Origin of the sequence: Limobrevibacterium gyesilva (assembly GCF_025989185.1) — a bacterium.
Lineage (GTDB): Bacteria > Pseudomonadota > Alphaproteobacteria > Acetobacterales > Acetobacteraceae > Limobrevibacterium > Limobrevibacterium gyesilva.
This window is the reverse complement of the sequence record NZ_JAPDNT010000003.1, coordinates 281,125-336,552: the sequence shown is the minus strand read 5'-3', so window position 1 is coordinate 336,552 and position 55,428 is coordinate 281,125. Positions and strand designations below refer to the sequence as shown.

Sequence of the window (55,428 nt, the reverse complement as noted above, 5' to 3'; positions counted from 1 at the left end):
CGACTGCCCGGCGCAGCCCGCCATGGGCGATCCAGTGGGCGGAATAGGTGGGCCTGGGCAGGTAGCCGCGCTGGATCTTGTGCTCGCCCTGGGCTCCGGCTTCCACCCGCGACAGGCCGTGCGCGATCGCGAAATCGATGGCGCGGTAGTAGCAAAGCTCGAAATGCAGGAACGGAAAATCGCCGCGGCATCCCCAGTTGCGGCCATACAGCGCCTCGTCCCCCATCAGGTTCAGCGCGCCGGCCACCGGCTTGCCGCCTTTCAGTGCCAGCATCAGCACCACGGCCTCGCCCAGCCGCTCCGACAACAGCGGGAAGAACGCGCGCGTCAGGTAGGCGCTGCCCCATTTGCGGTCCACGGTCGAGGTATAGAAGCCGTAGAACGCATCCCATTGCGCGCGCGTGATCTCCGGCCCGCGCAGGGTGATGAATTCCAGGCCGGCATTGTTGGCGTCGCGCCGCTCGCGCCTCAGCACCTTGCGCTTGCGCGAGCTCAATGCGCCCAGGAAATCGTCGAACGTGGCGTAGCCCGCGTTCTCCCAATGGAACTGCATGCCCAGCCGCTGCAGCCACCCGGCCTCGCCCAGCGTGGTCCAGTCGGACTCCGTGCAGAAGGTCACGTGCACGGAGGACAGGTCCAGCTCCCGGCACGCCTGGCTCAGCGCGCCGGCCAGTGCCGCGGCCGGCACGCCGGCGCCGGGCCGCACCAGCAGGCGCGGGCCCGGCACCGGGCTGAACGGCACCGCCACCTGCAACTTCGGATAATAGTCGCCGCCGGCCCGCTCGAACGCGCTCGCCCAGCCATGGTCGAAGACGTATTCGCCATAGCTGTGCGACTTCGCGTACATCGGCGCCACCGCCACCACATGCCCCTCGGACGAACGCAGCACCGCGTGCTGCGGCAGCCATCCGGTGCGGGCATTGGCCGATCCGCTGTCCTCGACGGCACTGAGGAACGCGTGGCTGACGAACGGATTGCCGCCGCCCGCGCACGCGTTCCACTCGACCGCCGGAATATCGGCGATCGCCTTCTGCAATGTCAGCGTAAGCGTACCGGAACCATCGGGCATACGCGTTGAGATGGGGCGTAGCCGCCGTCAGGCAATGCGGAACATGCCCTCCACCTCGACCGCCGCGTCCGCAGGCAGAGCGGGCACGCCGATGGTGCTGCGCGCGTGCCGCCCGGCATCGCCGAACACCGCCACGGCCAGGTCGCTGGCGCCGTTCATGACCTGCGCATGCTGGGTGAAGTCGGGCGGCGAGGCCACGAAGCCGCCCAGGCGCACCACCTGCTGCACGCGATCGAGGTCGCCGTTGCAGGCCGCCTTCAGATGCACCAGCACGTTGATGAAGCACTGCCGCGCCGCCGCCTGGCCCTGCTCGATGCTGAGCCCCGCCGCCACCTTGCCGGTCACCGCGATCTTGCCGTCCACCGCCGGCACCTGGCCCGACACCACCACCAGGTTACCTGTGACGACATAGGGAACGTAGTTCGCAATGGGCGCCATCGGGGTGGGCAGCGTGATGCCAAGCTCCGCCAGCCTGGCGTCGATCTTTCCAGCCATATCAGTCGATTCCTTCCAATTCGGGGCGTCAGCCTTTGGCCACCAGCCGCAAGGCGCGGCGGCGCTGACGCGGACCATCCTCGCGCGGCAGGTCCAGCGGCAGCAAGGGCGCGCGGTCGCGCACGCCGTCGCCGAGCGTGTCCCCGTCCTCGTCCTCCGCCTCCGGCAGGTCGGTCTTGCCCAGGTAGTTCACGGCGAGGTTGCGGAACACGTAGTCCAGCAGCGAGGTGGCGCGGGCCACCGCGGGGTCGCCCTCCACCGTGCCGGCGGGCCCGAAGCGGGTGAAGGTGAAGGCCTCGACGAAGGCATCCAGCGGCACGCCGTGCTGCAGGCCGAGGCTGACGGCGATGGCGAAATTGTCCATCAGGCCGCGGAAGGCCGGGCCTTCCTTGTGCATGCCGATGAAGATCTCGCCGAGCTTGCCGTCGGCGTATTCGCCGGTGCGCAGGAACAGCTTGTGCCCGCCCACCGCCGCTTTCTGGGTATAGCCGGCGCGCCGTGCGGGCAGGTCGCGGCGCTCCCCGGCGGGCTCGGCCGCGGTGGCGTCCGGGCGCACGGGCATGACGTGCAGATGTGCGGCCACCGCGTCATGCATCGCCGCATGCGCCGCCGTGGGCACGGCCGGGAAGGGGCTTCGGCCGGCAATCGTCGCGGCCAGCGCCGCCTCCGCGGTGATGCCGCGGGCGGCCAGGAAGCCGCGTGCCGCGCGGGTCAGCGTGCCGTCGTCGTGCAGCGGCGAGAACGCGGGCGCGATGCCGCCGGTCTCCACGCCCAGCAGCGCCTCGGCCGGGCCGGGGGCGGTGATCGCGGTGGTCGCGCTATGGCGCCGCCCGTCGACGACCGCGCCAAAGCGTTCGGCCATGGCGGCGGAGGCGGCGTCGGCATGCTTGCGCAGGGCGGCGGCCAGGGCCGTGGCCACCTGGCGGGCGGCGTCGCTGTCGTAATCGAGCCCCAGCGCCGCCAGCAGCCCGGCCAGATCGGCCATGCAAACGGCGATGCGCTGGGCCGAGGGCACCGCGAGGGTCAGCGCGGTCGCCGCGATGTCCACTGCCTCGATGAAGGCCTGGGTGTCCACGCCGTGCTCGGTGTCATGGAAGGCCGCCAGGTTCAGCACGAAGCCGGGGCATGGCGGCGCCTCGCCGCGCCACACCGGCGCCGTCGGCGCGCCACGGCGGGCCAGCAACAGGGCGTGCAACCGCTGGGCCAGCGGCGTCTCGATGCCGGCACGGCGAGCGCGGTCGGCGATCGGGCGGATCCATGCGTCGGCGGCCGTGGCCAGCGTCGCCGGCCCCGCACCGGGTGCGAGTGCGGCCAATGCGGCGGCGGCGGCATCGTCCCACGACGCCGGCAGCGTGACCGCGCGCGGCGCGCTGTCGGGATCGGGCGCCGCCGCCATCCGGCGCATGCGCACACCCTGCCACATCCGGGTCTTCTCGAGCATTATCGTCATGCGCCTGATGCTAGGCGGGGGGATGCGACTCGGAAAGCGTATTTTGGGGCGGGCAGGCGCCCGACACACAAAATCCTGTGGATAGGTGGATTGTGCCTTGCCACGATGGACCACGCGCCGCGGCATGCGTATATCACCGGCATGAACATCGGCACTCGTATCTCCACCTGGCTCCATGGCCGCGTTGTCGGTCGCGACGCCATCGGCAATGTCTATTACGAAGACAAGCACGACCACGGCGGCCGCCGCCGCCGCTGGGTGGCGTATGCGGGCGAGCCGGAAGCCTCCAAGGTGCCGCCGGAATGGCATGCCTGGCTGCATTACACCACTGATGCACCGCTGCCGGCGCAGGGCAGGCGGCCCTGGCAGAAGCCGCATCTGGCCAACGCCACCGGCACGCCCGCAGGCTACCGCCCGCCCGGCCACGACTACAGCGGCGGCAAGCGGGCCGCGGCCACGGGCGACTATGAAGCCTGGACCCCCGGCACCTAGGCGCGCGCAGAGTCATGGCCCAGCGTAATCCGACCGAACTGATCGCCGGCGCGGCAGTGCTGGTCGTCGCCTTGGGCTTCCTGGGATACGCAGTCGCCCATACCGGCCGCACCACCATCTCCGGCTACACCCTGCGCGCGAAGTTCGATCGCATCGACGGGCTTGCCGTGGGCGCGGACGTGCGCGTGGCCGGGGTGAAAGTGGGCACCGTCAGCTCGGCCGGCGTCGATCCGAAGACCTACCAGGCGGTGGTCACCTTCAGCATAGAGAACGCGTTGAAGGTGCCGAAGGATTCCAGCGCCGAGATCACCAGCGACGGCATGCTGGGCGGCAAGTTCCTCGCACTGGTCCCGGGCGGGGACGAGAAGATGCTGGCCGATGGCGGCGAGGTCGCAATCACCCAGTCCGCCGTCAGCCTTGAACAGCTGCTCGGCAAGTTCATCTTCAGTGTGAACGACCTGACCACCAATGTGCAGAAGCAGCTGCGCACGGAGCCGTCGAAATGATTCCGGTCCCGAACACCTGGCCGCAGGACGACGGTACGCCGGTGTCCTGCCGCGAGAAGCTGAAGACCCTCGCCGAGAACCATGCCGAGCTGGCGCAGGTCATGCAGGACGCGTTCGAGGACGCGGTGCTGATGGGCGTCGACGAGCAGGCGATGCGCCGCATCCTGTCCGACATGGTGCAGGCGCTCGGCAGCCCGAAGCGCGCCACGCCGAAGCAGGCGCGCGCGGCGGAATGAAGCCCCGTGCCCTGGCCGCGCTGATCGGCCTGCTGGCCGGGCCGGCGCTGGCGCAAATGCCCACCGTCCAGACTCCGACGGTCCAGCCTCCCGCGGCCCGCGTTCCTCCGGGCTGGACGCCGCTGGGGCCGGTGCAGACCCCGCTGCCTTCCGCGCCCGCGCAGCCGGCCCAGGCGGCACCCGCCGACCCCGTCGGCCCGGCGATCCAGTCGCAGCAGCTGCCGGTCCTCCAGGTGCCCACCAAGCCGGACGCCGCGGCCATCGCCAGCCCTCCGCCCATCATCGAATGGCAGCCGCGCGGCTCCGCCGAGTTGCAGGCGCTCGACAAGGTGACGGCCCGCACCACGACCCTGACCGGAAAGGTGGGCGACACGCTGCGTTTCGGCTCGCTGTCGATCGTGGTCAGGTCCTGCGTGGCGCGGGCGCCGGACCAGCCGCTGGATTCCGCCGCCTATCTTGACATCACCGATGCCCATGCCGGCGCGCCCGGCTTCCACGGCTGGATGCTGGCCTCGGAGCCATCGGTGTCGATGCTGGAGCATCCCGTCTACGACATCCGGCTGACGTCATGCCGGCCCTGACCAAGCCGCCGCTGCCGCCGCAGGCGGCCCTGCTGCTGGACCTGGACGGCACCCTGCTGGACATCGCGCCGACCCCCGACAGTGTCGTGGTGCCGCCCGGCCTGCTGCTGACGCTGCGCCGCCTGCGCACGCGCTTCGCTGACGCCCTGGCCGTCGTCACCGGCCGGCCGATCGAGCAGATCGACGCGCTGCTGGGCGACATCCCCTATGCGGTCGCCGGCGAGCATGGCGGCGTGATTCGCCACGCCCCGGACGCGCCGCTGGAGCGTGCGCCGCTCGCCGACCTGCCGGCGCACTGGCTGGCGCAGGCCGAGCACGTCGTCGCCGGCATCCCGGGCGCGCTGCTGGAACGCAAGGCCCGCAGCTTCGTCCTGCATTACCGGCTGGCGCCGGACGCCGGCCCGGCATTGCGCGCGGCGATGCTGGACATGCTCGACGGGCACGAGGACCGGTTCTCCGTCATGGACGGCAGCATGGCACTGGAGATGAAGCCGCTGGGCGCCGACAAGGCCACCGCGGTCACGGCGCTGATGTCACGCCCGCCCTTCAGCGGCCGCATGCCCGTCTATGTCGGCGACGACGTCACCGACGAGGACGGCATCCGCGCCGCGCGCGCGCTGGGCGGGTTCGGCTGGCGGGTGAAGGACTGCTTCACCGACCCCGCCGGAGTGCGTGCCTGGCTGGCGCGCGAAGCCGGCGGCTGAGCGCCGGCCGTTTCAGGTCACCGGCCCGGCGCAATGCGCCTTGTAGGCCGGCCGCGCCAGCAGGCGCTGGTACCAGGCATGCAGGTTCGCCGCCTCCGGCCGCCCCGGCACGGGCAGGACGAACCAGCGGTGCACGTGCACGCCGAAAGCGATGTCGGCCAGCGTGAACGCAGCGCCGGTGACATAGGGCTGGGACGCCAGCCGCGCATCGAGAATGCCCCAGATGCCGGCCACTTCGGTGATCGCGGCGGCGATCGCGGCGTTGTCGCGCTTTTCTGGCGGGATGCGCACCAGGCCCTGGAACACGGTCCCCTGTGGCCGGTTCAGCGCGGTCTGCTGGAAGTCCAGCCAGGTGTCCACCTGCGCCCGGGTCCGTGGCGCCTGCGGATACAGCGGCGAGGCGGGGGCGTGGGCGTTGCACAGATAGCGCAGGATGGAGTTGCTTTCGAACAGGGTGAACCCGCCTTCTTCCTCCAGGCTCGGCACCACGCCCAGCGGGTTCATGGCGCGGTATTCCGGCGTGGACGTGCCCCCGAACGGACCGCCGACATCGACCCGGTCGTATTTCAGGCCCAGCTCCTCCAGCAGCCAGATCACCTTCATGACGTTGCTGGAATTGGCCCGGCCCCACAGCTTGATCATCCGTTTCCTCCTGCGATCCGTTGCACGCTAAGGCGTCGAACCGATCGCGGCAACTTGCGGTCATCGCCGGGCCCGGTCATATGGCTTGCATGATGATTCCTCGCCTCAAGGTGGCGTTGGCGCTCTCGGCGCTGACGGCGGCCGCAGCCCTCGGCATCGCCTTCGCCTCGGAATGGTATGGCGGTCTCGTGCCCTGCGCGCTGTGCCTGATCGAGCGCTGGCCCTATCGCATCGCCATCGCCCTCGGCCTCGTCGGGCTGGTGCTGCCGCGGGCGCTTGCGCGCATCGCGCTGGTGCTGCTGGCGCTCAGCATCCTCGCCGGCGCCGCCGCGGCCAGTGTGCATGTCGGGGTGGAGCAGCAATGGTGGCCCAGCCCGCTGCCGGAATGCGCCGCGCCGAAATTCGCCACCGGCAGCATCGCCGACCGGCTGGCCAGCATGCCCGCGAAACCCTCCAAGCCGTGCGACGAGCCGATCTACCTCATCCCCGGGCTGCCCGTCTCGATGGCCGCCATGAACCTGATCTTCGCCCTGGGTTTTGCTGGCGGCATCGCCACCTTCCTGTGGACCACCCGAAGGAGCGCGCCGTGACCGACACCCCCGCCACCGCAACCGCCGCAGGTCGTCTTCCGGGCGACCCGACCCCGCGCCAGCTCATCGAGCGCATCCTGCGCGTCGACCACGCCGGCGAATACGGCGCCAAGCGGATCTACGAAGGCCAGCTCGCCGTGCTCGGCCGCGGCGACAAGGGCGACATGATCCGCCACATGCAGGCGCAGGAGCAGGTGCATCTCGACACCTTCGGCGCGCTGATCGCCGAGCGCCGCGTGCGCCCCACGGCGCTGCTGCCGCTATGGCACCTGGCCGGCTTCGCCCTGGGTGCCGCCACCGCCGCCCTGGGCGAGCGCGCCGCCATGGCCTGCACCGTGGCCGTCGAGGAGGCCATCGACGAACACTACGCGCGCCAATCCGCCGCCCTCGGCTACGACGAAGCCGCCCTGCGCGGCACCATCGAGACGTTCCGCACCGAGGAACTGGAACACCGCGACATCGGCCTGGAGCATGGCGCCGAGCAGGCGCCCGGCTACCGGCTGCTGTCGCGGCTGATCAAGACCGGCTGCAAGGTTGCCATCGCGGTCAGCGAGCGGGTGTGAAGCCAGGGCCCGTTCAGGCTTTGGCCGCCTTCACCTTGGCGGCTTCCTCGGCGCTGGAGACGCCGCCATGCGCGGCCGACCAGCTCACCGGGTTTTCCAGGAATTTCCGCACCTCGGACAGCGCGCTTTCGGAGAAGTAGGCCCGGTCGCGGCAGGCCTCCAGCACGTCCCACCAGGTGCAAAGGTGGTGCAGGTCGATATCCATGCGCTTGAGGGTCTCGAAGCTGCCGGGGAACACACCGTAGAAGAACACCACGAAGGTGTGGTTGACGATGGCGCCGGCGTCGCGCAGCGCCTGGGCGAACTGGATCTTGCTGGCGCCGTCGGTGGTCAGGTCCTCCACCAGCAGGGTGCGCTTGCCCTCCGGCACGTCGCCTTCGATCAGCGCATTGCGGCCAAACCCTTTCGGCTTCTTGCGCACATAGGCCATCGGCGCCAGCATGCGGTCGGCGATCCACGCGGCGAACGGGATGCCCGCGGTCTCGCCGCCGGCCACGGCTTCGATCGTCTCGTAGCCGACATGGCGGCCGATCAACTCCACCGCCAGCTCGCAGATCTTGGCGCGGGCGCGCGGGAAGTAGATGATGCGGCGGCAATCGATATAGACGGGCGATTTCCAGCCCGACGTGAAGGTATAAGGTTCTTCGGGGCGGAAATTGACGGCCTTGATCTCAAGCAGGATGCGCGCGGTGGTCAGCGCAGCGTCCCGGTCCCAGTCCGTCAAATGCAGTTTCTCCATCCCGGCGATCCTCGTCCCTCTGTTTGCGCAACATCCGCGTGTGGGCGGATGTCCTAGCCGCCGCGCGCGCCCGCGTCCATCGGCATGACCGAAGCCGGGCAGACCTCGAGGGCGGAAGCCGATTCCGCGGCCTCGCCGCAGCAGGTCTGGGTGCTGGACGACCCGCGCGCCGGCACCGCGGCCCAGGCGATCGGCATCGCCGAGCGGCTCGGCGTGCCGTTTCGCCGCCTGCCGCTGGCGTGGAACTGGATGGCGCATGTCGCGGGACTGGCACGCACGGGGTCGCTGATCGGCCTGTCGCCCGCAGCCCGCCGCTCGGTCGGTGAGGGCACATCCGGCGTCGCCCTGCCGGTGCAGGGGCCGCAGCTGGTGATCTCCGCCGGCCGCCGTTCCGCCGCGGTCGCGCTGTGGCTGAAGGCGCGCTACGGCTGCCGCATCGTCCATTGCATGAGCCCGGGCCTGGGCGGGCTGCTGCGCGCCGAGACCTTCGACCTGCTGGTGATCCCCGCCCATGACCGCCCGCCGGCGATGCCGAACGTGCTGCCGGTGCTGGGGGCGCCGCACCGTGTCTCGCCGCTGCTGCTGCAGCAGGCCGCGACCTCGTGGCGCGAGCGCCTGGCGCATCTGCCGCATCCGCGGATCGCGCTGCTGATGGGCGGCCCGGCGCGCGGCACTGCCATGCCTCCGGTGCTGGCCCACGACCTCGGCCGCCACGTCGCCCGGCTGGCCGCCGGCGCCGGCGGCTCGGTGCTCGCCACCACCAGCCGCCGCACCGGCCACGAGGCCACCGAGGCCCTGGGGGCCGGCCTCGCGTCCGTCATGCACCTGCTGTACCGCTGGGGCGAGCCCGGCGAGAATCCGTATTTCGGCTTCCTGGCCAGCGCCGACGCGATCGTGGCGACGGCCGACTCCGTCTCCATGATCAGCGAGGCCTGCGCTACCCAGGTCCCGGTCTTCGTCGCCCTGCCGCAGCTCGCGGACCGGCGCAAGAGCCGGTTCCTGGCGAGCCTGCTCGATGCCGGCCAGGCCCGCACGCTGGCCGAAGACCTCTCGCCCTGGCCGCGATCGCCGCTGGACGAGGCCGGCCGGGTGGCGGCCGAGATCCTGCAGCGCTTTGCGATCGACCGAACCGCGCCGGCCCTGGATTGACCGCCTGGCCGGTCCGACGGCACTTATCGCCCAGGGAGAATCGACATGAGCAAGACCTACCGCATCGCGGTGATACCGGGCGACGGCATCGGCAAGGAGACCACGCCCGAGGGCCTGCGCGTGCTCGATGCGGCGGCGCGCCGCTTCGGCTTCGCGCTGAAGCTCGATCACTACGACTGGTCCTGCGAAACCTGGAAGCGGACCGGCGCGATGATGCCGCCCGACGGCCTGGACCGGCTACGGGACAGCGACAGCATCTTCCTCGGCGCCGTCGGCTGGCCCGGCGTGCCCGACCATGTCAGCCTGTGGGGCCTGTTGATCCCGATCCGCCGCGGCTTCGACCAGTACGTGAACCTGCGCCCGTGCCGGCTGATGCCGGGCGCGAAGACGCCGCTCGCGGGCCGCACCGAGGCCGATATCGATTTCTACGTGGTGCGCGAGAACACCGAGGGCGAATACAGCAGCAGCGGCGGCCGCCAGTTCGAGGGCACCGACCGCGAGTTCGTCAGCCAACTCACTGTGTTCACGCGCACCGGCGTGGACCGCATCCTGAAATATGCCTTCGAGCTGGCCCGCACCCGCAACCGCAAGCACGTCACCTCGGCCACCAAGTCCAACGGCATCACCTTCACCATGCCGTACTGGGACGAGCGCTTCGCCGCCATGGCCGCCAACTACCCCGATATCGGCACCGCGCAGTACCACATCGACATCCTCTGCGCCCATTTCGTCCAGCATCCCGACTGGTTCGACGTGGTGGTGGGCTCCAACCTGTTCGGCGACATCCTCAGCGACCTCGGCCCCGCCGTGGCCGGATCGATCGGCATTGCCCCGAGCGCCAACATCAATCCCGAGCGTGCGCATCCCTCGATGTTCGAGCCGGTGCACGGCTCGGCCCCGGACATCGCCGGCAAGTTCATCTGCAACCCGATCGGGCAGATCTGGTCGGGCGCGATGATGCTGGAGCATCTCGGCGAGGTGGAAGCGGGGCGGGCGATCGTGACGGCGATCGAGACGCTGCTGCGCGAGGGCGGTCCGCGCACCCGCGACATGGGCGGCCAGGCATCGACGCAGGATGTGGGCCGGGCGCTGGCCGAGATCGTCGCCGCCGGCTGATTGCGGGGACCAGGGGCAACGTTTAGACTGCCCCCACCGCGTGCGTTCGCGACCAGGAGTTACGAGACCAGATGGGACGTGATTTCAACACTATCACCCGGAACTGCGAGCGCGCGGTGGTGGTCGCGTACCGTGAGCTGCGCGCCTGCGGCAATGCCGACATGGACGCATTCCAGGCCTGCACCACCCTGTATCGCATCCACCACCCCGAGGCGTCGCTGAACGAGGCGCGGCGCCTGGTGGCCGAGTGGATCGACCACCATGTGGTGCGCGGCGCGACGGGCCCGACCCCTGGCTGCAACTGCAGCTGACCTTCGCGTCGGAACCGTTACTTGCGGATCATCCTGCAAGCGATTGTATTCACGATAATCACCACGGCATTTGCGCGTGCCCAGCCATCCCCCGCGGGGCAATGGCTGACCGAGGATGGCGGCGGCGTGATCGAGGTCGCCGCGTGCGGCAACGCGCTGTGCGGCCGCATCGTCGGCATGGCCGAACCGGTCCTGCCCGACGGCCGCACACCGGTCGACTATGCGGGCCAGCCGAAATGCGGCCTGACCATCCTGCGCGATGCGGTGGAGAGCGATCCCGGCGTCTGGACGGGCCGCATCACCAATCCCGAGGACGGCAGCGTCTGGCACTGCACCTTGTCCGTCGATGAGGAAGGCCGCCTGCATCTGCGCGGCTACGTGCTGGTGCCCCTGCTGGGCCGCACGCAGATCTGGAGGCCCTATACTGGCAGTATCGGCCCGGGCTGCCGGATGGGCTAGCTTCTGGCCCAGGCGATCGCTGCCAGGGCCAGCGCATCGATCGTGTCCACCAGCGGGACTCCCAGAGTCGCGTACGGCCCGGCCTGAATCCCCAGCGGGATTTCGGTGCAGCCGAGCACCACGGCCGTGGCGCCACGCTCGGCCAGAGACGTCACCACGGTGGCCAGGGGGGCGTAGGCCTCGGCCACACGGTTGGCCTTCACGCTGGCGATGGCCGGCGACACCAGCCCGGCCATCTCGGCGTCAGTGGGCGTGATGCAGGTCCAGCCCTGCTGCTCCAGCCGGTCCTGATACAGGCGCATGGCGAGGGTGGCCGCGGTGCCCATCACCCCGATGGTTCCGCGCGGCGCGACCTTGTGCAGCTCGGCGGCGGCGGCATCGACGATGTGCAGAATCGGCACCCCCTCGGCGGCCATCTCCTCGTACCAGCCATGGGCGGTGTTGCAGGGAATGGCGATCGCCCCGCAGCCGGCCTGGCGCAGGCCGCGCACGCCACGCAGCAGCCAGGGCAGCGGATCGGCGCCGCCGGACAGCTTGCCCTTGGTCCGGTCGGGCACGCGGGGATCGGACCACAGCACCGCGGGAATATGGTCCTGGTCGCGCGCCGCCGGCGTCAGCAGGGTCAGGCGCAGCATGAACTGGGCGCTGGCCAGCGGACCCATGCCGCCGAGGACGCCCAGCATCTTGTCGCTTGTCGTCTTTTCGCTCATGGACCGCACTCTGCCGGAACTTGACGGCATGGCAAGCCGCGGCCTACCGCATCCTTCGTCATGACACGCATCTTCGAATTGCAGGGCCATCGCGGCGCCCGCGGCCTGTTCCCCGAAAACACGCTGGAAGGCTTCGAGGGCGCCATCGCGATCGGCGTCGACACCATCGAGCTCGATGTCGCCGTCACCGCCGACGGCGTGGCCGTGGTCACCCATGACCCCGTGCTCAACCCTGACATCACCCGCGGCCCTGACGGCGCCTGGCTCGACAACACGGGCCCCGCCATCCGGGCGCTGACGCTCGCACAACTGCGCCGCTACGATGTCGGCCGCCTGCGCCCGGGCAGCCGCTACGCCGGCTTGTATCCGGATCAGGCGCCACGCGACGGCGCGCGCATCCCGACGCTCGCCGAGGTGTTCGCGCTGACCCGCGCCGCCGGCGTGCGCATCGACGCCGAGGTGAAAACGCTGCCGGACCGGCCGGACCTGACCGTGCCGCCGGCCGACATGGCCGACATCATTGTCGCCACGGCCGAGGCCGCCGGCGCGCTGCCGCGCCTGGTCGTCCGCTCGTTCGACTGGCGCGGCCTGCGGCACTTGCGCCGGCGCCGGCCGGAGATCCCGCTGGTCTGGCTGACCAGCGCGGAGACCGTGGCGCACGCGGCGTTGTGGTGGGACGGCCCGACGCCGGCCGCCTTCGGCGGCTCCGTCCCCGCTGCCGTTGCCGCCGAAGCCGGCTCCGCCACGGCCTGGACGCCAGCCTGGGCACCGGAATATCGCACCCTGGTGCAGGACCAGATCGCCGAGGCCCATCAGCTCGGCCTGCGCGTCATCCCCTGGACGGTGAACGCCGCCGCCGACATGGCGCGGCTGATCGCCTGGAAAGCGGACGGCCTGTGTACCGACCGCCCGGATGTCGCCCGCGCAGCACTGGCCGCCATCGCCAGACCCTAGAGCATGATCGGTGCAGACAGAAGCGCCGCTCATGCTCTAGGTTATTGTTTTGACGAGAAATTTTACCGCCCGGTGATTCCACCTATAGCGATATTGCTCTCAGGCTGGGTCAGGAAGTTGGCGGAGGCGGAGGCGCGGGACACCAGGGCCTGCATGGCCGGGTTTTCCGGCGCGTCCTTGGCGGTCAGGGCGTCCATGGGCACGAAATACTCGTGCGGATGCGGCACCTGGCTTTCCGCGAAGCCCTGGTAGTGGCGATCCTTCAGGGCGTACATCACGCGGATGTCGCGCACGGGCAGGCTGAGCGGCATGGCCGGCTCATGGCGCAACACGCCGGTGGCCTGCCAGCGCGGTGTGGGGTCCGTCGGGGTGATCGCGGCGAGCAGCCAGGGCACCGGACATACCGCCAGCAGCGAGTGGGTGCTGGGGGCGAAGCGGGAGCGCTTGTCCAGCAGGTTCTGCAGCGAGCCGCAGGCCTCGATGGCGAAGATATCCGGTATTATGTAGCAACGACCACCATGGCGGATTGGTGCCGAGCCGCACCGATCACCCCCTCTCAGGCAGAGGTATAGTGGCTGCGGTTCGGTTGTGCGCTTCAATCCTGTTAAGCCTGCTAGTCCATGTCGTTCCCGCACATGCTGAAAGTGGCCGGCCCTTGAGCGCCTACAAAGCCGTCTTTCACAATCATGTCATCCACTTTCAGCATCTGATCCCAGTTATAGGAGTAATTAAAACAAGTATATCTCTCAATCCCAAAAATATCTTTGTACCGAACAACGCCGGCAATTACAATAATATTGTCTCCACTCTGTATTCGCATAAAATTGAGACCGGAAAGTGGTGTGCCGTCTTTAAGAACGAGCGGATATGGCTGCGAATTGGCAGCGAGTATAATCGGAGACTTGGAGATGATTACGTTTTCGATCGGGACGTAATAATCGTTATCTCCAAGAGGTCGGCAAACGCTGAAGCCAAAAACGACGATCCCATTAGATGCGGGCGTGGCGCCCTGGTTTGTAATCGAGATAGAGCAAGTGAGCTCTTCCCCGGGCTTGACCACAATCATGCTCGCTGGAGAAAGACACAGATAAGCTCTGAGTTGCTTTTCCGCTGTTTGCTCAGCGACATCGGCTTGCTTGACTGCGGCTTTAGCTGCTGTTGTCGCGGCGGCAACGGCCAGCTCCCCATCTCGTACGGCTTTTTTAGTAGTGTTCCACAGCATACCGGTGAACACCCACAAGCCGACAGTCGCGAAGAACAACGCGCCCGTAAACCCAGCCACCCACCAGTCTGGACTCGCATACCACTCGCCCTCTTTCTCGGTCTGGGTAGCAATGGGCCTTTGATGCTCGGGCTGATGTATCTCAACGACGATAGGCGTCGCGCGGGTGCCGCGCTGTGTGTCTTGGGGGTCGTAATGATGGTCTGCGGCGGCGTCTTGATGTTTGCTCTGGGCGTCCCGGCTACTTGGAATTGGTGGGTCTAGGACAACTGCGAACGCCTGCGATGCCAGGATGAGCCCTAAAACCATTCCTCCACACGCAAGACGTTTATTCCAATTGCCTTCATGACGGCGAACAGAAACCATGCCGGAAACGCCCCTCGGTTTATCTTGACTGTCACCGAGCCCTCAGTTTCGGGCAATCCCATTTCGGTCAGGCGACGAGCCAACTCCGCGTAGCCAACATCGGCACGCTTGAGCTCCGCCTTGAGGTGGCGCTTCGCATGGTCGGCCCACCTGTCGCTGCTGCCAGCCATTCCGGCCTCACTGATTCGACTGAAAGCTAACATATCCGTTCGTTTTCTTATTGCAAGTGCTCCCGGAAAAGCATACACATCTGTCTGTAAGCTAACGGATCTGACAGATGTCGCAGCACTTCCTCCTCTCCGCTGCCTCCCGCAGCCTCAGCATCGGCCAGGTCATGCGGATGACGGACGGCCAGGTGGAGGCGACGTTCAAGGCGATCCGCTGGGCCGCTACCAATGGCAAGCCGGTCTGCCCGCACTGCGAATGCCCGACCGTTTATGAGGCTCGCCGGCCGTCTGGCGCGCTGCGGTTCCGCTGCAAGGCTTGCCGCAAGGATTTCAGCATCACCAGCGGCACCCTGTTCGCCTTCCACAAGATGCCGCTGCGGAACTACCTGGCGGCCATCGCCATCTTCTGCAACGAGGTGAAGGGCAAGAGCGCCCTGGCGCTGTCTCGTGATCTGGACGTCCAATACAAGACGGCCTTCGTCCTGGCCCACAAGCTGCGCGAGGCGATGGCGTCTGAGCTGAAGGGGCTGCACCTGGGCGGCGACGGCGAAACGGTTGAGGTCGATGGCGCCTACTTCGGCGGCTACATCAAGCCGGCCAACCACAAAGAGAACCGCCGGGATCGCCGCCTTGCCAAGAACCAGAACGGCAAGCGGCAGGTTGTGGTTGTGATCCGGGAGCGCGGTGGCCGCACCCTGCCGGCCGTGTTCCGCTCAGAGGCCGCCGCCCTGGGCTTCATCGCGTCGCGCGTCGGCAAGGGGACTGAGATCCAGGCCGACGAAGCCGGCTCATGGAACGACCTGCAGGCCCGCTTCGCCATGCAGCGGATCGACCACCAGAGCCTCTACAGCACCAGCTCAGGCGTCTACACGAACGGCGCCGAAGAGTTCTTTAGCCGCATGCGCCGCGCCGAGATCGGCCATCACCACCACATCGCGGGCGCCTATCTGGTCCGCTACGCCCAGGAAGCCGGCTGGCGTGAGGATAACCGCCGGGTGGCCAACGGCGAGCAGACCAAGCGGGTTGCCGGGCTGGCGATGGCTTGCCGACCGAGCGTGGATTTCTGCGGGTATTGGCAGCGGGCACAGGCGTAGGCCGCCGGCGCACAGATGCAGTAGCTAAAAACTATTCAGCCGCCCCTTGCGGAGGCGGCTGATAAGGGTAGCTTTTGTCCGCCGGGGATTTGCGACCCTAACAGGGGACGCAGGGAAAACGCTCCCGGGGAGCACGGGACGGACGTTATGGACATCGGCGGCTTTGGTCAACAGGGGAATTGCACAAATGCATCACAAAGTCTCGATAAGAAATATACGCCAGATCTGATAGTGCAGTGCCTAAGCCCAGAAAGGTTAACAAAGTATTTTCAGAGAGTCGGCGTTGGAAACAACGAAGGAGCGCTATCCCTTTATTGCTGGAACCATGAAGTCGGCGCGTCCTTTAATATGTTGTTGCAGCAATTCGAGATTTGCCTTCGCAACAGTATATCTTCAGCGATAAGAGATAAGTTCGGGACAGATTGGTTCCGAACTCCCAAATTTACTGGATATAACGGAGAGATACAGCGCGCGGTTCGAAAGGCCTTTGAAAAAGCCCAAGAAGGCAGGAATGGCTTGATCCCAAGTGAGCCAGATTTCATCGCCTCTACGTCGCTAGGTCTGTGGAGAGAGGTCTGCAAGCCAGAATATGGTGCCCTTTTTTGGGCAAAGAGGCTTCACCTCGCATTTCCCTTTGCTCCTTCGACAAAGGATGTCAGGGAAAGTCTTAAGACGATAAACGACAGGGTCCAGCGCTTAACAAAATTGAGAAACAGAATCGCGCACCATGAGCATCTACTTGGGTCACACAAAGAAAAGCTTGGGGAAATGCTCTTAAAGAGGCACGAAGACATGTGCCTTTTGCTTTCTTGGATGAACCCAGACTTCTTATCCTGGCTAAAGGAGCGGGACACGTTTCACGATTTTATCAAAAACTGTCCGATCCCAGGCCCTAAGTCCTGAGCCAATCCCCGCTTCCCCTCCCTCCCGCTTCCCACCCGCACCGTCAACCCACGCTTCTGCCACGCTGAAAACGTGTTCTGCAGCCGCAGCCGCGTGACCTTCAACGTCCGCCGATCCGGCAGCGTGACGCCCTTCGCGGCCAGCGCCCGGACGGCGACCTCGCGTGTCGATAGCGGCTTCCCAGCGGCCCGCAGGATGCTCATAGCCAGGCGCGGCAGCTCACCGCGGGCAAACACAGGGTTCGGGGCGTAGCGGCGAGGCGGGAGGTTCAGTTCCGGCGCTAGCGCCTGTATCCGCGCCTCCAAGTCTGCTGCCTTGGCGTAGTAGCTGGCGATCAGTGGTTCCAGCTTGCGGAGGTTCGCGTGGACCCTGGCGCGGGCACGGCGGAGTTTGGTGAGTTCGCTATCTACCATGCCGGAATGGTAGCCGGCCGTTCCGGTGGCGGTGTTGTTTCGATGGTGGCCGTTGCTACATAATACCGAAGATATCCACGAAAGGGTCCACGGAGGTGCCGCCGAAATTGAGCCAGAGACCATCGGGCAGCGTGCGCAAGCGGTCGCTGCCAGGCAGCTTGAGGAACGGATGCGACTCTCCTGATGTATCGGCGGGTCGTCCGCGCAACCAACCGCCGGCGCCATGTCGCGTCGGACCGATTCCGGGTGGCCGCTGTGGCCATTGGCGCAACCGTGCCCTGACCAATGCATCCAGCGAACGGAACCCGGCCATCGAGAAAGCCTCCATCGTGTAGGTGTCGTCATCGTTCAACCCAGGATTGCATGCTAGCCTCGGTCACAATCCGGTGAAAGATGTAACCAAAAGAATATTTACGAATCGCTTGCAATTGCGGAGGAATATGATCGTAGACGCGGACGATATTTCCCGTGTTTATTCTGCAAAATATTTGTTAATTACGTGATGATTATTAAATATCACTCTCGGCCCAAGGGATAGATTTATTCAATATTTTTAAGTTATTAAAGCGGAATGTTGCTTTCATCCATCAGCAGGGTGTGGACGAACCAATTCACGGCCCTGGAACGCGCCGATCATCGCCGGCCGCCGCACGATCACGCCCGTGTCATATAAAAAAGGCCCGGCTGGCTTGCGCCGATCGGGGCACGGGACGCCACGATGAACCCGGAACGACATCAGGCAGACCGCCCCGGTCTGCCTGATGAAGCTGCTCACAATGAATGGGAAGCCAAAGCCCTGTCAGCGCGTGCGGCCGCGCCGGCAGCGCTCCGGCAGCCGTGTCAGCGACGCTGGTCGAGCGGCACGTAGTCGCGCTGGGTGGGGCCCGTGTAGACCTGCCGCGGGCGCCCGATGCGCTGCGACGGATCCTCGATCATCTCCTTCCACTGGCTGATCCACCCCACGGTGCGCGCCACCGCGAACAGCACGGTGAACATGCTGGTCGGGAAGCCCATCGCTTTCAGGATGATGCCCGAATAGAAATCGACGTTCGGGTACAGCTTGCGGCTGACGAAGTACTCGTCATGCAGCGCGATCTTCTCCAGTTCCACCGCCAGGTCCAGCAGCGGGTCGTCCTTGATGCCAAGCTCCTGCAGCACCTCGTGGCAGGATTGCTGCATGATCTTCGCCCGCGGGTCGTAGTTCTTGTAGACGCGGTGGCCGAAGCCCATCAGCCGGATATGGCTGTTCTTGTCCTTCACCGCCGCCAGGAACGCGGGGATGTTGTCGACATGGCCGATCTCGGCCAGCATCTTCAGCACGGCCTCGTTGGCGCCGCCATGCGCGGGGCCCCACAGGCTGGCGATGCCCGCGGCGATGCAGGCGAACGGGTTGGCGCCGGTCGAGCCGGCCAGGCGCACCGTGCTGGTCGAGGCGTTCTGCTCGTGGTCGGCGTGCAGGATGAAGATCCGGTCCATGGCGCGGGCCAGCACCGGGTTCACGTGGTACGGCTCCGCCGGCACCGCGTTCATCATGTACAGGAAATTCTCGGCATAGCCGAGGTCGTTGCGCGGATAGATGAACGGCTGGCCGATTGCGTATTTGTACGCCCAGGCGGCGATGGTCGGCATCTTGGCGATCAGGCGGAACGCGCTGATCCGGCGAACCTCGGGGTCGTTGATGTCCAGGGCATCGTGGTAGAATGCAGAGAGCGCGCCGACCACGCCGCACATCACCGCCATCGGGTGGGCGTCACGGCGGAACCCGTCATAGAAGCGGCGCAGCTGCTCGTGCAGCATGGTGTGCCGCATCACGCCCATCTCGAACTCATGCTTCTGCTTGGCGTTCGGCAGATCGCCGTTCAGCAGCAGATGCGCGACCTCCAGGAAGGTCGACTTCTCGGCCAGCTGCTCGATCGGGTAGCCGCGGTGCAGCAGCACGCCCGCGTCGCCGTCGATATAGGTGATCTTGCTGTCGCAGGCGGCGGTGCCGCCATAGCCGGGGTCGTAGGTGAACACGCCCAGCTGGTCGTACAGCTTGCGGATGTCGAACACCGACGGGCCAATGGTGCCGTGGACCATCGGCAGGGACGCCGACTTGTTGGAGCCGTCAAGCGTGATGGTGACCGAGCCACCGCCCGTGGTTGCCGTGCCGCTCATGCATATTCCCTTCTACAGGCGGATTTCTGCGCCGCCATCGTCTCGTGCAGTCGAATCATGCCAGTCCAATACTGCCACTCATTACGGGTGACGGACCAACCCGACGACATCGTCGTTCCGCGCTGCCTGTGCAGCGGTCCGGCGCGTCAAATATCACCAGTCCCCGACATTGCCGAACCCTAGGGCGGCAATCTGCGCAGCGCAACCTTCGCGCCTGCAGCAAGCCGGGCGACAGCCTTTCGCGCCCGCGGCCGCGCATTCATGGCGAAGGGCGCGAAAGCAGAAAGTCTCAAAAACAACGTATTATCCGATCATCTTCGAGCCGGAATCCGGCACCTCTGCTAGTGTCCTGCCCCCGAAGTTCGCCGCATCTTGCGGCGGACGCAGGGGCTAGCAGGCCACTGAAAACAAAGGGCTAGTGTCCTGCCCCCGAAGTTCGCCGCATCTTGCGGCGGACGCAGGGGCCAGCAGGCCACTGAAAACAAAGGGCTAGTGTCCTGATTCTGAAGTTCGCCACCTTTGCGAACTTCAGAATCAGGACACTAGAACGCGCCGCTGCGCCACAGCCCCAGACGCGCATTGCGGGCCTGCGCTTCCGCGTCGGCGAAATCGGCGGTGTCGCCGCGCGCCCGCGCCCAGCCGGCGGCCACCAGGGCACGGTTCAGCTCCGTGCCCGCCGCCTCGCACAGGCCGCGCGCGAAGCCTTCGCGGTCGCGGCCATTGAGCCGGCAGGCCACCTCATGCCCGCGCACCAGGCGCGCCAGCGCGGCCGCCGAGGCGGCCCCGCAATCCGTGCCGGCGCCGTTGGCGTCATGGCAGGTCTGCCCGCGCGCGGGTGCCACGATGCCTTGCAGGCGGATCACGGTCTCGTGAATAACCAAGGTCTCGCCGTCCACCACGGCAACCTGATGCGGCGCTGCCGTCAGCGTGCCGGTCACCGGCGGAACCCGGCCGAACAGGTCGGCGGGCAAAGCGAACAATATCGCCGCCACACCCAGCAGCCCGCCAGCCACACCGGCCACCACCGCGGGCCGGACTCCGCCCCCCAGGCCGCCTGTGAACCGGGAAGAGCCGCGAAAGATTCGGCGGGGTCGTTGCAGGGCCAAGCTGCGCATCCTAACCAGAGCGGGGGATCGACAGGCCGGGAGAACGGGCCGGCCCGACGACTAGCGCGGGGGTCGCGACTCCGCAACCGCCGAGTCGCACGAGTGCCGCCCACAGCCGCGGATATCGTATCATTTCCAGAACGGGCCGGTGCGGCACAATTTGCGCCAGACGCGATCGACCTTCCGGCGCGCCACATGGGACCGGGCGGCGACGAAGCCGCAGACAATGCCGGCGGCGAAATTGCGCCCGCCACTGCCACCCAGTTCGGCCATCAGCCCAGCCGCCACCGCCCCGTCATTCAGATGGCCCAACTGATCCTGCAACGTCGTCAGGCGGCCGATGAAGCGGACGACCTCGCGCTTCTGGTAGAGCGGCGCGAACAACTCGGCGGCATAACGCATGCGCTTGGCGTGCAGGCGGATGGCATGGAGCGAAGCCTCGGGCAGGGTGGAGATGTCCTCGCCCGGCTCCAGCAGGCGGCGGAAGCGCCGTGACAATGCGTGCGCCGCGTAGTCCTGCAGGTCGGTTGCCAGCACCGCCATCCGGGTGTCGGCGGCGCCGTCCGCGTCCGCCGCCACGTCCGCCGGCGCCAGACGCTGCCAGGGCCGTGAAGCGGCCGTGGCAGCCAGTGCGATGCCCAGGGCGCGGAACGGGGCGCTGCCCAGGTGGGCGCGCAACGCGTCGTAGCTGGCGGAGCGCCTGCGCGCCGCGGCGGCGAGCAGGCGTGCCACGCCGGCATCTTCGGGAAATGCCGCGGCCACCTCGGCGCCGGTGCCGGTCACGAACACGTCCCAGTCGCGGGCGGGGCCAAGCGCCCCGCCGAGCGCCTTGAGCCCGGCCCGCGCGGCCTCCAGCTCGGGGCAGGCGACGGCGCGGCGGAACACCGTCATCGCCGAGCGCAGGCGGCGCACCGCCACGCGCATCTGGTGCACCGGCTCGATCCCTTCCGGCGCGGGGCCGGGGCCGGTGGCGGCCAGGGGCGCGTAGTGCTGGATGACGTCGGCCAGATGCCCGCAGGCGAACGCGAACGCGTCGCCCACCGAAAGCTCCGGCGGGATCTGCGGCGCACCCAGGCGGCGCGGCGGCAGGGTGTGCCGCGCCGTCGCATAGGCCTCGGCGGCCAGCGACGCGCAGGGCACGCTCAGCGGCACCGTCGCCGTCAGCTCCAGCGCCAGCGCGGCTGTCGCGTCGGCCGGGCCGGCCAATGCCAGCCGGCAAACCCGCCTGGAGAAGGTCGCGGCGCGCAGGGTCCCCTCCAGCAGAGTCGCCTCGATGCCCGGTATGCCCCCGGCGCCGTTCAGCCGGCGCAGCCGGCCCTCGAAGCCGGCCAGCGGCAGCATGGGCGCGGGCAGGGGATGGTCGAACGCCGTCGGGGCGTCGGCCTGCGCCAGCACCGTGTCGGGGGTTCCGGCCGGCGCGATCGCGGTGTCGGCGGGGCGCATCTGCTCCAGCCGCCAGACGGTCTGGCGCCCCTGCCGCCGTTCGGCCAGCGTCTGTCCGCGCGCCGCCAGCTCGCCGCCGGCGCCGTCGTGCCAGATGATCGACAGCGGCACGCGAGCGGGGCGGCCGTGGCTCCTTGCCGGACCGTCGGAGGTGGAAGAATCGGCGCGCCTGGCGCCCAGCAGCCGGGAGAGGCGGGCGGCGTCCTCGGCAGGAAGCGCCAGCTCCAGATGCAGTGTGGCGGCCGTCCCGCTCAGTGCGCCAGCTCCGGCAGGTCGCGTGGGCACAGGAACCGCAGCAGGCGCCCGCTGCCCTCGGACAGCCCGCTCCATGGGCCGGCCACCGCGAATTCGGCCAGAGCCCCGGTGGGGTAGCCCTTGGCCAAGTGGCGCGTCAGGTCGTTGGCCTGCGTCATCGCGTGCGGCCCGACCAATGTCATCGCCAGCTCGTGCAGGCCCGGGTTATGGCCTACCAGCAGCACGCTGCGCGCCGTCTCGGCCACCCTGCGCAGCACCACCAGCATCTGCGGCGCGGTGGCGAGATACAGCGAATCCATCGGCTCGATCAGCGGTGTGTCCTCCCACGGCTCCAGCGCCTCCAGCGTCTGCAGCGTGCGCCGGGCGGACGACACCAGCACGATGTCGGGCGCCAGACCCAGGTCGCGCATGGCATGGCGCATCGCTGCGGCGGCCTTCCGGCCCCGGGCGTTCAGCGGCCGGGCATGGTCCGAGAGTTTCGGATCGTCCCATGACGATTTGGCGTGGCGCATGAGCAGAAGCTGGCGCAAGGCAGTGATGGTCCGTCTCCTCAGGCTGGTCGATCGCCAAGATTGCCACGCGGGCAGTCCCAGTGCCACCACGGCGACAGGCCGGCCGGGTCCCCGATCTCATCCATCCGGGCCGCCGGCGTTACCGCCCCGGCCGTTCCGCCGCGGGCAGCGTCATCGCCCAGCGCAGGCCGCTCTCCAGCCACGCGCCGTCCAGCACATGGCCGCCTTCATGCAGGCACAGCTCCAGGCTGCGGCCGCTGCCGCAGGATGACCATATGTCGCAGTCCAGGTCGCCCTCGCGGCTGTGCCGGTTCGGCGCCGCGCGGCATTTGTCCTCCTGCTCCCACACCAGGAAGCCGCGGCGGATGTCGGCCTGCCGGTACGGGCCGAACAGGGCCCGCCCGGCCATCGGCACGGTGGTGTCGGCGCGGCCGTGGGTGTGCCGCAGGTTCACCGCCCCGGCCGTGCAGGAGTCCGGCATCTTTTCCCAGAACCCGCCGGAGATCGGCAGGAACGCGGTGAAGGCGTCGGCGGCATAGCAGGCGAGGTCCCACACCATGCTGCCGCCCTGCGAGAACCCGCCGGCGACCACCACGCGCGGATCGACCGGCCAGCGCTGCTCGGCATCCGCCAGCACCGCGCGCAGGAAGGCGACGTCGTCGCGGGCCTGGCTGGGTGAGCCGCCATGCGCCCAGGTGTTCTGTAGCCCGTCCGGCGCGATCAGCAGGAAGCCCAGCCGCGCCGCCGGCCCGGTGACGGCGGTGTCGTCGACCATGTCGGCGCCGCTGGCCCGCCAGCCATGCAGGAACATCAGCAGCTTCAGCCTGGTGTGCCCATCCCAGTCTGGCGGCGCCACCGCGTGATAGGTGCCGCCCGCCGCCGCACAGGTCGTGCATGGTTCGGCCGCCCAGGACGCGGGCGCCGCGAGCAATCCGACAACCAGCGCCGCCAGCAGCCGCCGCATGGCTATCGCGGTTCGAACAGCTCGACGACGTTGCCCGAGGGATCCTCGCACAGGATCTGCCGCCCGCCCGGGCCGTCCAGCATGTCGTTGCGGAACCGCACGCCGTTGCGGCGCAGCCGCGCCACCATCCCCGGCAGGTCGTCGACCTGCAGGACGAAGCGGTTCCAGCCCCCCGGCTCCGGCCTGCGGCCGTCGGGCATCGGCTTCGAGGCCGAGGCGGCGGGCCCCGCCAGCCACAGCGTGAGGCCGTCCTGCGCCAGGATGGCCATGGCCGGGCCGAACTGCTGGCGCAGCTCAAAGCCGAGGCTGCCCGTGTAGAACGCGACGGCGGCGTCGACGTCGTGGACGAGATATCTGACCGAGGCCACGGTTCCCTCCGCGCTGTTCCCGGCCAGTCTAGTCCCGCACGGGAAGGTCGATCCACGACAGATGGCCGCCCTTGCCGGCGCCGGTGTCCAGGAACACGGCGGCGCCGCCGGCGGCGCCGGTGCGGCTATAGGGGCGGCCGTTGCTGCTGCGCTGGTCATGGCCGCAATAGACCGTCAGGCCGGCGGGAATGCGGTCGACCCAGCGCAGGCTGCGCTCGGGATAGCCGTCCGGCTGGACGCGGCCGGTCGGCTCGCCGTACAGCGCCCGCGACAGCGCCCCCTCCACCCGGCCGTCGGGCGCCGGCGGCGGCTGGTGATCCAACATGGCGGTGTGGAAGCCGCCATGCACGAACAGCACGTGGCCCCAGCGCAGCCAGCCCGGCGCCCGCGCGATCGCCGCCGCCGCCCGGGTCCGCAGTGGCGCATCGAGCTGGCCCAGCGTGTCCGCGAGCTCCGGCCCCATGCGCACGTTGCGCCCGGCCAGCGCGCGCGCCAGCTTCAGGTCGTGGTTGCCGAGGACGAACAGGCCGCGCCCCGTGTCGAGCAGCCGGAACATGATGCGCAGGCTCTCGGCGCTGTCCGGGCCGTAATCCGTGAGATCGCCGAGCTGCACCACGAACAGGTCGGTCTCGGCGGCGATGGCGAAGGCGCGCGCGTCGCCATGCACGTCGCCCACGACCCGCACGCCCTGGCCCGGCGGGATCATCCGGCAGCCGTCATTGCCGGCAGCCGCCGGCCTGGTCCGTATGTGCGCACTTCAGGCGTTCGGCGCGATCAGGATCTGGCCGACATCGGCCCAGCCGGCGCGGAAGCCCGTCTCGCAATAGGCCAGGTGGTATTCCCACAGGCGCTTGAAGCGTTCGTCGCAGGGCCGGCGGTTCAGGCTGGTCGTGGCGACGATGCGCGGCCAGGCCGCCTGGAACGCGTCCTGCCAGTGCGACAGCGTTTCCGCGTAGTCGCGGCCGAACCAGAATTCCTGGCCCCAGGCCAGCCCGGCCCTGCCGATCGCCTGGCGCAGCCGCCGCTTGCTGGGCAGCATGCTGCCCGGGAAGATATGGCGCTGGACGAAATCGGTGCCCTGGCGGTACTGGTCGAACAGCGGGTCGGCGATGGTGATCACCTGCAGCCCGGCCACGCCGTTCTTGCGCAGCCGGTCGCGGATCACGCCGCAATAGTCCGGCCAGAACCTGTCGCCCGTCGCCTCGAACATCTCGATCGAGGCGATACGGTCGAAGCTGCCGGTCACATCGCGGCAATCCTGCAGCCGCAGCTCGACGCGGTGCGACAGTCCGGCCTGCGCGATGCGCCGCTGCGCGTATGCGAGCTGCGTCGGCGAGAGGGTGATGCCCAGCACGCTGGCGCCGTAGTCGCGCGCCGCCACCTCGGCGAAACTGCCCCAGCCGCAGCCGATCTCCAGCAGCCGCATCCCCGGGCGGAGCCGCAGCAACTGGCAGAGGCGGTGGATCTTGCGCAATTGCGCCGCTTCGAGGGTGACGCCGCTGCCGCCGAAATAGGCGGCGGAGAAGGTCATCGTGGGGTCGAGCCACGCCGCATAGAAATCGTTGCCGAGGTCGTAGGACTCGACGATGTTGCGCCGGGCGCTGCCGCCGGAGGGCGGGCGCAGCGTGTGCAGCGCGTGCGAGATCCGACGCGCCCAGGGGTGCCCGCGCAACACCGGCTCCCATTCCGCGGCGTTGGCCACGGCCACGGCCATCACGCCGCGGAGGTCCGGGCTGTCCCACAGCCCGTCCACGTAGGCTTCGGCGAGGCCGAGGCTGCCGCGCGCCAGCAGCCGGCGGATCGCGCGCGGATGCTTCAGCACGACGGTCGCGGCGGGGCTTTCGGTGGCGGCGACACGGTGGCTCGACCCGTCCGGCATCACCACGGTCAGGGTGCCCGTCCGGATCAGACCGGCCAGGTGCAGCGCCGACCGCAGCCGGCGATCGCGCGGCGGGGAGGCGGATGGCTCGGATATGGCCTCGGTCGCACTCATGCCAGACCTCCCGGACCGCCGTCGGGCAAGGGCGGCGGCGTCGCCGGCAACTTCGCACTGCGCCGCCACGGCCTCAATGCCTTCGCGGCGGACCGGGCCTGCCGGCGGACCCGCGGCCGGAACGGACCGCCGCCGCGCGAAGGATGTGGAGGCCGGGTCATGCGGCGTCCGTGATGCGCGCGAAGGCGTCGAGCGCGCGCTGCCGCCCGGCGGCCGGAGCCACGAGCGGGCGCGGATAGGTGGCGCCCAGGGTCACTCCTGCCGCTGCCAGCACCTCGGCCGGCGCGTCCCAGGGGGCGTGCAGGTGGCGGTCGGGCAGGCGGGCCAGTTCGGGCACGAAGCGGCGGACATAGGCGCCGTCCGGGTCGAATTTCCGCCCCTGCAACACCGGGTTGAGGATGCGGAAATACGGCGCGGCATCGGCGCCGCAGCCGGACACCCACTGCCAGGAGGCGGCGTTGGTGGCGAGGTCGGCGTCCACCAGCGTGTCCCAGAACCAGGCCTCGCCGCGCTGCCAGGGCAGCAGCAGGTGCTTCACCAGGAAGCTGGCGGCGATCATGCGCACCCGGTTGTGCATCCAGCCCGTGCGCCAGAGCTGGCGCATCCCGGCATCTACGATGGGAATGCCGGTGCGGCCCCGCTGCCACGCACGCAGGCCGGGTTCGTCGTCGCGCCACGGCATCGCGGCGAATTCGGCGCGCAGCGGCGCTTCCGGCATGCGCGGATGATGCCACAGCAGATGCGCCGCGAATTCCCGCCACAGCAGCTCGTTCGCAAAGGCGAACAGCCCGGCGCCGCCGGCGGCCTCCGCCGCGTGCCAGATCGTGGCCGGCGAGATCTCGCCCCAGGCCAGATGCGGCGACAGCATGGAGGTGCCGGCAACGCCCGGCAGGTCGCGTTGCGCGCCGTAACCGGCCAGCGGTGGGCCCAGGAACGTGGCCAGCCGGCGGGCGGCCCCGGCCTCGCCGGGCGTCCAGGCGGCGCGCAACCCGCCGGCCCAGTCCGGGCGGGTGGGCAGCAGTCGCCAGTCCTCCAGCCGGTCCGAGGCGGGGGGCGGGGGCGCCTCGATCCGCGCCGGCGCGGACAGCGGCGGCGCCGGCAGGCCGCGGGCGCGGCAGGCGCGGGAATAGGGGGTGAACACGCCGTAGGGGCCGCCCGCCTGGGTGCGGATGGCGGCGGGTTCGAACAGCAGCGTGGTGCGGTGCACATGCAGCCTCGCCGGCAGCGCCTTGTGCACCTCCCGCATCGCCTGCCGCGCCCAGGGCTCCAGCGGCAGGCCGGCATGGACCGCGGCGGCACCGGTTTCGGCCACCAGACGGGGGATTTCCGTGGCGTAAGGGCCGCGCCGCAGCACCAACGGGGCGCCGCGCGCGGCGAGGTCGGCGGCGAGCGAGGTCAGGCTGTGGTGCAGCCACCAGCGCCCCGCGCCACCGGGCGCCCAGGGTCCCGGGGTCGCCTCGTCCAAGACGAAGACAGGGAGGACATTCCGGCCCGTCTCCATGGCGGCGGCGAGGGCGGGGTTGTCGTGCAGCCGCAGCTCGCGCCGCAGCCACAGCAGCACCGGGGCCGATGTGCCGTCTGGGCTCCTTGCCGCGTCAGGATCTCCCTTGATGTCGCGTTGCGCGCGCGATGGCCGTCCATGCGGCCGCCATATGGTGGCGATCCGGAAAGCTACAGCAGGGCGCCCGCGGCGGCGCGCGCCGGCAGGGCGAAGCTGAACAGCCGGTCGCGGCCGAGCAGGAACACCCGCCCGCCGCGCGGGAACAGGCCGGCGATGGCGGGGGCGCGCACGTCGAGCCCGCCGGTATAGGCGCCGAGCGCCGGCAGCATCAGCCGCCGCCCGTCGAACACGAAGCAGGGCCGCGTGACCACGGTGCCGCGCGTGGGGATATGCGCCTTGGGGTGATGGTGGCCGCACAGCTCGCCGAGGACCCGGCCCGGGGTCGCCTGGTGGCGGAACACCAGCGGGCCGACCCGCCATTCTTCCGCCGAGGTGCCGCCGATGCCCTCGGGCGGCGTGGGGTCGTGGTTGCCGAGCACCCAGACGAACGCCGCCGCCTTGGTCATGGCGGCGAGCCGCGCCTGGTCCTGCGGCAGCAGCCGGGTCGCCCCCTTCGCGTCGTGGAAGGAGTCGCCCAGCGCCACCACGGTGTCCGGCCGGTAGCGGCGCAGCAGCCCGGCCATGCGGTCGAGCGTGGCGCGGGTGTCCCAGGGCGGCAGCAGGCTGCCGCTTGTGGCGGCGGCCGAGCCCTTCTCGAAATGCAGGTCGGCGACTGCCAGCAGGCGTTGCGCCGGCCAGAACAGCGCGCCTTCGGGATCGAGCATCAACCGCTCGCCGGCGAGGTGGACAGGGGCGGGCGTCATGCGAACAGGCGGCCCTGGCGGCGATCGGGTCGCGGCCGCTGCGGGGGTGCGGGGCGCTGCGGCCGGAACGGCGGCGGCTCGGCAGTGCCGGTGGCCTCGGCCACCAGCGTCTCGGCCTCGGCCAGCAGGTCGTCGTCGGACTCGCCGCTGCGCACGCTCTCGCGCCCGATGTCGAGCAGCACCGGCACGGCCAGCGGCGACACCCGCGACAGCACCATGTGGCGGATGCGGCCCTTGGCGCGCGCCAGCATGCCGGCGATGCGGGCGACGTCGGTCAGCCCGCCGGCGGCGTCGGCGCGGGTGGCGCGCAGCAGGATGTGGTCGGGCTGGTGGCGGCGCAGCACGTTGTAGATGAGGTCGCTGTTCACGGTCACTTGTCGTCTCGTCTTCTCGGCGCCGGGATGGTGCCGCTCGATCAGGCCGGCGATCACCGCCACGTTGCGGAAGGTGCGCCGGAGCATGGAGCTCTCGGCCATCCACGCCTCCAGGTCGTCGCCCAGCATGTCCTGCTCGAACAGGCGGGCGACGTCATGCGGCTCGCGCGCGCTCCAGGTCGCGAGCACGTAGTCGGTGGCGACGAAGCCGAGAGGCTGGAAGCCGAAGCGCTCCATGCGGCGGGTCAGCAGCATGCCCAGCGTCTGGTGGGCGTTGCGGCCCTCGAAACAATAGGCGACGAGGTACCAGCGGTCGCCGCGCGGGAACGTCTCCACCAGCAGGTCGTGGCGTCCCGGCAGGCGGGAGCGGGCTTTCTGCAGGCGCAGCCATTCCTGCACCGGCTCGGGGAAGGCGTGCCAAGTCGCGGGGTCCTGCAGCATGGCGCGCACGCGGTCGGCGAGGTTGGTGGTCATGGGCATGCGCCCGCCCGCATAGGCGGGCACTTTCGGGTCGCCGCCGCCGCCGTCGGTCACTTCGCACACGGTTTCGCGCAGGCGCAGGAAGCGCAGCAGCCGGCCGGCGAACATGAAGGTGTCGCCGGGGCTCAGCATGTTGACGAAGTATTCCTCGACCTCGCCCAGCATGCCGCCGCCGCGGCCGACATGGCGCACCTTCAGCAGCGGCTCCTCGACGATGGTGCCGATGTTCATGCGGTGGGTGCGCGCGACCCGCTCGGACATCACGTGCATGCGCCCTTCGGAATCGCGGAACAGCCGCCGATAGCGCTCATAGGCCGAGAGCGCGTAGCCGCCGTCCTCCACGAAGCCCAGCACGGCGTCGAAATCCTGGCGCGTGAGATCCGCATAGGGCGCGGCACGCCGCACCTCCGCGAACATGGCGTCGGGGTGGAACGCGGCACTGCAAGCCACCCCCAGTAGGTGCTGCGCCAGCACGTCGAGCCCGCCCGGCCGCGGCGGATCGCCGTCCAGCTCGCGCGCGGCGACGCCCAGGATGGCGGCCTCGCATTCCAGCACCTCGAACCGGTTGGCGGGCACCAGGATGGCGCGGGAAGCCTCGTCCATGCGGTGATTGGCGCGGCCGACGCGCTGCAGCAGGCGGGAGACGCCTTTCGGCGCGCCCACCTGCAGCACCTGGTCCACGCCGCCCCAGTCGATGCCGAGATCGAGCGAGGAGGTGGCGACCACGGCCCGCAACCGGCCCTCGGCCATGGCGGCTTCCACGCGCTTGCGGCTCTCCAGCTCCAGGCTGCCGTGGTGGATGGCGATCGGCAGGGTCTCGTCGTTGAGCTTCCACAGTTCCTGGAACAGCAGCTCCGCCTGGGCGCGGGTGTTGACGAAGACGATGGTCATGCCGGCGGCGCGGATGCGCGCGAGGATCTCGGGGGCGCTGAACAGGCCCATATGGCCGGACCAGGGCAGGCGGCCTTCCGGCAGGATCATGGTGATCTCCGGCGGCGCGCCCCCGGTGACCTCGATCACCCGCGCCGGCGTGCCGGAGGAGACGTAATCGACCAAGGGCTGGCGGTGCGCGACGGTGGCGGACAGCCCGGTCCGCCGCGCGCCCGGCGCTAGGGTGGACAGCCGCGCGAGGCACAGCGCCAACTGGTCGCCGCGCTTGGTGCCTGCCAGCGCATGCACCTCGTCCACCACCACGGCGGCGAGCGAGGCGAACATCTGCGGCGCGTCGGGCAGCGAGACCAGCAGGGCCAGGCTCTCGGGCGTGGTCAGCAGCAGGTTCGGCGGCGCTTCCCGCTGCCGGCGCCGGCGCTCGCCGGAGGTGTCGCCGGTGCGGGTGTCGATGGTTATGTCCAATGACATGTCCGCAACCGGCCGCGTCAGGTTGCGGGCGATGTCGGCGGCCAGGGCCTTCAGCGGCGAGACATACAGAGTGTGCATCCCCGGCCGCGGATTGGCGTGCAGGTCCACCAGGCTGGGCAGGAACCCCGCCAGGGTCTTGCCGCCGCCGGTCGGCGCGATCAGCAGCACGCTCTCGCCGGCCTGGGCGGCGGCGAGCACGTCGAGCTGGTGCGGCCGCGGCGTCCAGCCGCGCGCGGCGAACCAGGCGGCAAAAGGTTCCGGCAATGTTCCGGTCATCGCCCCCTTGATAAGGGGTTCGGCGCGAGGCGTGAAGCGTGACCGCTTCGCCGGGGTCCGGTTATGCTTCGGGCAAACAGGGGGGTGACGATGTACAAGCTGTTCGCACGTCCGGGCTGGGGCTCGGTGCTGGCCGAGGCGCAGCTTGCCTGGTACGGGCTGCCGTTCGAGGTCGAGGATCTCGGCGACCTGTTCACCTCGGAGGAGGCGCGGCAGCGGCTGGCGACGGTGAACCCGCTGGCGCAGATCCCGACGCTGGTGCTGCCGGACGGGCGGGTGATGACGGAGAGCGCCGCGATTACGCTGTACCTTGCCGACGTCACCGGGCGTCACGATCTGGTGCCAGAAGCGCGCGCGCCCGAGCGGCCGGAGTTCCTGCGCTGGCTGGTGTTCATGGTGGCCAATATCTACCCGACCTTCACCTATGCCGACCTGCCCGAACGCTTCGTGCCCGGCGTGGACGCGCAGAAGGCATTCCGCGTCAATGTGGATACCTATGCGCAGCGTCTGTGGGCGCAGATGGACGGCGCGGCCGGACAGCCCTGGTTCCTGGGCGCCCGGTTCTCGGCCATCGACATCTTCATCGCGGCGATGACGCAGTGGCGGCCCAAGCGGCCCTGGTTCGCCGGCGCCTGCCCGCGGCTGCACGCGATCGCCGAAGGCGTGGATGCGCTGCCGCCGCTGGCCGAGGTGTGGCGGCGCAACTACCCGCCGGAATGACCGCGCCGCATCCCGAAACCTGGCTGAAGGTGCTGCCGCAGGGGCTGTATTGCGAGCCCGGCGGCTTCTACATCGACCCGGTCCGTGCCGTGGACCGGGCGGTGATCACGCATGCCCATTCCGACCACGCCCGCCCCGGCCATCGCGCCGTGCTCGCCACCGCGCCGACCCTGGCGCTGATGCAGGCCCGCCTGGGCGAAGACGGCGCCGGCGCGGTGCGGCAGGCGCTGGCCTGGGGCGAGCGCATCCGCATCAACGACGTCGATCTGTGGCTGCAGCCGGCCGGCCACGTGCTGGGCAGCGCGCAGGTGGCGATGGAGTGGCGCGGCAGCCGTGCCGTGGTCAGCGGCGACTACAAGCGCGCGCCCGACCCCACTTGCGCCGGCTTCGAGCCCATCGCCTGCGACGTGTTCGTGACCGAGGCGACCTTCGCCCTGCCGGTGTTCCGCCATCCGCCGGCGGATGCCGAGATCCGTCGCCTGCTGGCCAGCGTGGCGCTGTTCCCGGAGCGGACGCATGTCGTCGGCTGCTATTCGCTGGGCAAGTGCCAGCGGCTGATCGCGCTGCTGCGCCAGGCTGGCTGGGACGCGCCGATCTGGCTGCACGGAGCGCTGGCGGCCATGTGCCGGGTCTACGAGGAGCAGGGCGTGGCGCTGGGCGAGCTGCTGCCGGCCACGGTGGCGGCGAAGGGCCGGCTGGTCGGCCAGATCGTGCTGGCCCCGCCCAGCGCCGTCGCCGACCGCTGGGCGCGGCGGCTGGCCGAGCCGGTGGTGTGCATGGCCTCCGGCTGGATGCGGGTGCGCCAGCGCGCCAAGCAGGGCGGGGTGGAACTGCCGCTGGTGATCAGCGACCACGCCGACTGGGATGAGCTGAACGCCACGCTGGACGAGGTCGGCGCGCCGGAGGTGTGGGTGACGCATGGGCGCGAGGAGGCGCTGATCCATGCCGCCGGCCAGCGCGGCATCCGCGGCCGCGCGCTGCGGCTGGTCGGCTACAGCGACGAGGGCAGCGAGGAATGATCGCCTTCGCCGACCTGCTGGAACGCCTGGTATTCACCCCGGGCCGCAACGCCAAGATCGCCCTGCTGCGCCGGTATTTCGCCACCCAGCCGGACCCGGATCGCGGCCTGGGGCTGGCGGCGGTCACTGGTGAGCTGTCCTTCGCCACCGCCAAGGCCGGGCTGATCCGCCAGCTGGCGGCGGATCGCACGGACCCCGAGCTGTTCGCGTGGTCGTATGACTACGTGGGCGACCTCGCCGAGACGGTGGCACTGATGTGGCCCTCCAGGGCGACCAACGCCGCGCCGCCACGCCTGTCGGAGGTGGTGGGCACGCTGGACCGGGCGCCGAAGGCCGCGTTGCCGGCGATCGTGGCCGGATGGCTCGATGCCTGCGATCCGTCGGTGCGGCTGGCGCTGCTGAAGCTGATCACCGGCGGGCTGCGGGTCGGCGCCTCCGCCCGGCTGGCCAAGATCGCGCTGGCGGACATGTCCGGCGGCCGCATCGCGCCGGACGATATCGAGGAGGTGTGGCACGGGCTGGCGCCGCCCTATAGCGCGCTGTTCGCCTGGATCGAGGGCCAGGCTCCGCGCCCCGATCCGGCCGACGCCCCGGTGTTCCGCCCGCCGATGCTGGCGCATCCGCTGGACGCGGGGGACATCGCCGGCCTCGATCCCGCGCTGCTGCGGGCGGAGTGGAAATGGGACGGCATCCGCGTGCAGCTTGTCGCCAGCGCCGGCGGACGGCGGCTGTATTCGCGCGGGGCCGAGGACATCTCCGACGCGTTCCCGGAGATCCTCGCCGCCATGGAGTTCCACGCCGTGCTCGACGGCGAGCTGCTGGTGGTGCGCGACGGCCAGGTGGCGCCGTTCGCCGATCTGCAGCAGCGGCTGAACCGCAAGGCGGTGACGGCGAAGATGATGAAGGACTATCCAGTCGGCGTGCGGCTGTACGACATGCTGTTCGAGGGCGCGGACGACATCCGGCCGCTCGCATTCGACGCGCGGCGGGCGCGGCTGGAGGCATGGCACGGCCGCATGGCCCCCGCGCGGCTGGATCTTTCGGAACTGATCCGGTTCGGCTCCATCGCCGAGCTGGCGGCGCTGCGCGACGGCGCGCGGGCGGTGGCGATCGAGGGGCTGATGCTCAAGCGCGCCGACGCCCCGTATGTGCCGGGACGGCCGAAAGGGTTGTGGTGGAAGTGGAAGCGCGACCCGCTGACCATCGACGCCGTGCTGATGTATGCCCAGCGCGGCCACGGCAAGCGCAGCAGCTATTATTCCGACTACACCTTCGGCCTGTGGCGCGCCGACGGCGAGCTGGTGCCGGTGGGCAAGGCGTATTTCGGCTTCACCGACGAGGAGCTGGCTTTCCTCGACCGCTGGATCCGCAACCACACCACCCAGCGTTTCGGCCCGGTGCGCGAGGTGGAACGCGGCCTGGTGCTGGAAGTGGCGTTCGACGCGGCGCAGTTGTCGTCGCGCCACAAATCCGGCGTGGCGCTGCGCTTTCCCCGCATCGCCCGCATCCGCACCGACAAGCCCGCCGCCGAGGCCGACCGGCTGGAGACGCTGATGCGGCTGGTGGAGAACGCGCAATCGTGAGGCGTGCGGGTTTGCATCCGACGCGGAGAAACCACATGCTCGTGATCACCCGTGACCACGCGTGATCGGAAGGCTTCGGGAAACGGCCATGTGCAATCTGTTCATCTCCCAGAACCCTGCCACCTATGAGGCCGAGACGCGGCCGATGCGGCTGCACGGCCATGCCACGTCGATCCGTCTCGAAGCGGCGTTCTGGGACATTCTCGAGGAGATCGCGGCGAAGGAGGGCATGTCGGTGGCCCGCTTCGTTGCCGTGCTGCATGACGAGATCCTGGCGACGCGCGGCGAGATGACGAATTTCGCCTCGTTCCTGCGCGTGACCTGCCTGCATTACCTGCGCAACCAGGATCTGCACGCCCGCCAGCTCGCGGAGAAGCTTGCTGCCGGCGGAATGCCGCGCTGCAGCAAGGTGCCGCAGGAAAGTGACGCTGTCGTAGCCTGATACTACCGAATGTTGCAGCGCGGCCCGTAGGCTTCCCGTAGAAGGACGACTTCGGGGAGGAAAGGCATGGGGCGGATCGCGCCATTGCTGATCGCCGGCGCCATCGCCGCGGCGCCGCTCACGAATGTGCGAGCCCAGTTCACCGTGCCGATGCAGGCCACGCAGCCTGATCCGGCAACGCTGTTCACGAACCAGTGCGGCACCTGCCATTCGGTGAAGCCGGGCGACATGCCGCGCCAGGGCCCGAACCTGTTCGGCGTGTTCGGGCGCAAGGCCGGCAGCTTTCCGGGGTTCAGGTATTCGCCGGGCTTCGCGCAGGCGGGCTTCGTCTGGGACGAGCCGCATCTCGATGCCTACCTCACCAATCCGCAAGCGGTGATCAAGGGCGGCGTCATGGCCTATCGCCAGGCCAATCCCGAGACCCGTAACACCATCATCGCATGGCTCAGGGAGCAGCATTGAATGGCCAAGCCGATCCACTCCATGATCCGCGTGATCGACGAGGCGCGCTCGGTGGATTTCTATCGCCGCGCCTTCGGCCTGCAGGTCGCGGACCGGTATCCGTTCGAGGGCTTCACGCTGGTCTATCTGCGCGGGCCGGAGGATGATTTCGAGCTTGAACTGACGATCAACCACGACCGGCGGGATGCCTATGCGCTCGGCGACGGTTATGGCCACATCGCTTTCGTCGTGGACGACCTGGACGCCGAGCACGCGCGCTTCACGCGCGAGAAACTCGATCCCAACCCGGTGAAGGAGTTCCAGCGGGAGGGCGCGCTGATGGCGCGGTTCTTCTTTGTCACCGATCCCGACGGCTACCGGATCGAGGTGCTGCAGAAGCACGGGCGCTATCGCTGAAGAAACTTGAACAAACGGGAGAGAGACATGAGAGACGTCGATAGGCGCACGCGGGTCAGCCGCCGGATCTTCCTGCGCGGCAGCGCCACCGCTGTGCCCGCGGCCGCCGCCGCAGCGGCGGGGATGACCGTCACCGCCGAGTCCGCATGGGCGCAGGCGGCGAAGAACCTGAAGCCGCAGACGATGGCGACGCTGGTGAAGGCGGCGCGCGATACCTATCCGCACGACCGTCTGGCCGACAGCTACTACATCACCGCGGTGGCTGTGTACGACAGCGCCGATCCGACGCTGCGCGCGCTGATGGAAAGCGGTGTCGCGATGCTGGACGCGGAGGCGAAGAAGCGCTTCGGCACGCCCTATCTGGACGTGCTGTCCGAGACCGACCGCGTGAGCGTGCTGCGCGCGGTGGAAGGCAGCCCGTTCTTCAAGAAGCTGCGCGGCGACCTGGTGGTGACGTTGTACAACCAGAAGCCGGTCTGGGTGAAGTTCGGCTACGAGGGCGCCTCGGCCGACAAGGGCGGGTACATCAACCGCGGCTTCAACGACCTCGACTGGCTGCCGGAAGTCTGAATTCAGCATGCGCGCAAACCCGAAGAGGTTTGCTGTGAGGGAAGCACGGTCATGGCACAATTCGATCTGAACGACGACAGCGTCGTCTGCATCGTCGGCTCCGGCGCCGGCGGCGGCACGCTCGGTAACGAGCTGGCCCAGAAGGGCGTGAAGGTGGTGATCCTGGAGGCCGGCGGACGCTATGAGATCCCGGATTTCATCAACGACGAATGGGCGAGCTTCGCCCAGCTCGCCTGGAAGGACATGCGCACCACGTCGGGCAAGTGGCGGGTTGCGCGTGATTTCCCGAACCTGCCGGCCTGGATCGTGAAGGCGGTGGGCGGTTCCTCGATCCATTGGGCCGGCGCGTCGCTGCGCTTCCAGGACCACGAGTTCAAGGCGCGCAGCACCTATGGCGCGGTGCAAGGCGCCAACCTGCTGGACTGGCCGGTCACGTTGCAGGAAATGGAGCCGTGGTACGCCAAGGCCGAGGACAAGCTGGGGGTAACCGGCACCAACGGCATTCCGCGCCTGCCCGGCAACAACAATTTCAAGGTGCTGGCCGCGGGCGCCAGGAAGCTCGGCTACAAGGAGGTCCACACCGGCAACATGGCCATCAACAGCCAGCCGCGCGACCAGCGCGGCAGTTGCCAGCAGATCGGCTTCTGCTTCCAGGGCTGCAAGTCGGGCGCGAAATGGTCCACGCTGTACGCGGAGATTCCGAAAGGCGAGGCCACCGGGAACCTGGAAGTGCGGCCCAACGCGATGGCGATCAAGATCGAGCATGACGCGCGCGGCAAGGTCACCGGCGTTCTGTATGTCGATGCCTCGGGTGCCACCCAGCGCCAGAAGGCGCGTGCGGTGGCCGTGGCCGGCAACTCGATCGAAAGCCCGCGCCTGCTGCTGAACTCCGCCTCGCCGATGTTCCCGAACGGCCTGGCCAACAGCTCCGGCCAGGTGGGCCGCAACTACATGCGCCACACCACCGGCAGCGTCTACGCGGTGTTCGACAAGCCGGTGCACATGTATCGCGGCACCACCATGGCCGGCATCGTGCGCGACGAATCGCGGCTGGACACGAAGCGCGGCTTCGTCGGCGGCTACGAGCTGGAGACGCTGTCGATCGGCCTGCCGTTCATGGCGGCGTTCCTCGATCCCGGCGCCTGGGGCCGCGGCTTCACCAGCGCGCTGGACGACTATTCCAACATGGCCGGGATGTGGATCGTCGGCGAGGACATGCCGCAGGCGACCAATCGGGTCACGCTCGACGCGAAGGCGAAGGACAAGAACGGCATTCCCGTGGCCAGCGTGCATTTCGACGACCACGCCAACGACACCAGGATGCGTGATCATGCCTATCGCCAGGGTGCGGCCATCTACGAGGCGGTGGGGGCAGTGCGCACGTTCCCGACCACGCCCTATCCCAGCACGCACAACATGGGCACCAACCGGATGAGCGCGAACGCCAAGGACGGCGTGGTGAACAAGTTCGGCCAGACGCACGACATCAAGAACCTGTTCGTCTCCGACGGCAGCCAGTTCACCACCGGGGCGGCGTGCAACCCGACGCTGACCATCGTGGCGCTGGCGATCCGCCAGGCCGACGCGATGACGGGAATGATGAGCCGCGGCGAGATCTGATGGTCTGCTGAGACGCCGCGCGCCGGCGAGGATGCTCCTTGCATCCTCGCCATCGCCTGAACCCGGATGACGCCTTTGCGTGCAACGGGCACCAGCCCCCGCGCGGGATATTGCACCTGCGATCCAGATCCCTTTCCGTCACGCCTGCGTTCAGCACATGGAAGGCCCGGCCATGTCCCATGCCCGCACCCCGCCTTCGACCTGGATTGTCCCACTCACCGGCTGGGCGCTGCTGGCCGCCTCCATGACCGTCCACCACCCGCTGCTGGTCGTGGCACAGGGCGCGGTCCTGGTCGCCTGCGTGCTCGCCGCCGTCCATCACGCCGAGGTCGTGGCCCTTCGCGTGGGCGAGCCATTCGGCACGCTGCTGCTGGCCCTGGCCGTGACCGTGATCGAGGTGGCGCTCATCGTCTCGCTGATGCTCAGTGGTGGCGAGGCCACGGCGGCCCTTGCGCGCGACACGGTGTTCGCCTCGATCATGATTATCCTGAACGGCATGGTGGGAGTCTGTCTGCTGCTAGGCTCATCGCGCCATGGCGAGCAGCATTTCGGCCTGTACGGCGTCAACGCCACATTGGCGGCTCTTGCGGCGATTTCGGTCATCACCCTGATCCTGCCCAACACCACCGCCACCGCGTCCGGCCCCAGCTATTCGGCCAGCCAGCTTGCCTTCGTCGCGGTCGTCTCGCTCGTGCTTTATGGCGTCTTCGTGCTGGTGCAAACGGTGCATCACCGCGACTATTTCCTGACCCTCGGCGGCGCCTCCTACGCCGCGGATGAGCACGCAGCCCCGCCCACGACCCGCGTCGCCGTCCGTGCCGCCGCTCTGCTCATCCTTTGCCTCGGCGCGGTGATACTGCTTGCCAAGGCGATGGGCCCCGTAATCGAGGCGGCGGTGGACAGCATCGAGGCGCCAAAGGCCGTCGTTGGGGTCATCATCGCCGCCATCGTGCTGCTGCCCGAAAGCCTCGCCGCCCTGAAGGCCGCGCGCGTCGACCGGCTGCAAACCAGCCTCAACCTCGCCCTCGGTTCGGCGATGGCCTCGATCGGCCTGACCATCCCGGCTGTCGCCGCAGTTTCGCTCATCACAGGCTGGACGCTGATTCTCGGCCTCGATCTCAAAGGGGCGGTGCTGCTCAGCCTGTCGCTGCTCGTGGCCTCACTCTCCCTGGGCACCGGCAGGACCACGGTGCTGCAAGGTGCGGTGCACCTCGTCACCTTCTTCGTCTACCTGTTCGTCACCGTCGTTCCCTAGCGGCGCTCCCTCGTTCGATTTCGCCTATTGGCGAGCGGCCTGCCAGGGTTCACCCTGGCGGGCCTTTTTCTTGTTGGGGGGAAACGATCCGATGGCCATCATCCAGAACACGTCGCTGCGGCGCCTGCGCGCGGGCAAGCTTTCGATCGGCTTCGGCGCCGGCCAGCTGCGCACCGTCGCGACCCCGCTGATGGCCAAGGCCGCCGGCTATGACTGGCTGTTCATCGACATGGAGCACGGCGCCTTCTCGGTGAACGAAGCAACCCAGCTGTGCATCGCCGCCCTGCCCACCGGGGTGACGCCGATCGTGCGCGTGTGCACCGATGCGCTGGACGAGGCCACGCGCGCCCTGGACAACGGCGCGCTGGGCATCGTGGTGCCGCATGTGGACACGCCGGCCCAGGCCAAGCGCGTGGCCGAGGCGCTGCGCTTTCCCCCGCGCGGCCATCGCAGCTGGGGCGGCGGCATCGCCGTCTATGGCTTCGCGCCGCCGGGTGCGGCGGAGGCGCAGGAGGAGATCAACAACGAGGTCATGGTCGTCGCCATGATCGAGACGGCCGAGGCGGTGGCGAACGCCGATGCCATCGCCGCCACGCCGGGCATCGACGTGCTGCTGATCGGCACCTCCGACCTGACCGCGGACATGGGCATTTCCGGCCAGGCGGGGCATGAGCGCGTGCAGGCGGCGTATCGCAGCGTCGTCGACGCCTGCAACAAGCACGGCAAGTTCGCCGGGCTGGGCGGGATCTACGACGACACCTGGGCGAAGTTCTACATCGCCATGGGCACGCGCTTCGTGCTGGGCGGGTCGGACCAGATGTTCATCCTCTCCGCCGCCACCGCGCGGGCGCAGTTCCTGGCCGGGCTGGCCTGATCGCTCAGTCCACCGCGTGGCCGTGGCGGAGGAACCCCGCCGCGGACACGCACAGAATGGCGGCCCCGCACAGCATCACCGCCTGCGGCACGCCGGTGGCATCGAACACCACCGGGGCCGCCAGCAACGCCACCAGCGTTCCGACCTGGTTCATCACCATGAAGGCGCGCACGGCGGCGGCCATGTCGGCGCGGGCCAGCACGGTCTGGCGCAGGGTGGCCATGGTGACGTCGTGCATGGGGCCGCCGATCGCGCCCAGGGCGGCCGAGGCGATGAAGCAGGGCAGCATCCAGGCGGCCGGCAGCAGCAGGCCCGACAGGCCCAGCGCCACGATCCCGGTGCCCAGGAACAGGTTGCCGCCGAAGATCATCCACGCCGGCCGGCGGGCGATGCCGCGGCTGCCCACGACCAGGGTCGCCAGCAGGTTGGTGGAGCCGTAGCCGGAGATCACCAGCCCGTAGGCGGCAAGGCCGGCGCCGCCGGGGCCGGTGACGCCGGCCTGCTCGATCATCAGCGGCAGGCCCAGGAAGAACGCGGCATACCAGGCGCCGTTGATCACGCAGGTAACGCCCAGCATGAACCCGAGCAGGGGATGGCGGCGCACGGCGGTGAAGCCGTGCAGCACGCCGGTCAGCATGCTGGCGCGATGCACCGGCGCGGTTGCGGCCGGCCGCAGCCGCAGGATGGCCAGCACCGCGGCCGCGGAGACGACGAAGGTCGCCGCGTCCAGCGTCACGAAATGCACCAGCGGCAGCACGGCGCTGGCCACCCCGACAAGGCCGGGCCCGAGCAGCCGGGCGATGCGCTCGGTGGTGTCCAGCAGCGCATTGGTGGCCGGCAGCAGGGCGGTGTCGGCGACCAGCGCGGGCAGTATGGCCTGCAGCGCCGGGCGGAACAGCGCCTGCCCGGCCGCCAGCACCAGCACGCAGCCGATCAGGCTCGCTACCGTCGGGTCGCCGCGCGCCATCCATGTCGCCACCAGGCCAAGCAGCGCGGCGGCGCGCACCAGGTCGGCCGCGACCATCAGGCGCCGGTGCTCGATCCGGTCCGCCCAGTGTCCGGCCAGCAGCGCCGTTGCCAGGGTCGCCGCCGCCTGCAGGGCACTGAGATAGCCGGCCGCCGTGCCGAGCAGGCCGACCGCGACCCAGCTCAGCACCACCGTGAACAGCTGGTCGCCGACCGCCGAGGCGGCCAGCCCGCCCCAGAGCAGGGCGGTGGCCGGGTCGCCGAGCGGCCGCAGGATCCGCGGCGTCAGGTGCGGCGTTTCCAGTCGGCGACGCTGATGCGCGGCATCTCGAAACGGTCGGTGGTGCGGGTGTACCAGCCGGCGCCGTGCATGCGCCCGATCAGGCCCAGCTTCGGGGTATCGATATAGCAACGTTCGGCGTTCATCACGCAGTCGTCGCGGACATGCATGGCCACCACCCGGCCGAGCACCAGGGTGCGGTCGTTGTTGATGTCGAGGTTCACCAGCCGCTCGCACTCATAGGCGACCGGGCTTTCGGCGATGCGCGGCGGCTTCACCTTGGTGCTGGGCAGGGTGGTCAGCCCGGCCTCGGCCAGTTCGTCCACATCGGGCGGGAAATCGATGGACGTGATGTTCATCTGCTGGGCGTTGTCTTCGCTGACCAGGTTCACCACGAACTGGCCGGTCTCGCGGATATTGGCGCCGGTGTCCTTGGCGTCGCCCGGTTTGCGGCCGCCGATGCCGATGACCAGCACCGCGGGGTCGTTGGCGAAGGCGTTGAAGAACGAATAGGGGGCCGCGTTCAGCACGCCGTTCGCGTCCTGCGTGACCACCCAGGCGATCGGCCGCGGCGCGACCGTGGCGACCAGCAGCTTGTAGCGCTCCTGCGCGGTCAGGGCATCGAAATCGAACAGCATGGCGGGGCCTCGGAATGATGCGTGCGGCGCGCAGACTCGCTTGCGCCCGGCCGTCTGTCCAGAGCCGGCGGGCCGGTTTCACCGCTCGTTAAGCCGTGTGCCGCATGAATCCCCCCTCTGTCGATGAATCATGGCCTGGGCCATTCGGGGTGGTGAGCATGCGTCTGCTGCGGAATCTTTCGATCGCCGGGAAACTGGGCCTCGCGTCGTTGGCGACGCTGTTGCTGGTGGGCGTGCTGGCGTGGTCGGTGCTGTCGGCGATGGCGGCGCAGCGGGCGCTGGACGACCGCATGTCCGATGCCTACGCCGCCGAGCGCAGCGTCCAGAAGGCGCTGGTGTTCGTGCGCGGGATGCGCCTGGCCAGCCTCGAGTCGCAATTCCGCCAGACGCCGGAAACCGTCTCCGACTCTGCCACGGCGGCCGACGGCGATGCCCGCCGGGCGCGCGACCTGCTGGATGAGCTGGCTGCTGCGGCCGACGGCGACGCGCAGCAGGCGCTGCGGCGCGCGCTGGCCAGCCTCGATGCCTACCGCTCCATGATCCGGCGCACGGCCGAGCTGCGGACCGAGGTGCTGACCGAGCGCGACACCAGCTTCATGACCTTGCAGGCCCGTTTCGACTCGGCGGTACAGGCGGTGCGGCGCGGCCTGCCGCTTGAGGATCTGATGCCCTCGGAAGTCGAGGAGATGCAGGAACATCTGCGACTCTACCAGTCGGCGATCCTGACCATGCGCGATGCCACCAACCGGTTCCTCGCGACCGGCGACAACGGCTTGCTGGAGAAAGTCGCCGCCGCCGACGCGTCGGCGGAAGCAAACCTGCCGGGGTTGCTGCAGGCGCGGATCTCCGACGACTTCCGTGAAACCGTGAACGACATGGCCAGCGCCGGCAAGAACATGCGCCAGTCCGCCCGGCGGCTGTTCGACAACGCCGCGGCACTCGTCGAGTTCATCGCCAACCAGGCCGATCCGGCCAGCGCCGCGGTGGAGGCCCATCTGGGCGCCGCCGTCGCGCAGTTCGGCGACCGGGCAGGTGCCGCGATGGAGGAGGCGACGGCGGGCCAGATGAAGGCGCGGCGCGACCTGCTGCTGCTCATCGGCGGCATCGTCGTGATGCTGGTGCTGTCGGGCTACGTGACCGCGCACGCGGTGGGCCGCCCGATCGCGGCGATGACGCATTCGGTGCAGCGCATGGCCGAAGGCGAGACGGACCTCGCAATCGGCTATGCCGGGCGGCGCGACGAGGTGGGGCGCATGGCCGCGGCATTGGAGGTGCTGCGCCAGGCCGTCCGGCGCGCCTTCCTGCAGAGCCAGATGATCGAGCAGATCCCGGTGGGCGTCATGACCGTCGATCCCGAGGGCGCGTTCCCCATCACCTACATGAATGCGGAGACGCGCCGCGTGCTGGGGCTGGTGCAGGATCGGCTGCCGGTGCCGGTCGATCAGGTCGTCGGCAGCAGCGTCGACATGTTCCACCGCGACCCCGCCCACATCCGGGGCCTGCTGTCCGACCCGGACCGGCTGCCGCACCGTGCCCGCATCCGGTTGGGGGCGGAGACGCTGGAGGTCAATGTGTCCGCCTTGCGGGCGGCCGACGGCAGCTATGCCGGGCCGATGCTGGCATGGCACGTCACGACCGCGCAGGCCCGCCTGTCCGAGCGGTTCGAGCAGTCGGTGGCCGGGGTGGTCGACGTCGTCGGCCGGTCGGCCGAGGACATGCGCCAGACCGCAACGGAGATGACCGGCGCGGCCGAGGCCAGCGGGCGGCGGCTGGGCGTGGTGGCCAGTGCCTCGCGCGACGCCACCGGCAATGTGCAGGCGGTGGCGGCGAGCGCCGAGGAGCTGGCGCATTCGGTGGAGGAGATCGCCCGCCAGGTGGCCGAAAGCGCCGTGATCGCCGGCCAGGCCGTGAGCGAGGCCGAGGCGACCGATCGTTGCGTCACCGGCTTGTCGGAAGCGGCGGCGCGGATCGGCGACGTGGTGAAGCTGATCGGCGACATCGCCGGGCGCACCAATCTGCTGGCGCTGAACGCGACGATCGAGGCGGCGCGCGCCGGCGAGGCGGGACGCGGCTTCGCCGTGGTCGCCAACGAGGTCAAGACGCTGGCGACGCAGACCGCCAAGGCAACCGGCGAGATCGCCGCCCAGATCACGGCCATGCAGGGAGCCACCGGCCAGGCGGTCACGGCGCTGCGCTCGATCGCGGCCACGATCCAGCGCATGAACGAAATCGCCACGGCCATTGCCGGTGCGGTGGAAGAGCAGGGGGCGGCGACCCAGGAGATTGCCCGTGCCGTGCAGCAGGCGGCGGCCGGCACGGCGGAGGTGGACGGCAACATCAGCGAGGTGACCGATGCCGTGCAGCTGACCGGCACGCAGGCGAACGAGGTGGTCGGCGCGGCCGAGCGCCTGAGCGAGCAATCCGGCAGGCTCTCACAGGAGGTCGCGGAGTTCCTGCGCGCGATGCAGGCCGCCTGAGCGCGCCGCGCCATGGACGCCGGTCAGAGATAGGGCAGCAGCAACCGGAATGCGGCGTCGCGCAGGGCGGCGGGAAGCGGTCGCGCGTCGATGTCGCCCAGGCTGAGGCGGCGGCCATGCCGGCTGGCGATCCGCTGGTCGAGCCGGACGGCCAGCGCCGGGTCATAGGTCTCGACCGCGATCTCGAAGTTCAGGCGCAGGCTGCGCATGTCCCAGTTGGCGCTGCCCACCAGACTCCAGGCCCCGTCCACGGTCATCAGCTTGGAGTGGTCGAACGGCGCCGCGCCGTGCCAGATCCGGCAGCCCGCTTCCAGCAAAGGCCGCAATCCCGGCCGCGCGCTCCAGTCCATGATGCGGTGGTCGCTGCGGGCGGGGATGACGATATCCACCGCGACGTCGCGCAGCGCCGCCAGCGCGAGTGCGCTGGTCAGCGGGGCGTCCGGCAGGAAATACGGCGTCGCGATCCGCACCGAATGGCGTGCAGAGGCGATCGCCGCCAGCATCACGCCCTTGATCTTCTCGAGGTCGTGGTCCGGCCCGGAGGTGATGGCCCGGGCAATACTGTCGCCGGAATGATCGATCGGCGGGAACCAGGCCGTCCCCGTCAGCCGCTCGCCGGTGGTGAACTGCCAGTCCTCGCTGAAGGCCGTCATGAGGTCGGCCACCACCGGGCCCGTGACGGAGAAATGGGTGTCGCGCACGGGGTGGGGCGGTTGTGTCGCCATCACGTTCTCGTCGCCGATGTTCAGCCCGCCGGTGAAGGCGCGGCGCCCGTCGACGATCAGCAGCTTCTTGTGCGTGCGCAGGTTCAGGAACGGCATGCGCCACGGCAGCAGCGAATGCAGGAAGCGGGCGGCGGGCACGCCGTCCGCGCGCAACCGGCGATAGGCGCCTGAGCGGATATAGCCGCCGCCGATGCCGTCGATCAGCACACGAACCTGCACGCCGCGCCGCGCGGCGTCCGTCAGTGCCGCGATGAAGTGGCCGCCGGTCGTGTCGTCGCGGAAGATATAGCTGGACAGCGCGACACTGGCCTGGGCGGCGCCGATCGCTTGCAGCATCGCGGGGTAGGCTTCGTCGCCTTGCGACAAGGCGGCGATGGCGTTGCCGGCCAGCGCCGGCCGGCCGGTGATGCGGCCGGCGGCGATATCGAGGGCGGCGAGGTTGGGCGCGCCCGGCACCGCAGCGCGGGCGCCGCCGGCGGCCGGAACGCCGAGCGGGCGGCGGCGCAGCCGGCGGGCGCGGCGGCTGACGCGATTGATGCCGAACAGCAGATAGAGCAGCGCGCCGGCCAGCGGCGACAACCAGGCGAGCCCGATCCAGGTGGTGGAGGAGGCGACGTTCCGCTTGGTCAGCAGCACGTGGATGGTGACGCCGGCGGCGAAGACTAGCTGAACCGTGGCGGCGGCGATCAGGGAGAGGTGTTCGGTGATCGACACGTCCGGTCAAGCTCGCCTGTCGCCCGCAGCGCCGGGGCCTATTTGACCAGATTGGACGGCGTTCGCCCGGCGAGCACGGCGTCGATGCCGTCCAGCGCCAGATGGCCCATGGCCGCGCGCGTCTCGACGGTGGCGCTGCCCAGATGCGGCAGCAGCACCACGTTCTCGAGGGCCCGATAGCCCGGGTTCACGTTTGGCTCGCCGTCGTAGACATCGAGCCCGGCATAGGCGACCTGGCCCGACTTCAGCGCCGCGATCAGCGCCGCGTCGTCCACCAGTGTGCCGCGGGCGGCGTTGGCGATCACAGCACCCTTCGGCAGCCTCGCGATGCGCCCGGCGTTGAGCCATTTGCGCGTGGCATCGCCACCCGGGGCGTTCAGGGACAGGACCTCGCAGACCGCAAGGAAGGTCTCGTCGTTGGGGTGGAAGGTCGCCCCCTGCTCCAGTTCGGGCGGCAGGCGGGCGATGTCGTGGTAGTGAACCTCCATCTGGAACGCCCGCGCGATCCGTGCGACCTCGCGGCCGATGCGGCCCATCCCGAAGATGCCCAGCCGCCGGCCGGAGACCTGCGTGCCCATCAGCTGCGTCGGGGCCCAGCCCTGCCAGTTGCCGGCGCGCACCATGCGCTCGCCCTCGCCGGCGCGGCGGGCCGCGGTCAGGATCAGCAGCATGGCCAGCTCGGCGGTGGCGACGCTGAGCACGTCCGGCGTGTTGCACACGACGATGCCGCGCGCGCGGGCGGCGCCGATGTCGACGTGGTCGTAGCCGACGCTGAAGGTGGCAATCACCTTCACGCTGGCGGGCAAGGCGCGGATGGTGTCGGCGTCCAGCCGCTCGGCGGGGCAGCACAGGATGGCGTCCGCGCCTGCGCTCAGCCGCAGGATGTCGGCGGGGCTGCGGGGCGTGTCGTCGGCGTTGAGGCGCGCATCGTAGTCCCGGGCGGCGCGCGCCTCGACGGGCGCGGGCAGCTTGCGGGTCACGAACAGGACTGGCTTGGGCATCGGTGTTCCTTCAGGTCCAGAGCGGGTCGAGGGGCGGCTTGCCGGACAGCACGGCGGCGATGTTGTCGAGCGTGCGGAAGCCCATGGCGTTGCGCGTCTCCACGGTGCCGCTGCCCATGTGCGGCGTCAGGAACACGTTGGGCAGGGCGGCGAAGCGCAGGTCGTACTCGGGTTCGTTGCGGAACACGTCGAGGCCGGCGGCGAACAGGTGGCCGGACTGCAGGGCGGCGATCAGCGCGTCCTCGTCCACCAGCCCGCCGCGGGCGGCATTCACGAACACCGCCCCCTTGGGCAGCAGCGCGAAGGTTTCGGCGTTCATGATCCCGGCGGTGGCGGCCCCGCCGGGGGCATGCAGCGACAGGATGTCGCAGTGCGGCAGCATGGCGCGGAAGTCGGCGAAATAGGTGGCGCCGTGCTCCTGGTCGACGGGCAGGCGCCGCGGGCCGGAATACAGCACCGTCATGCCGAAGCCGCGGGCCCGCTGCGCCACCGCCTGGCCGATCCGGCCCAAGCCCAGTATGCCCAGCGTCTTGCCCCACGCCCGCAGGCCCATCATCTCGCCCAGGCCGTAGCCGTGGCGCCAGCCGTCGCGCATGATCGCCGCGTATTCGGTGGCGCGGCGGCAGGCGTTCAGGATCAGCATGAAGGTCAGGTCGGCCGTGCATTCCGTCAGCACGTCCGGCGTGTTGCTCATCGGCAGCCCGCGCGCCTTCGCGGCCGCGATGTCGATGTGGTCAGTGCCGACGCTGCAGGTGGCGGCGATGCGCACGTGGTCCGGGATGCGGGCGATGGTCTCGGCGCGGAACGGCAGGTGCGAGGTCAGCATCAGCGCGTCGGCCCGGGTTTCCGTCAGCATGCGGATCACCGTGTCGGCGTCCATGTCCTGGCCCTCCGGGAACGGGCAGTCGAACTCGGCACGGATGCGGTCCGCGACGGCGGGGGGGATCTGGCGGCTGACGATCAGGCGCGGCTTCATCGGCGCTCTCCCGGTTCTGCGTGGCGCGGTTCTTCTCAACGCTTTATGGCCGCATGCGCCCGGTTGCGGAAGAGGAGGCGGCGCGGCACCCTGGCCGCCTTTGCCGGAGATGCCCCATGCGCGCCAACCTGACCCCTGACATCGACCTCGCCGCCCGCCTGTTCGTGACGTTACGGGAGCGCAGCTTCGATGGCGTGGGCGTCACCCGCGAGGCCTATGGGCGCGGCGAGCGCATCGCCCACGAGATCGTGCGCTCCGAGGCCGAGGCGCTGGGGCTGGAAACCCGCACCGACCCGGCCGGCAACCTGCTGATGACCCTGCCGGGGGCCGACCGGACGGCGAAGCGCGTGGTGCTGGGCAGCCACCTGGATTCGGTGCCGCAGGGCGGCAACTACGACGGCGCCGCCGGCGTGCTGGCGGGGCTGGCGGCGGTGGCGGGCATGAAGCGCGCGGGCTTCACCCCGGCACGCGACGTGATCGTGCTGGCCAACCGGGCGGAGGAGGGCGGCGCCTGGTTCCCCACCGGCCTGCCCGGCAGCCGCGCGGCGGTCGGCCGCCTGCCGCCGGAGGCGCTGGCGATCCGCCGCCTGGACAGCGGCCGCACGCTGGAGGACCACATGCGCGAGGAGGGCTTCGACCCCGACGGCGTGCGCGTCGGCCGCTGCCTGCTGCCGCCGGAGAGTCTCGCCGCCTATGTCGAACTGCATATCGAGCAGGGGCCGGTGCTGGACGCCGAGAAGATCCCGGTGGGCATCGTCACTGGCCTGCCCGGCTCGCGGCGCTGGCGGGCGGCGCGGGTGGTGGGGGAATACAACCATTCCGGCGCCACCCCGCGCCGCTTTCGCCGCGACGCCGCGATCGCGCTGGCCGAGCTGGCGCACCGGCTGGACGAGCATTGGGCGCTGCTGGACGCGCGCGGGCAGCGTCTGGTGTGCACCTTCTGCGTGCTGGCCACCACGGCCGAGGCCGGCTTCACCAAGGTGCCCGGCGAGGCCGCGTTCCAGCTGGATATCCGCAGCGTGGACCCGTCGGCGCTGGACGCCATGCAGGCCGAACTGAACCGGCTGGTGGCGCAGATCGAGGCGCGCCGGGGCGTGCGCTTCGAGCTCGGAACCGGGATGGCGAGCCCGCCCACGCCGATGGATCCGGCCGTGCGCGGTGGCCTGGTGCGCGCGGCGGTGGAGCTGGATGTCGAGCATATCGTCATGGCCTCGGGCGGCGGGCATGACGCGGGCTCGTTCGCCCAGGCCGGGGTGCCGGCGGGCATGGTGTTCGTGCGCAACCAGAACGGCAGCCACAACCCGCACGAGGCCATGCGCATGGAGGATTTCGCCCTGGCCGCATCGGTGCTGACGCGCTGGGCGGCGGAGATGGCCGCGTAACCGGCCTCTTGTCACGAAGGGCCGCGGACGGTTGACTGCGGCGCACCGCAGCAACTGGATGACCCCACCAAATGGCATCTGCCCGGCTTGCCGTTGATATCGGCGGCACCTTCACCGACCTCGCGCTGGAACACGGCGGCACCAGGACCACCGCCAAGGTGCTGACCACGCCGCACGCCCCCGAGCAGGGGGTGATGGACGGCGTGCGGACCATCCTGAAGACGGCCGGCCTGCAGCCCGCCGACATCGCCATCCTGATCCACGGCACGACGCTCGCCACCAATGCGGTGATCGAGCGCAAAGGGGCGAAGACGGCGCTGATCACCACCGAAGGCTTCCGCGACGTGCTCGCTTTGGGCAACGAGAGCCGCTACGACCAGTACGACCTCAACATCGTCCTGCCCGAGCCGCTGGTGCCGCGCGCGCTGCGCCTGCCGGTGCCGGAGCGGCTGGACAACGAGGGCCGCGTGCTGCTGCCGCTGGACGAGAAGGCGGTGCGCGCCTTGGTGCCGTTGCTGAAGCGCGAAGGCGTGGAGAGCGTCGCCGTCGGCTTCCTGCACGCTTTCGTGAACGCGGTGCACGAGCGCCGCGTGCGCGAGATCCTGGCCGGGGAGCTGCCGGGCGTTCCGGTGTCGCTGTCCTCGGAAGTGTCGCCGGAAATGCGCGAGTGGGAGCGGCTGTCGACCACCGCCGCCAACGCCTATGTGCAGCCGCTGATGGCCCGCTATCTCACGCGGCTGGAGGGCGAGCTGCGGGCGCTGGGCCTGGGGGCGCCGATCTTCCTCATGCTGTCCGGCGGCGGGCTGACCACCATCGAGACCGCCTGCCGCTTCCCGATCCGCCTGGTGGAGAGTGGGCCCGCGGGCGGGGCCATCTTCTCGGCGCACGTGGCGCGGCAGTGCGGGCTGGCCAATGTGCTGTCCTTCGACATGGGCGGCACGACCGCGAAGATCTGCTTGATCGACGACTACCACCCGCAGACCGCGCGCACCTTCGAGGTCGCACGCGTCGGCCGCTTCCGCAAGGGCTCGGGCCTGCCGCTGCGCATTCCCGTGATCGAGATGGTGGAGATCGGCGCCGGCGGCGGATCGATCGCGCATGTGGACAGCATGGGCCGCATCGCCGTGGGGCCGGAGAGCGCGGGTGCCGATCCGGGGCCGGCCTGCTACGGCCGCGGCGGCGCCTATCCCGCGGTGACGGACGCCAACCTGATGCTGGGCCGTTACGACCCCGCGCGCTTCGCCGGTGGCAGCATGAAGCTGGATGCCGCGGCGGCACGCACGGCCCTGGCCGAGCATGTCGGCGGCAAGCTGGGCCTCGCCGCGGAGATGGCGGCCCTCGGCGTGATCGAGATGGTCGACGAGAACATGGCCAACGCCGCGCGCGTGCATGCGATCGAATCCGGCAAGACCTATGAGGGGCGCACGCTGATCGCCTTCGGCGGCGGCGGGCCCGTGCACGCCTTCCGGGTGGCTGAGAAGGTCGGCATCGACCGCGTGCTGGTGCCCTCGGGCGCCGGCGTGGGCAGCGCCATCGGCTTCCTGCGCGCGCCGGTGGGCTACGAGGTTGTCCGCAGCCTGTACCAGCGCTTCTCGACCTTCGATGTGGAGTCCGTAAACGCGCTGCTGACGGACATGGAGCGCGAGGCCGCGCAGGTGGTGGCGCAGGGCAGCTTCGGCGCCCCCACGCAGCAGACGCGCATCGCCTTCATGCGCTATGTCGGCCAGGGCCACGAGATCCCGGTGCCGCTGCCGGCGCGGCGTCTGACCCACGAGGACGTGGCGGCGATCCGCGCTGCCTACGACACCGAATACAGCCGCTTCTACGACCGCCCCGTGCCAGGATCGGATGTGGAGATCATGAGCTACGCCGTGGTGGTCGCGACGGTGCCCGACGGGATGGCCGATCCGCCGGTGGCGGCGGGAGGCTCATCCGCCACGCCGGTCCGCATGCAGAAAGTGCGCGACACCATCAGCGGGGACGTGTCGGACTGGGCGATCTACGACCGCGCCGGCCTGTCGCCGGGCGCGAAACTGGCGGGGCCCGCGGTGATCGCGGAGGACGAGACCTCCACCCTGGTCGGCCCGGGCTGGTCGGCCAGCGTCAACGGTCTGGGCTACCTCGAACTCGTGCGGGAGGCTGCATGATGACGAAAGAGTCGGGCGCGCTGGCCGGCATCCAGCGGCAGATCATGTGGAACCGCCTGATCGCGGTGGTGGAGGAGCAGGCGCAGACCATGATCCGTACCGCCTTCAGCACCACGGTGCGCGAGGCGGGCGATCTGTCGGCGGGCATCTTCGACCTGCAAGGCCGCATGCTGGCCCAGGCGGTGACGGGCACGCCGGGCCACGTGAACTCCATGATGGAAAGCGTGGGGCATTTCCTGAAGAAATTCCCCGCCGAGACGATGCAGCCGGGCGACCACTACATCACCAACGACCCCTGGCTGGGCACCGGCCACCTGCACGACCTGACGGTGGTGACCCCCGCGTTCCGCAACGGCAGGATCGTGGGCCTGTTCGCCAACACCGCGCACGTGATCGATGTCGGCGGCCTGGGCATGGGGCCGGAAGGGCGCAGCGTGTTCGAGGAGGGGATCTACATCCCCATCGTGAAATGCTTCGACCGCGGCGTGCCGAACGAGACGTTCTTCGATTTCATCCGCTGGGGCTCGCGCCTGCCGGTGGAGCTGGAAGGCGACGTGTACTCGCTGTGCGCCTGCAACGACGCGGGCGCGAAGCGGCTGGTGCAGATGATGGACGAGTTCGCGATGGACAGCCTCGATCCGCTCGCCGCCTTCATCTTCGACAGCTCGCTGCGCGCGACGGTGGCGGAGATCGCGAAACTGAAGCCCGGCACCTACGCCGCCGAGATCAGCAGCGACGGCTATGAGGAGCCGGTGACGCTGAAGGCGGCGATGACCATTCTCGATGACGCCATCGAGGTGGATTTCGCCGGCACCTCCGGGCTGTCGCAGCGCGGCATCAACGTGCCCGCCGCCTATTGCCGCGCCTATTCGTGCTTCGGCATCAAGGTGGTGGTGGCGCCGGAGATCCCCAACAACTGGGCGAGCCTGGCGCCGTTCCGCATGAAGATCCCCGAAGGCTGCATCCTGAATGCGCCGCGGCCCTATCCGGTATCGGTGCGCCACGTCACTGGGCAGTTGCTGCCGGACCTGATGATGGGCTGCCTGCACCAGGTGGTGCCGGACCGGGTGACCGCCGAAGGCTCATCCTGCCTGTGGAATCCGCCGTTGCGCGGCGGCTCCGCTGTGTCCGGCCAGGCGCGCGGCAACAAGGCGGTGCTGCCGGATTTCGAGATCGTCACCTTCAACTCCGGCGGCACCGGCGCGCGGCCGACGCTCGATGGGCTGGATGGCACGGCGTTTCCGTCCGGCGTGCGCACCATGCCGGTGGAGGCGACCGAGAACGTGGCGCCGGTGATCTTCTGGAAGAAAGAGCTGCGGCCGGACAGCGGCGGCGCCGGGCGCACCCGTGGCGGCTTCGGCCAGATCATGGAGATCGGCACCAAGGGCGAACTGGAATTCGCCGTGAACGCCATCTTCGACCGCGTGGCGCATGCGCCCAAAGGCCGCGACGGCGGACTGGACGGAGGCAATGGCGGGGTGCAGCTTGCGTCGGGGAACAAGCTGCGCACCAAGGGCTTCCAGGTGATCCCTGATGGCGAGCGGCTGCTGCTGCTGCTGCCCGGCGGCGGCGGCATGGGCGATCCGGCCGCGCGCGATCCCGCCAAGGTGGCCCGCGACGTGCGCGACGGGCTCGTGTCCGTGGAGAATGCCCGCGCGCTCTACAAGGTTGTCGTCTCCGCCGATGGCGTCGTCGACGTTGCTGCCACTGCTGCACTGGGTCGTGATCGGAACCGATAGGCGTTCCGATCACGACCCAGGTGTTTGTTTTGTCGCGTGATTCACGCCTGCGTGTGATTCCACCTGCGGCGATCACGCTTTGAGGAGCTGACCATGTCCCTGCGCTGCGACCTGATCCTTCGCGACGCCACCATTTTCGACGGCACCGGCGCCGCCCGCACCCAGGGCGATGTCGGCGTCACCGGCGACCGCATCGTGGCGGTCGGCGATCTCGGCGGCTGGTCGGCCGACCGCGAGGTGATCGCCACCGGCAAGGCCGTCGCCCCCGGCTTCATCGATGCGCACACGCATGACGACCGCGCGGTGCTGTGCGGGCCGGAATGCATGCTGTGCAAGATGTCGCAGGGCGTGTCGACGGTAGTGGTGGGCAATTGCGGCATCAGCCTCAGCCCGGTGCGCATGAAGCAGCGCCCGATCCCGCCGCTCGATCTGCTGGGCGATGAAAGCTGGTGGACCTTCGACAGCTTCGGCGCCTACGCCGACCGGCTGGCGCGCGATCCGGCGCCGGTGAACACGGTGGCGCTGATCGGCCACATGTCGCTGCGCGTGGAAGCGATGGCGGGCGACACCCAGCGCGCCGCCACCGACCGCGAGGCCGCGCACATGCAGCAGCGGCTGCGCGAGGCGCTGGATCAGGGCGCGTCGGGCTTCTCCACCGGCCTGTATTATCCGCCGAACATGATGGCGCCCACCGCCGAGGTGATCGCCGTGGCCGAAGCGCTGCGCGCCACCGGCGGGCTGTACGTCACGCATATGCGCGACGAGGCCGCACATGTGCTGGACAGCATCGAGGAGACGCTGCAGATCGGCCGTGCGGTGGACGTGCCGGTGGTGATCAGCCACCATAAATGCGCGCAGCCCGAGAATTTCGGCCGCTCCACTGAAACCCTGCCGCTGATCGAGAAATACGCGCGCACGCAGAAGGTGGATTTCGACGTCTATCCCTATTTCGCCGGCTCCACCGTGCTGATGCCGGATCGCCTGCGCCCGGACGTGCCGGTGAAGGTGACGTGGTCGGTGCCGCATCCGGAGATGACCGGGCGCATGCTGTCCGACATCGCCGCCGAATGGGGCGTGGGGATCAAGGAAGCCGGAGAGCGGCTGCTGCCCGCCGGCGCCATCATGTTCCAGATGGACGAGAAGGACGTGCAGCGCATCATGGCGCACCCGCTGAGCATGATCGGCTCGGACGGCCTGCCGCATGACACCTTTCCGCATCCGCGGCTATGGGGCTGCTTCCCGCGCGTGCTCGGCCATTACGCGCGCGACCTCGGGCTGTTCAGCATGGAAACGGCGGTCCACAAGATGACCGGCCGCGTGGCCGGCGTGTTCGGGCTGGTGGACCGTGGCGTGATCCGTCGTGGCGCCTATGCCGACCTGGTGCTGTTCGACCCCGCGACGGTGCGCGACGGCGCCGATTTCGACAATCCCACGCGCCCGGCGGAAGGGATCCTGGAGACCTGGATCAACGGCCAGTCCGCCTACGTGTACGGCCAGGGCGCGACCGCGGCGCGGGCCGGCAGGCTGGTGACCCGCAACCGCGCGTAAGGATCAGTCCGGCTGGCCGAGAAGCCTGAAGATCTCGGCCAGCTGCGGGCTCATCGGCAGGTTCAGCGTCTCGCCGGTGGGCAGCCGCTTCGTGAACCAGCGGTTGTAGTCGTCGCGCAGGATGCCGGCATCGGCCATGCGCGCGAAACTTGCCTGCACCACCGTGGCGAAGGCCGGGTCGTCACGGCGATACATCAGGCCGTACGGCTCGTAGGACAGATAGTCGCCGACCACGTGGAATGCCGCGCCATTCTTCGCGGTGGCGACGAAGCCGTAGAGCAGCACGTCGTCGGTCGCGAAAGCGTCGGCGCCGCCCGATGCCAGCAGCGCATAGGATTGCGCGTGGTCCGGCGTGGTCACGAAGCGGATGCCAAGATGCTGGCGGTCCGACAGCTTCTTCACCGCGGCTTCGTTGGTGGTGCCGACCGTCACCACCACGGTCTTGCCGGCGAGGTCGCGATAGGACTGCACCGGCGAGGCCCTGGGCACCAGCAGCTTGGTTCCGGCGACGAAGGTGATCGGCGAGAAGGCAACCTGTTGCTGCCGTTCGACGTTGTTGGTGGTCGAGCCGCATTCCAGGTCGATGTCGCCGGAGACGAGTTTCTGGATGCGGTCCTCGGGCGTGACCGGTTTCAGCGCGATCCTGAGTTCGGGCACGCCCAGCTCGGCCGCAGCGTCGTCGGCCACCTCGCGGCACAGGTCGAGCGCGTAGCCGATCGGCGTGCCGCCGGCGGTAACATAAGAGAAGGGAAGCGAGCTTTCCCGATAGCCGAGCGTGATGGTGCCGGAATCACGCAGCTTCTTCAGCGTGCCCGTCAGCTCATCCTGCGCCCAGGCGGGCAAGGCGGCCAGCAGCAGGCAGGCGGCGAGGACGAGCCCCGCGCGCATCAAACGGCCTCGACCTGCGGCACGTGCGCGACGCCTCGCCGCGGCGTCTCCTCGCCCTCCCATTTCGCCACCACGGCGGTGGCGAGCGCGTTGCCGATGACGTTGGTGGCGGAGCGGCCCATGTCGAGGAACTGGTCGATGCCGATGATCAGCAGCAGCCCGGCTTCCGGCAGGTTGAAGCTCGCGAGCGTGGCCGCGATCACCACCAGGGACGCACGCGGCACGCCGGCCATGCCCTTGCTGGTCAGCATCAGCAGCAGCAGCATGGTGATCTGCTGGCCGATCGGCATGGTGATGTTGTAGGCCTGCGCGATGAACAGGGTGGCGAAGGTGCAGTACATCATCGAGCCGTCGAGGTTGAACGAATAGCCCATGGGCAGGACGAAGCTGATGATCTTCTTGCTGACCGGGAACTTCTCCATCT

The 55,428-nt window shown here is 69.4% G+C and carries 57 protein-coding genes (2 of these 57 cut by a window edge); 28 read left to right on the top strand and 29 right to left on the bottom strand.

Annotation, left to right across the window (positions count from 1 at the left end; translation table 11 throughout):
* The 3 genes in view from OL599_RS07575 to OL599_RS07565 are tightly spaced (at most 28 nt apart) and all read right to left on the bottom strand, a layout consistent with a single transcriptional unit that may run on beyond the window.
* Positions 1-1,069, bottom strand: partial view of a GNAT family N-acetyltransferase gene (locus OL599_RS07575; RefSeq protein WP_264713072.1) — the 5' portion only. It extends 104 nt beyond the left edge of the window; 1,069 of the gene's 1,173 nt are visible here — the first part of the coding sequence; its start codon is at positions 1,067-1,069; its stop codon lies off the left edge, out of view.
* 27 nt (positions 1,070-1,096) lie between these two features.
* Positions 1,097-1,564, bottom strand: a complete 468-nt coding sequence (locus tag OL599_RS07570) for a RidA family protein (RefSeq protein WP_264713071.1) — start codon at positions 1,562-1,564, stop codon at positions 1,097-1,099.
* A 28-nt stretch (positions 1,565-1,592) separates the two neighbouring features.
* Positions 1,593-3,005, bottom strand: a complete 1,413-nt coding sequence (locus tag OL599_RS07565) for a TSCPD domain-containing protein (protein WP_264713070.1) — start codon at positions 3,003-3,005, stop codon at positions 1,593-1,595.
* Between the two features lie 114 nt (positions 3,006-3,119).
* On the opposite strand from OL599_RS07565, the gene OL599_RS07560 reads away from it, so the two are divergent.
* The 5 genes from OL599_RS07560 to otsB are packed head-to-tail and all read left to right on the top strand — an operon-like array spanning position 3,120 to position 5,533.
* Positions 3,120-3,506, top strand: coding sequence for an NADH:ubiquinone oxidoreductase subunit NDUFA12 (locus OL599_RS07560; RefSeq protein ID WP_264713068.1), 387 nt, complete (start codon positions 3,120-3,122; stop codon positions 3,504-3,506).
* Between the two features lie 14 nt (positions 3,507-3,520).
* Complete coding sequence (gene mlaD / locus OL599_RS07555; RefSeq protein ID WP_264713066.1) at positions 3,521-4,012, top strand: outer membrane lipid asymmetry maintenance protein MlaD; 492 nt, start codon at positions 3,521-3,523, stop codon at positions 4,010-4,012.
* Positions 4,009-4,248: a hypothetical protein gene (locus OL599_RS07550; protein WP_264713065.1), complete on the top strand. Its 240-nt coding sequence runs from the start codon at positions 4,009-4,011 to the stop codon at positions 4,246-4,248. The genes mlaD and OL599_RS07550 overlap by 4 nt, the downstream gene beginning before the upstream one ends.
* The gene (locus OL599_RS07545; protein ID WP_264713063.1) at positions 4,245-4,829 is read left to right on the top strand and encodes a DUF2155 domain-containing protein; all 585 of its coding nucleotides are present in this window, start codon (positions 4,245-4,247) and stop codon (positions 4,827-4,829) included. Before OL599_RS07550 ends, OL599_RS07545 begins: the two co-directional genes overlap by 4 nt.
* Positions 4,817-5,533: a trehalose-phosphatase gene (gene otsB, locus OL599_RS07540; protein ID WP_264713061.1), complete on the top strand. Its 717-nt coding sequence runs from the start codon at positions 4,817-4,819 to the stop codon at positions 5,531-5,533. Before OL599_RS07545 ends, otsB begins: the two co-directional genes overlap by 13 nt.
* 12 nt (positions 5,534-5,545) lie before the next feature.
* On the opposite strand, the gene OL599_RS07535 is transcribed toward otsB, so the two are convergent.
* A complete protein-coding gene (locus OL599_RS07535) occupies positions 5,546-6,175 on the bottom strand; it encodes a glutathione S-transferase family protein (RefSeq protein WP_264713060.1) in 630 nt (209 codons plus the stop codon).
* 89 nt (positions 6,176-6,264) lie between these two features.
* Here OL599_RS07535 and OL599_RS07530 point away from each other — a divergent pair, with 89 nt between their 5' ends.
* The gene (locus OL599_RS07530; RefSeq protein WP_264713059.1) at positions 6,265-6,765 is read left to right on the top strand and encodes a disulfide bond formation protein B; all 501 of its coding nucleotides are present in this window, start codon (positions 6,265-6,267) and stop codon (positions 6,763-6,765) included.
* Complete coding sequence (locus tag OL599_RS07525) at positions 6,762-7,328, top strand: demethoxyubiquinone hydroxylase family protein (protein ID WP_264713058.1); 567 nt, start codon at positions 6,762-6,764, stop codon at positions 7,326-7,328. Before OL599_RS07530 ends, OL599_RS07525 begins: the two co-directional genes overlap by 4 nt.
* 13 nt (positions 7,329-7,341) lie before the next feature.
* On the opposite strand, the gene OL599_RS07520 is transcribed toward OL599_RS07525, so the two are convergent.
* The gene (locus tag OL599_RS07520; protein WP_264713057.1) at positions 7,342-8,067 is read right to left on the bottom strand and encodes an orotate phosphoribosyltransferase; all 726 of its coding nucleotides are present in this window, start codon (positions 8,065-8,067) and stop codon (positions 7,342-7,344) included.
* Between the two features lie 84 nt (positions 8,068-8,151).
* Here OL599_RS07520 and OL599_RS07515 point away from each other — a divergent pair, with 84 nt between their 5' ends.
* From OL599_RS07515 to OL599_RS07500, 4 genes are all read left to right on the top strand, one after another.
* The gene (locus tag OL599_RS07515; RefSeq protein ID WP_264713056.1) at positions 8,152-9,216 is read left to right on the top strand and encodes a mitochondrial fission ELM1 family protein; all 1,065 of its coding nucleotides are present in this window, start codon (positions 8,152-8,154) and stop codon (positions 9,214-9,216) included.
* A gap of 45 nt (positions 9,217-9,261) precedes the next feature.
* A complete protein-coding gene (locus tag OL599_RS07510; protein ID WP_264713055.1) occupies positions 9,262-10,332 on the top strand; it encodes a tartrate dehydrogenase in 1,071 nt (356 codons plus the stop codon).
* Positions 10,333-10,403: 71 nt separating this feature from the next.
* Positions 10,404-10,643: a hypothetical protein gene (locus tag OL599_RS07505; protein WP_264713053.1), complete on the top strand. Its 240-nt coding sequence runs from the start codon at positions 10,404-10,406 to the stop codon at positions 10,641-10,643.
* Positions 10,644-10,664: 21 nt separating this feature from the next.
* Positions 10,665-11,102: a DUF2147 domain-containing protein gene (locus OL599_RS07500; protein WP_264713052.1), complete on the top strand. Its 438-nt coding sequence runs from the start codon at positions 10,665-10,667 to the stop codon at positions 11,100-11,102.
* Here the strand turns inward: OL599_RS07500 and cuyB are convergent.
* Entirely contained in the window at positions 11,099-11,812 is a 714-nt protein-coding gene (gene cuyB / locus OL599_RS07495) for a cysteate racemase (protein WP_264713051.1), read from the bottom strand. The genes OL599_RS07500 and cuyB overlap by 4 nt on opposite strands.
* 60 nt (positions 11,813-11,872) lie before the next feature.
* On the opposite strand from cuyB, the gene OL599_RS07490 reads away from it, so the two are divergent.
* The gene (locus tag OL599_RS07490; protein ID WP_264713050.1) at positions 11,873-12,766 is read left to right on the top strand and encodes a glycerophosphodiester phosphodiesterase; all 894 of its coding nucleotides are present in this window, start codon (positions 11,873-11,875) and stop codon (positions 12,764-12,766) included.
* Positions 12,767-12,828: 62 nt separating this feature from the next.
* Here the strand turns inward: OL599_RS07490 and OL599_RS07485 are convergent, their stop codons facing one another.
* Genes OL599_RS07485 through OL599_RS07475 form a run of 3 tightly spaced genes read right to left on the bottom strand, consistent with a single transcriptional unit; the run spans position 12,829 to position 14,524 of the window.
* Positions 12,829-13,365: a hypothetical protein gene (locus tag OL599_RS07485; protein WP_264713049.1), complete on the bottom strand. Its 537-nt coding sequence runs from the start codon at positions 13,363-13,365 to the stop codon at positions 12,829-12,831.
* A gap of 14 nt (positions 13,366-13,379) precedes the next feature.
* The gene (locus OL599_RS07480; protein WP_264713048.1) at positions 13,380-14,297 is read right to left on the bottom strand and encodes a hypothetical protein; all 918 of its coding nucleotides are present in this window, start codon (positions 14,295-14,297) and stop codon (positions 13,380-13,382) included.
* On the bottom strand, positions 14,288-14,524 hold the full coding sequence (locus OL599_RS07475) for a DUF6471 domain-containing protein (protein ID WP_264713047.1): 237 nt from the start codon (positions 14,522-14,524) through the stop codon (positions 14,288-14,290). Before OL599_RS07475 ends, OL599_RS07480 begins: the two co-directional genes overlap by 10 nt.
* Before the next feature lie 107 nt (positions 14,525-14,631).
* Between OL599_RS07475 and OL599_RS07470 the strand changes: the two genes are divergently transcribed.
* Positions 14,632-15,615, top strand: coding sequence for an IS1595 family transposase (locus OL599_RS07470; protein ID WP_264713046.1), 984 nt, complete (start codon positions 14,632-14,634; stop codon positions 15,613-15,615).
* 857 nt (positions 15,616-16,472) lie between these two features.
* On the opposite strand, the gene OL599_RS07465 is transcribed toward OL599_RS07470, so the two are convergent.
* From OL599_RS07465 to OL599_RS07405, 13 genes are all read right to left on the bottom strand, one after another.
* A complete protein-coding gene (locus OL599_RS07465) occupies positions 16,473-16,931 on the bottom strand; it encodes a hypothetical protein (protein ID WP_264713045.1) in 459 nt (152 codons plus the stop codon).
* Between the two features lie 55 nt (positions 16,932-16,986).
* Positions 16,987-17,283: a hypothetical protein gene (locus OL599_RS07460; RefSeq protein ID WP_264713044.1), complete on the bottom strand. Its 297-nt coding sequence runs from the start codon at positions 17,281-17,283 to the stop codon at positions 16,987-16,989.
* A gap of 488 nt (positions 17,284-17,771) precedes the next feature.
* Positions 17,772-19,088, bottom strand: coding sequence for a citrate synthase (gltA, locus tag OL599_RS07455; RefSeq protein ID WP_264713043.1), 1,317 nt, complete (start codon positions 19,086-19,088; stop codon positions 17,772-17,774).
* A 542-nt stretch (positions 19,089-19,630) separates the two neighbouring features.
* Positions 19,631-20,110 carry a thermonuclease family protein gene (locus OL599_RS07450; protein ID WP_264713042.1) on the bottom strand — a complete coding sequence of 160 codons (480 nt, stop codon included), beginning with the start codon at positions 20,108-20,110 and terminating at the stop codon, positions 19,631-19,633.
* Between the two features lie 213 nt (positions 20,111-20,323).
* Positions 20,324-21,922, bottom strand: a complete 1,599-nt coding sequence (locus tag OL599_RS07445) for a CYTH and CHAD domain-containing protein (protein ID WP_264713041.1) — start codon at positions 21,920-21,922, stop codon at positions 20,324-20,326.
* Positions 21,889-22,404 carry a SixA phosphatase family protein gene (locus OL599_RS07440; RefSeq protein ID WP_264713040.1) on the bottom strand — a complete coding sequence of 172 codons (516 nt, stop codon included), beginning with the start codon at positions 22,402-22,404 and terminating at the stop codon, positions 21,889-21,891. The genes OL599_RS07445 and OL599_RS07440 overlap by 34 nt, the downstream gene beginning before the upstream one ends.
* 139 nt (positions 22,405-22,543) lie before the next feature.
* A complete protein-coding gene (locus tag OL599_RS07435) occupies positions 22,544-23,368 on the bottom strand; it encodes an alpha/beta hydrolase family esterase (RefSeq protein WP_264713039.1) in 825 nt (274 codons plus the stop codon).
* A gap of 2 nt (positions 23,369-23,370) precedes the next feature.
* Positions 23,371-23,736, bottom strand: a complete 366-nt coding sequence (locus OL599_RS07430; protein ID WP_264713038.1) for a VOC family protein — start codon at positions 23,734-23,736, stop codon at positions 23,371-23,373.
* A 28-nt stretch (positions 23,737-23,764) separates the two neighbouring features.
* Entirely contained in the window at positions 23,765-24,442 is a 678-nt protein-coding gene (locus OL599_RS07425; protein ID WP_264713037.1) for a metallophosphoesterase, read from the bottom strand.
* Between the two features lie 51 nt (positions 24,443-24,493).
* Positions 24,494-25,729, bottom strand: a complete 1,236-nt coding sequence (locus OL599_RS07420; protein WP_264713036.1) for an SAM-dependent methyltransferase — start codon at positions 25,727-25,729, stop codon at positions 24,494-24,496.
* A gap of 157 nt (positions 25,730-25,886) precedes the next feature.
* Positions 25,887-27,290, bottom strand: a complete 1,404-nt coding sequence (locus OL599_RS07415) for a cryptochrome/photolyase family protein (RefSeq protein WP_264713035.1) — start codon at positions 27,288-27,290, stop codon at positions 25,887-25,889.
* 110 nt (positions 27,291-27,400) lie between these two features.
* Complete coding sequence (gene pdeM / locus OL599_RS07410; RefSeq protein ID WP_264713034.1) at positions 27,401-28,093, bottom strand: ligase-associated DNA damage response endonuclease PdeM; 693 nt, start codon at positions 28,091-28,093, stop codon at positions 27,401-27,403.
* A complete protein-coding gene (locus tag OL599_RS07405) occupies positions 28,090-30,582 on the bottom strand; it encodes a ligase-associated DNA damage response DEXH box helicase (protein WP_264713033.1) in 2,493 nt (830 codons plus the stop codon). The genes pdeM and OL599_RS07405 overlap by 4 nt, the downstream gene beginning before the upstream one ends.
* 90 nt (positions 30,583-30,672) lie before the next feature.
* Here OL599_RS07405 and OL599_RS07400 point away from each other — a divergent pair, with 90 nt between their 5' ends.
* From OL599_RS07400 to OL599_RS07355, 10 genes are all read left to right on the top strand, one after another.
* Positions 30,673-31,302, top strand: a complete 630-nt coding sequence (locus OL599_RS07400) for a glutathione S-transferase family protein (protein WP_264713032.1) — start codon at positions 30,673-30,675, stop codon at positions 31,300-31,302.
* The gene (locus OL599_RS07395) at positions 31,299-32,321 is read left to right on the top strand and encodes a ligase-associated DNA damage response exonuclease (RefSeq protein ID WP_264713031.1); all 1,023 of its coding nucleotides are present in this window, start codon (positions 31,299-31,301) and stop codon (positions 32,319-32,321) included. Before OL599_RS07400 ends, OL599_RS07395 begins: the two co-directional genes overlap by 4 nt.
* Complete coding sequence (locus tag OL599_RS07390) at positions 32,318-33,904, top strand: cisplatin damage response ATP-dependent DNA ligase (protein ID WP_264713030.1); 1,587 nt, start codon at positions 32,318-32,320, stop codon at positions 33,902-33,904. The genes OL599_RS07395 and OL599_RS07390 overlap by 4 nt, the downstream gene beginning before the upstream one ends.
* An 88-nt stretch (positions 33,905-33,992) precedes the next feature.
* On the top strand, positions 33,993-34,346 hold the full coding sequence (locus OL599_RS07385; protein WP_264713029.1) for a ribbon-helix-helix domain-containing protein: 354 nt from the start codon (positions 33,993-33,995) through the stop codon (positions 34,344-34,346).
* A 66-nt stretch (positions 34,347-34,412) separates the two neighbouring features.
* Positions 34,413-34,808 (top strand): c-type cytochrome, encoded by a 396-nt coding sequence (locus OL599_RS07380; protein ID WP_264713028.1) that lies wholly within the window; start codon positions 34,413-34,415, stop codon positions 34,806-34,808.
* Positions 34,809-35,204, top strand: coding sequence for a VOC family protein (locus OL599_RS07375; RefSeq protein WP_264713027.1), 396 nt, complete (start codon positions 34,809-34,811; stop codon positions 35,202-35,204). It begins immediately after the preceding gene.
* Positions 35,205-35,231: 27 nt separating this feature from the next.
* Positions 35,232-35,774 carry a gluconate 2-dehydrogenase subunit 3 family protein gene (locus OL599_RS07370; RefSeq protein ID WP_264713026.1) on the top strand — a complete coding sequence of 181 codons (543 nt, stop codon included), beginning with the start codon at positions 35,232-35,234 and terminating at the stop codon, positions 35,772-35,774.
* A 51-nt stretch (positions 35,775-35,825) separates the two neighbouring features.
* Positions 35,826-37,394, top strand: coding sequence for a GMC family oxidoreductase (locus OL599_RS07365; RefSeq protein ID WP_264713025.1), 1,569 nt, complete (start codon positions 35,826-35,828; stop codon positions 37,392-37,394).
* A 172-nt stretch (positions 37,395-37,566) separates the two neighbouring features.
* Positions 37,567-38,649 (top strand): calcium:proton antiporter, encoded by a 1,083-nt coding sequence (locus OL599_RS07360; protein ID WP_264713024.1) that lies wholly within the window; start codon positions 37,567-37,569, stop codon positions 38,647-38,649.
* 91 nt (positions 38,650-38,740) lie between these two features.
* Positions 38,741-39,523: an HpcH/HpaI aldolase family protein gene (locus tag OL599_RS07355; RefSeq protein ID WP_264713023.1), complete on the top strand. Its 783-nt coding sequence runs from the start codon at positions 38,741-38,743 to the stop codon at positions 39,521-39,523.
* Between the two features lie 4 nt (positions 39,524-39,527).
* Here OL599_RS07355 and OL599_RS07350 read toward each other — a convergent pair whose 3' ends face one another.
* Together OL599_RS07350 and OL599_RS07345 are read right to left on the bottom strand one after the other, a co-directional pair.
* A complete protein-coding gene (locus OL599_RS07350) occupies positions 39,528-40,718 on the bottom strand; it encodes an MFS transporter (RefSeq protein ID WP_264713122.1) in 1,191 nt (396 codons plus the stop codon).
* Positions 40,719-40,774: 56 nt separating this feature from the next.
* Positions 40,775-41,407 carry a flavin reductase family protein gene (locus tag OL599_RS07345; protein WP_264713022.1) on the bottom strand — a complete coding sequence of 211 codons (633 nt, stop codon included), beginning with the start codon at positions 41,405-41,407 and terminating at the stop codon, positions 40,775-40,777.
* 158 nt (positions 41,408-41,565) lie between these two features.
* On the opposite strand from OL599_RS07345, the gene OL599_RS07340 reads away from it, so the two are divergent.
* A complete protein-coding gene (locus OL599_RS07340; RefSeq protein WP_264713021.1) occupies positions 41,566-43,884 on the top strand; it encodes a methyl-accepting chemotaxis protein in 2,319 nt (772 codons plus the stop codon).
* Between the two features lie 23 nt (positions 43,885-43,907).
* On the opposite strand, the gene OL599_RS07335 is transcribed toward OL599_RS07340, so the two are convergent.
* From OL599_RS07335 to OL599_RS07325, 3 genes are read right to left on the bottom strand one after another with little or no spacing between them, the layout of a single operon-like run.
* The gene (locus OL599_RS07335; protein ID WP_264713020.1) at positions 43,908-45,323 is read right to left on the bottom strand and encodes a phospholipase D-like domain-containing protein; all 1,416 of its coding nucleotides are present in this window, start codon (positions 45,321-45,323) and stop codon (positions 43,908-43,910) included.
* A gap of 38 nt (positions 45,324-45,361) precedes the next feature.
* Positions 45,362-46,324, bottom strand: a complete 963-nt coding sequence (locus OL599_RS07330; RefSeq protein WP_264713019.1) for a 2-hydroxyacid dehydrogenase — start codon at positions 46,322-46,324, stop codon at positions 45,362-45,364.
* Between the two features lie 10 nt (positions 46,325-46,334).
* Positions 46,335-47,300 (bottom strand): 2-hydroxyacid dehydrogenase, encoded by a 966-nt coding sequence (locus OL599_RS07325; protein ID WP_264713017.1) that lies wholly within the window; start codon positions 47,298-47,300, stop codon positions 46,335-46,337.
* 116 nt (positions 47,301-47,416) lie between these two features.
* Between OL599_RS07325 and OL599_RS07320 the strand changes: the two genes are divergently transcribed.
* The 4 genes from OL599_RS07320 (at position 47,417) to OL599_RS07305 (ending at position 54,116) form a co-directional block, all read left to right on the top strand.
* Positions 47,417-48,682 carry a hydantoinase/carbamoylase family amidase gene (locus OL599_RS07320; RefSeq protein ID WP_264713016.1) on the top strand — a complete coding sequence of 422 codons (1,266 nt, stop codon included), beginning with the start codon at positions 47,417-47,419 and terminating at the stop codon, positions 48,680-48,682.
* 71 nt (positions 48,683-48,753) lie between these two features.
* Positions 48,754-50,829 carry a hydantoinase/oxoprolinase family protein gene (locus OL599_RS07315; RefSeq protein WP_264713015.1) on the top strand — a complete coding sequence of 692 codons (2,076 nt, stop codon included), beginning with the start codon at positions 48,754-48,756 and terminating at the stop codon, positions 50,827-50,829.
* The gene (locus OL599_RS07310) at positions 50,826-52,568 is read left to right on the top strand and encodes a hydantoinase B/oxoprolinase family protein (RefSeq protein ID WP_264713014.1); all 1,743 of its coding nucleotides are present in this window, start codon (positions 50,826-50,828) and stop codon (positions 52,566-52,568) included. Before OL599_RS07315 ends, OL599_RS07310 begins: the two co-directional genes overlap by 4 nt.
* A gap of 93 nt (positions 52,569-52,661) precedes the next feature.
* A complete protein-coding gene (locus tag OL599_RS07305; protein WP_264713013.1) occupies positions 52,662-54,116 on the top strand; it encodes an N-acyl-D-amino-acid deacylase family protein in 1,455 nt (484 codons plus the stop codon).
* Positions 54,117-54,119: 3 nt separating this feature from the next.
* On the opposite strand, the gene OL599_RS07300 is transcribed toward OL599_RS07305, so the two are convergent.
* Together OL599_RS07300 and OL599_RS07295 are read right to left on the bottom strand one after the other, a co-directional pair.
* Positions 54,120-55,004, bottom strand: coding sequence for an amino acid ABC transporter substrate-binding protein (locus OL599_RS07300; RefSeq protein ID WP_264713012.1), 885 nt, complete (start codon positions 55,002-55,004; stop codon positions 54,120-54,122).
* On the bottom strand, positions 55,004-55,428 hold the 3' end of the coding sequence (locus OL599_RS07295; RefSeq protein ID WP_264713011.1) for a dicarboxylate/amino acid:cation symporter. The gene runs 844 nt beyond the window's last position; only the last 425 of its 1,269 coding nucleotides appear in the window; the start codon falls outside the window, past its right edge; the stop codon is at positions 55,004-55,006. Before OL599_RS07295 ends, OL599_RS07300 begins: the two co-directional genes overlap by 1 nt.

Excerpts from the sequence above, each read along its gene's own strand:
- OL599_RS07570 (WP_264713071.1), bottom strand. The coding sequence starts at position 1,564 with ATGGCTGGAAAGATCGACGCCAGGCTGGCGGAGCTTGGCATCACGCTG.
- OL599_RS07565 (WP_264713070.1), bottom strand. The coding sequence starts at position 3,005 with ATGCTCGAGAAGACCCGGATGTGGCAGGGTGTGCGCATGCGCCGGATG.
- OL599_RS07560 (WP_264713068.1), top strand. The coding sequence starts at position 3,120 with ATGGACCACGCGCCGCGGCATGCGTATATCACCGGCATGAACATCGGC.
- mlaD (WP_264713066.1), top strand. The coding sequence starts at position 3,521 with ATGGCCCAGCGTAATCCGACCGAACTGATCGCCGGCGCGGCAGTGCTG.
- OL599_RS07550 (WP_264713065.1), top strand. The coding sequence starts at position 4,009 with ATGATTCCGGTCCCGAACACCTGGCCGCAGGACGACGGTACGCCGGTG.
- OL599_RS07545 (WP_264713063.1), top strand. The coding sequence starts at position 4,245 with ATGAAGCCCCGTGCCCTGGCCGCGCTGATCGGCCTGCTGGCCGGGCCG.
- otsB (WP_264713061.1), top strand. The coding sequence starts at position 4,817 with ATGCCGGCCCTGACCAAGCCGCCGCTGCCGCCGCAGGCGGCCCTGCTG.
- OL599_RS07535 (WP_264713060.1), bottom strand. The coding sequence starts at position 6,175 with ATGATCAAGCTGTGGGGCCGGGCCAATTCCAGCAACGTCATGAAGGTG.
- OL599_RS07530 (WP_264713059.1), top strand. The coding sequence starts at position 6,265 with ATGATGATTCCTCGCCTCAAGGTGGCGTTGGCGCTCTCGGCGCTGACG.
- OL599_RS07520 (WP_264713057.1), bottom strand. The coding sequence starts at position 8,067 with ATGGAGAAACTGCATTTGACGGACTGGGACCGGGACGCTGCGCTGACC.
- OL599_RS07515 (WP_264713056.1), top strand. The coding sequence starts at position 8,152 with ATGACCGAAGCCGGGCAGACCTCGAGGGCGGAAGCCGATTCCGCGGCC.
- OL599_RS07510 (WP_264713055.1), top strand. The coding sequence starts at position 9,262 with ATGAGCAAGACCTACCGCATCGCGGTGATACCGGGCGACGGCATCGGC.
- OL599_RS07505 (WP_264713053.1), top strand. The coding sequence starts at position 10,404 with ATGGGACGTGATTTCAACACTATCACCCGGAACTGCGAGCGCGCGGTG.
- cuyB (WP_264713051.1), bottom strand. The coding sequence starts at position 11,812 with ATGAGCGAAAAGACGACAAGCGACAAGATGCTGGGCGTCCTCGGCGGC.
- OL599_RS07490 (WP_264713050.1), top strand. The coding sequence starts at position 11,873 with ATGACACGCATCTTCGAATTGCAGGGCCATCGCGGCGCCCGCGGCCTG.
- OL599_RS07480 (WP_264713048.1), bottom strand. The coding sequence starts at position 14,297 with ATGGTTTTAGGGCTCATCCTGGCATCGCAGGCGTTCGCAGTTGTCCTA.
- OL599_RS07475 (WP_264713047.1), bottom strand. The coding sequence starts at position 14,524 with ATGGCTGGCAGCAGCGACAGGTGGGCCGACCATGCGAAGCGCCACCTC.
- OL599_RS07470 (WP_264713046.1), top strand. The coding sequence starts at position 14,632 with ATGTCGCAGCACTTCCTCCTCTCCGCTGCCTCCCGCAGCCTCAGCATC.
- OL599_RS07465 (WP_264713045.1), bottom strand. The coding sequence starts at position 16,931 with ATGGTAGATAGCGAACTCACCAAACTCCGCCGTGCCCGCGCCAGGGTC.
- gltA (WP_264713043.1), bottom strand. The coding sequence starts at position 19,088 with ATGAGCGGCACGGCAACCACGGGCGGTGGCTCGGTCACCATCACGCTT.
- OL599_RS07440 (WP_264713040.1), bottom strand. The coding sequence starts at position 22,404 with ATGCGCCACGCCAAATCGTCATGGGACGATCCGAAACTCTCGGACCAT.
- OL599_RS07435 (WP_264713039.1), bottom strand. The coding sequence starts at position 23,368 with ATGCGGCGGCTGCTGGCGGCGCTGGTTGTCGGATTGCTCGCGGCGCCC.
- OL599_RS07425 (WP_264713037.1), bottom strand. The coding sequence starts at position 24,442 with ATGATCCCGCCGGGCCAGGGCGTGCGGGTCGTGGGCGACGTGCATGGC.
- OL599_RS07420 (WP_264713036.1), bottom strand. The coding sequence starts at position 25,729 with ATGAGTGCGACCGAGGCCATATCCGAGCCATCCGCCTCCCCGCCGCGC.
- pdeM (WP_264713034.1), bottom strand. The coding sequence starts at position 28,093 with ATGACGCCCGCCCCTGTCCACCTCGCCGGCGAGCGGTTGATGCTCGAT.
- OL599_RS07405 (WP_264713033.1), bottom strand. The coding sequence starts at position 30,582 with ATGACCGGAACATTGCCGGAACCTTTTGCCGCCTGGTTCGCCGCGCGC.
- OL599_RS07400 (WP_264713032.1), top strand. The coding sequence starts at position 30,673 with ATGTACAAGCTGTTCGCACGTCCGGGCTGGGGCTCGGTGCTGGCCGAG.
- OL599_RS07395 (WP_264713031.1), top strand. The coding sequence starts at position 31,299 with ATGACCGCGCCGCATCCCGAAACCTGGCTGAAGGTGCTGCCGCAGGGG.
- OL599_RS07390 (WP_264713030.1), top strand. The coding sequence starts at position 32,318 with ATGATCGCCTTCGCCGACCTGCTGGAACGCCTGGTATTCACCCCGGGC.
- OL599_RS07385 (WP_264713029.1), top strand. The coding sequence starts at position 33,993 with ATGTGCAATCTGTTCATCTCCCAGAACCCTGCCACCTATGAGGCCGAG.
- OL599_RS07380 (WP_264713028.1), top strand. The coding sequence starts at position 34,413 with ATGGGGCGGATCGCGCCATTGCTGATCGCCGGCGCCATCGCCGCGGCG.
- OL599_RS07375 (WP_264713027.1), top strand. The coding sequence starts at position 34,809 with ATGGCCAAGCCGATCCACTCCATGATCCGCGTGATCGACGAGGCGCGC.
- OL599_RS07370 (WP_264713026.1), top strand. The coding sequence starts at position 35,232 with ATGAGAGACGTCGATAGGCGCACGCGGGTCAGCCGCCGGATCTTCCTG.
- OL599_RS07365 (WP_264713025.1), top strand. The coding sequence starts at position 35,826 with ATGGCACAATTCGATCTGAACGACGACAGCGTCGTCTGCATCGTCGGC.
- OL599_RS07360 (WP_264713024.1), top strand. The coding sequence starts at position 37,567 with ATGTCCCATGCCCGCACCCCGCCTTCGACCTGGATTGTCCCACTCACC.
- OL599_RS07355 (WP_264713023.1), top strand. The coding sequence starts at position 38,741 with ATGGCCATCATCCAGAACACGTCGCTGCGGCGCCTGCGCGCGGGCAAG.
- OL599_RS07345 (WP_264713022.1), bottom strand. The coding sequence starts at position 41,407 with ATGCTGTTCGATTTCGATGCCCTGACCGCGCAGGAGCGCTACAAGCTG.
- OL599_RS07340 (WP_264713021.1), top strand. The coding sequence starts at position 41,566 with ATGCGTCTGCTGCGGAATCTTTCGATCGCCGGGAAACTGGGCCTCGCG.
- OL599_RS07330 (WP_264713019.1), bottom strand. The coding sequence starts at position 46,324 with ATGCCCAAGCCAGTCCTGTTCGTGACCCGCAAGCTGCCCGCGCCCGTC.
- OL599_RS07325 (WP_264713017.1), bottom strand. The coding sequence starts at position 47,300 with ATGAAGCCGCGCCTGATCGTCAGCCGCCAGATCCCCCCCGCCGTCGCG.
- OL599_RS07320 (WP_264713016.1), top strand. The coding sequence starts at position 47,417 with ATGCGCGCCAACCTGACCCCTGACATCGACCTCGCCGCCCGCCTGTTC.
- OL599_RS07315 (WP_264713015.1), top strand. The coding sequence starts at position 48,754 with ATGGCATCTGCCCGGCTTGCCGTTGATATCGGCGGCACCTTCACCGAC.
- OL599_RS07310 (WP_264713014.1), top strand. The coding sequence starts at position 50,826 with ATGATGACGAAAGAGTCGGGCGCGCTGGCCGGCATCCAGCGGCAGATC.
- OL599_RS07305 (WP_264713013.1), top strand. The coding sequence starts at position 52,662 with ATGTCCCTGCGCTGCGACCTGATCCTTCGCGACGCCACCATTTTCGAC.
- OL599_RS07300 (WP_264713012.1), bottom strand. The coding sequence starts at position 55,004 with ATGCGCGCGGGGCTCGTCCTCGCCGCCTGCCTGCTGCTGGCCGCCTTG.